The organism is Pseudomonas sp. GW704-F2 (assembly GCF_059423025.1).
Window position 1 is genome coordinate 1 of record NZ_JBWKXO010000012.1, and the last position, 57,671, is coordinate 57,671.

The 57,671-nt window shown below is 61.5% G+C and carries 52 protein-coding genes (1 of these 52 running past the window's edge); 33 read left to right on the top strand and 19 right to left on the bottom strand.

Annotated elements, in window-relative coordinates; translation table 11 throughout:
- From AC07W0_RS12530 to AC07W0_RS12540, 3 genes are all read left to right on the top strand, one after another.
- On the top strand, positions 1-1,546 hold a 1,546-nt coding region (locus tag AC07W0_RS12530; RefSeq protein WP_218260396.1), incomplete at its 5' end, for a hypothetical protein.
- A 131-nt stretch (positions 1,547-1,677) separates the two neighbouring features.
- A complete protein-coding gene (locus AC07W0_RS12535; RefSeq protein ID WP_102617540.1) occupies positions 1,678-2,808 on the top strand; it encodes a GTPase in 1,131 nt (376 codons plus the stop codon).
- A 90-nt stretch (positions 2,809-2,898) separates the two neighbouring features.
- Entirely contained in the window at positions 2,899-3,186 is a 288-nt protein-coding gene (locus AC07W0_RS12540) for a phosphate-starvation-inducible PsiE family protein (RefSeq protein ID WP_256580868.1), read from the top strand.
- Here AC07W0_RS12540 and AC07W0_RS12545 read toward each other — a convergent pair.
- Entirely contained in the window at positions 3,183-3,500 is a 318-nt protein-coding gene (locus AC07W0_RS12545; protein WP_017844523.1) for a DUF3509 domain-containing protein, read from the bottom strand. The two genes, AC07W0_RS12540 and AC07W0_RS12545, sit on opposite strands and share 4 nt — an antisense overlap.
- Positions 3,501-4,068: 568 nt before the next feature.
- Here AC07W0_RS12545 and AC07W0_RS12550 point away from each other — a divergent pair.
- A complete protein-coding gene (locus AC07W0_RS12550; protein WP_017844524.1) occupies positions 4,069-4,479 on the top strand; it encodes an HPF/RaiA family ribosome-associated protein in 411 nt (136 codons plus the stop codon).
- 54 nt (positions 4,480-4,533) lie between these two features.
- Here AC07W0_RS12550 and AC07W0_RS12555 read toward each other — a convergent pair whose 3' ends face one another.
- Entirely contained in the window at positions 4,534-6,054 is a 1,521-nt protein-coding gene (locus tag AC07W0_RS12555; RefSeq protein ID WP_102617539.1) for an MFS transporter, read from the bottom strand.
- A 106-nt stretch (positions 6,055-6,160) separates the two neighbouring features.
- Between AC07W0_RS12555 and AC07W0_RS12560 the strand changes: the two genes are divergently transcribed.
- The 7 genes from AC07W0_RS12560 (at position 6,161) to AC07W0_RS12590 (ending at position 13,419) form a co-directional block, all read left to right on the top strand.
- Positions 6,161-7,072 (top strand): LysR family transcriptional regulator, encoded by a 912-nt coding sequence (locus AC07W0_RS12560; RefSeq protein ID WP_026139741.1) that lies wholly within the window; start codon positions 6,161-6,163, stop codon positions 7,070-7,072.
- A gap of 95 nt (positions 7,073-7,167) precedes the next feature.
- Positions 7,168-7,470, top strand: coding sequence for a DUF3649 domain-containing protein (locus tag AC07W0_RS12565; protein ID WP_046384598.1), 303 nt, complete (start codon positions 7,168-7,170; stop codon positions 7,468-7,470).
- Positions 7,467-9,041, top strand: a complete 1,575-nt coding sequence (locus AC07W0_RS12570) for a PepSY domain-containing protein (protein WP_102617538.1) — start codon at positions 7,467-7,469, stop codon at positions 9,039-9,041. Before AC07W0_RS12565 ends, AC07W0_RS12570 begins: the two co-directional genes overlap by 4 nt.
- On the top strand, positions 9,042-9,368 hold the full coding sequence (locus AC07W0_RS12575) for a DUF3325 domain-containing protein (RefSeq protein WP_017844529.1): 327 nt from the start codon (positions 9,042-9,044) through the stop codon (positions 9,366-9,368). It begins immediately after the preceding gene.
- A gap of 7 nt (positions 9,369-9,375) precedes the next feature.
- On the top strand, positions 9,376-9,954 hold the full coding sequence (locus AC07W0_RS12580; protein ID WP_017844530.1) for an RNA polymerase sigma factor: 579 nt from the start codon (positions 9,376-9,378) through the stop codon (positions 9,952-9,954).
- Positions 9,951-10,928, top strand: a complete 978-nt coding sequence (locus tag AC07W0_RS12585; protein WP_102617537.1) for a FecR family protein — start codon at positions 9,951-9,953, stop codon at positions 10,926-10,928. The genes AC07W0_RS12580 and AC07W0_RS12585 overlap by 4 nt, the downstream gene beginning before the upstream one ends.
- A 250-nt stretch (positions 10,929-11,178) precedes the next feature.
- The gene (locus AC07W0_RS12590; RefSeq protein ID WP_102617536.1) at positions 11,179-13,419 is read left to right on the top strand and encodes a TonB-dependent receptor; all 2,241 of its coding nucleotides are present in this window, start codon (positions 11,179-11,181) and stop codon (positions 13,417-13,419) included.
- A gap of 54 nt (positions 13,420-13,473) precedes the next feature.
- Here the strand turns inward: AC07W0_RS12590 and AC07W0_RS12595 are convergent, their stop codons facing one another.
- A complete protein-coding gene (locus tag AC07W0_RS12595; RefSeq protein WP_017844532.1) occupies positions 13,474-13,824 on the bottom strand; it encodes a glutaredoxin family protein in 351 nt (116 codons plus the stop codon).
- Positions 13,824-14,828: a nucleoid-associated protein YejK gene (gene yejK / locus AC07W0_RS12600; protein ID WP_017844533.1), complete on the bottom strand. Its 1,005-nt coding sequence runs from the start codon at positions 14,826-14,828 to the stop codon at positions 13,824-13,826. Before yejK ends, AC07W0_RS12595 begins: the two co-directional genes overlap by 1 nt.
- Positions 14,829-15,225: 397 nt before the next feature.
- On the opposite strand from yejK, the gene AC07W0_RS12605 reads away from it, so the two are divergent.
- The gene (locus AC07W0_RS12605; protein WP_003188840.1) at positions 15,226-15,507 is read left to right on the top strand and encodes an HU family DNA-binding protein; all 282 of its coding nucleotides are present in this window, start codon (positions 15,226-15,228) and stop codon (positions 15,505-15,507) included.
- Between the two features lie 67 nt (positions 15,508-15,574).
- On the opposite strand, the gene rlmF is transcribed toward AC07W0_RS12605, so the two are convergent.
- From rlmF to AC07W0_RS12630, 5 genes are all read right to left on the bottom strand, one after another.
- Positions 15,575-16,597, bottom strand: a complete 1,023-nt coding sequence (gene rlmF / locus AC07W0_RS12610; protein WP_079442914.1) for a 23S rRNA (adenine(1618)-N(6))-methyltransferase RlmF — start codon at positions 16,595-16,597, stop codon at positions 15,575-15,577.
- Between the two features lie 156 nt (positions 16,598-16,753).
- Positions 16,754-19,600 (bottom strand): valine--tRNA ligase, encoded by a 2,847-nt coding sequence (locus AC07W0_RS12615; RefSeq protein ID WP_017844535.1) that lies wholly within the window; start codon positions 19,598-19,600, stop codon positions 16,754-16,756.
- Positions 19,601-19,774: 174 nt separating this feature from the next.
- Positions 19,775-20,179 (bottom strand): hypothetical protein, encoded by a 405-nt coding sequence (locus tag AC07W0_RS12620; protein WP_017844537.1) that lies wholly within the window; start codon positions 20,177-20,179, stop codon positions 19,775-19,777.
- 7 nt (positions 20,180-20,186) lie between these two features.
- A complete protein-coding gene (locus tag AC07W0_RS12625; RefSeq protein ID WP_017844538.1) occupies positions 20,187-20,615 on the bottom strand; it encodes a DNA polymerase III subunit chi in 429 nt (142 codons plus the stop codon).
- A gap of 52 nt (positions 20,616-20,667) precedes the next feature.
- Positions 20,668-22,158 (bottom strand): leucyl aminopeptidase, encoded by a 1,491-nt coding sequence (locus tag AC07W0_RS12630; protein ID WP_046488603.1) that lies wholly within the window; start codon positions 22,156-22,158, stop codon positions 20,668-20,670.
- A gap of 286 nt (positions 22,159-22,444) precedes the next feature.
- On the opposite strand from AC07W0_RS12630, the gene lptF reads away from it, so the two are divergent.
- The 10 genes from lptF to tadA all read left to right on the top strand — a co-directional run bounded on the left by lptF (position 22,445) and on the right by tadA (position 32,937).
- Complete coding sequence (gene lptF / locus AC07W0_RS12635; protein WP_102617534.1) at positions 22,445-23,563, top strand: LPS export ABC transporter permease LptF; 1,119 nt, start codon at positions 22,445-22,447, stop codon at positions 23,561-23,563.
- Positions 23,556-24,635, top strand: a complete 1,080-nt coding sequence (lptG, locus tag AC07W0_RS12640; RefSeq protein WP_102617533.1) for an LPS export ABC transporter permease LptG — start codon at positions 23,556-23,558, stop codon at positions 24,633-24,635. The genes lptF and lptG overlap by 8 nt, the downstream gene beginning before the upstream one ends.
- Positions 24,636-24,786: 151 nt before the next feature.
- Positions 24,787-26,586: a translation elongation factor 4 gene (lepA, locus tag AC07W0_RS12645; RefSeq protein WP_017844542.1), complete on the top strand. Its 1,800-nt coding sequence runs from the start codon at positions 24,787-24,789 to the stop codon at positions 26,584-26,586.
- A 5-nt stretch (positions 26,587-26,591) separates the two neighbouring features.
- Entirely contained in the window at positions 26,592-27,446 is an 855-nt protein-coding gene (gene lepB, locus AC07W0_RS12650; protein ID WP_102617532.1) for a signal peptidase I, read from the top strand.
- A 147-nt stretch (positions 27,447-27,593) separates the two neighbouring features.
- Positions 27,594-28,283, top strand: coding sequence for a ribonuclease III (rnc, locus tag AC07W0_RS12655; RefSeq protein ID WP_026139742.1), 690 nt, complete (start codon positions 27,594-27,596; stop codon positions 28,281-28,283).
- Positions 28,276-29,178 carry a GTPase Era gene (gene era / locus AC07W0_RS12660; protein WP_003210432.1) on the top strand — a complete coding sequence of 301 codons (903 nt, stop codon included), beginning with the start codon at positions 28,276-28,278 and terminating at the stop codon, positions 29,176-29,178. The genes rnc and era overlap by 8 nt, the downstream gene beginning before the upstream one ends.
- A gap of 156 nt (positions 29,179-29,334) precedes the next feature.
- Complete coding sequence (gene recO, locus AC07W0_RS12665; RefSeq protein ID WP_017844545.1) at positions 29,335-30,024, top strand: DNA repair protein RecO; 690 nt, start codon at positions 29,335-29,337, stop codon at positions 30,022-30,024.
- A 52-nt stretch (positions 30,025-30,076) separates the two neighbouring features.
- A complete protein-coding gene (gene pdxJ / locus AC07W0_RS12670) occupies positions 30,077-30,820 on the top strand; it encodes a pyridoxine 5'-phosphate synthase (protein ID WP_017844546.1) in 744 nt (247 codons plus the stop codon).
- 237 nt (positions 30,821-31,057) lie between these two features.
- Positions 31,058-32,440: a multicopper oxidase family protein gene (locus tag AC07W0_RS12675; RefSeq protein WP_102617542.1), complete on the top strand. Its 1,383-nt coding sequence runs from the start codon at positions 31,058-31,060 to the stop codon at positions 32,438-32,440.
- Positions 32,440-32,937: a tRNA adenosine(34) deaminase TadA gene (gene tadA / locus AC07W0_RS12680; RefSeq protein ID WP_017844548.1), complete on the top strand. Its 498-nt coding sequence runs from the start codon at positions 32,440-32,442 to the stop codon at positions 32,935-32,937. Before AC07W0_RS12675 ends, tadA begins: the two co-directional genes overlap by 1 nt.
- Positions 32,938-33,077: 140 nt before the next feature.
- Here tadA and cmoB read toward each other — a convergent pair whose 3' ends face one another.
- From cmoB to AC07W0_RS12710, 6 genes are all read right to left on the bottom strand, one after another.
- Positions 33,078-34,034: a tRNA 5-methoxyuridine(34)/uridine 5-oxyacetic acid(34) synthase CmoB gene (cmoB, locus tag AC07W0_RS12685; protein ID WP_102617531.1), complete on the bottom strand. Its 957-nt coding sequence runs from the start codon at positions 34,032-34,034 to the stop codon at positions 33,078-33,080.
- Positions 34,031-34,774, bottom strand: coding sequence for a carboxy-S-adenosyl-L-methionine synthase CmoA (gene cmoA / locus AC07W0_RS12690; RefSeq protein WP_017844550.1), 744 nt, complete (start codon positions 34,772-34,774; stop codon positions 34,031-34,033). The genes cmoB and cmoA overlap by 4 nt, the downstream gene beginning before the upstream one ends.
- A gap of 36 nt (positions 34,775-34,810) precedes the next feature.
- A complete protein-coding gene (locus tag AC07W0_RS12695; RefSeq protein WP_046384582.1) occupies positions 34,811-35,467 on the bottom strand; it encodes a lysoplasmalogenase in 657 nt (218 codons plus the stop codon).
- A gap of 1 nt (position 35,468) precedes the next feature.
- Positions 35,469-35,858, bottom strand: a complete 390-nt coding sequence (locus AC07W0_RS12700) for a protease inhibitor I42 family protein (RefSeq protein ID WP_017844552.1) — start codon at positions 35,856-35,858, stop codon at positions 35,469-35,471.
- Between the two features lie 191 nt (positions 35,859-36,049).
- Positions 36,050-38,470: an endopeptidase La gene (lon, locus tag AC07W0_RS12705; RefSeq protein WP_017844553.1), complete on the bottom strand. Its 2,421-nt coding sequence runs from the start codon at positions 38,468-38,470 to the stop codon at positions 36,050-36,052.
- 154 nt (positions 38,471-38,624) lie between these two features.
- Positions 38,625-39,614, bottom strand: a complete 990-nt coding sequence (locus AC07W0_RS12710) for a GntR family transcriptional regulator (RefSeq protein ID WP_046384581.1) — start codon at positions 39,612-39,614, stop codon at positions 38,625-38,627.
- 350 nt (positions 39,615-39,964) lie between these two features.
- Here AC07W0_RS12710 and AC07W0_RS12715 point away from each other — a divergent pair, with 350 nt between their 5' ends.
- The 8 genes from AC07W0_RS12715 to AC07W0_RS12750 all read left to right on the top strand — a co-directional run bounded on the left by AC07W0_RS12715 (position 39,965) and on the right by AC07W0_RS12750 (position 47,815).
- Positions 39,965-41,296 carry an amidase gene (locus AC07W0_RS12715; RefSeq protein ID WP_102617530.1) on the top strand — a complete coding sequence of 444 codons (1,332 nt, stop codon included), beginning with the start codon at positions 39,965-39,967 and terminating at the stop codon, positions 41,294-41,296.
- Positions 41,297-41,308: 12 nt separating this feature from the next.
- On the top strand, positions 41,309-42,187 hold the full coding sequence (locus tag AC07W0_RS12720; protein WP_046488589.1) for a polysaccharide deacetylase family protein: 879 nt from the start codon (positions 41,309-41,311) through the stop codon (positions 42,185-42,187).
- Between the two features lie 160 nt (positions 42,188-42,347).
- The gene (locus AC07W0_RS12725) at positions 42,348-43,688 is read left to right on the top strand and encodes an MFS transporter (RefSeq protein ID WP_017844557.1); all 1,341 of its coding nucleotides are present in this window, start codon (positions 42,348-42,350) and stop codon (positions 43,686-43,688) included.
- A gap of 10 nt (positions 43,689-43,698) precedes the next feature.
- Entirely contained in the window at positions 43,699-44,460 is a 762-nt protein-coding gene (locus tag AC07W0_RS12730) for an SDR family NAD(P)-dependent oxidoreductase (RefSeq protein ID WP_017844558.1), read from the top strand.
- Positions 44,461-44,496: 36 nt separating this feature from the next.
- Entirely contained in the window at positions 44,497-45,246 is a 750-nt protein-coding gene (locus tag AC07W0_RS12735; protein ID WP_017844559.1) for an SDR family NAD(P)-dependent oxidoreductase, read from the top strand.
- A 13-nt stretch (positions 45,247-45,259) separates the two neighbouring features.
- Entirely contained in the window at positions 45,260-45,559 is a 300-nt protein-coding gene (locus AC07W0_RS12740; protein ID WP_017844560.1) for a hypothetical protein, read from the top strand.
- A 112-nt stretch (positions 45,560-45,671) separates the two neighbouring features.
- Complete coding sequence (locus tag AC07W0_RS12745) at positions 45,672-46,646, top strand: CobW family GTP-binding protein (RefSeq protein WP_102617529.1); 975 nt, start codon at positions 45,672-45,674, stop codon at positions 46,644-46,646.
- A complete protein-coding gene (locus tag AC07W0_RS12750; protein ID WP_026139746.1) occupies positions 46,643-47,815 on the top strand; it encodes an ABC transporter substrate-binding protein in 1,173 nt (390 codons plus the stop codon). Before AC07W0_RS12745 ends, AC07W0_RS12750 begins: the two co-directional genes overlap by 4 nt.
- Positions 47,816-47,877: 62 nt before the next feature.
- Here the strand turns inward: AC07W0_RS12750 and AC07W0_RS12755 are convergent, their stop codons facing one another.
- Both AC07W0_RS12755 and AC07W0_RS12760 read right to left on the bottom strand, forming a co-directional pair.
- Positions 47,878-50,289: a glucose/quinate/shikimate family membrane-bound PQQ-dependent dehydrogenase gene (locus tag AC07W0_RS12755; protein ID WP_046488581.1), complete on the bottom strand. Its 2,412-nt coding sequence runs from the start codon at positions 50,287-50,289 to the stop codon at positions 47,878-47,880.
- A 786-nt stretch (positions 50,290-51,075) separates the two neighbouring features.
- Positions 51,076-53,094 (bottom strand): TonB-dependent receptor, encoded by a 2,019-nt coding sequence (locus tag AC07W0_RS12760; RefSeq protein WP_046384575.1) that lies wholly within the window; start codon positions 53,092-53,094, stop codon positions 51,076-51,078.
- 210 nt (positions 53,095-53,304) lie between these two features.
- Here AC07W0_RS12760 and AC07W0_RS12765 point away from each other — a divergent pair, with 210 nt between their 5' ends.
- Complete coding sequence (locus AC07W0_RS12765) at positions 53,305-53,538, top strand: VF530 family protein (protein ID WP_010212838.1); 234 nt, start codon at positions 53,305-53,307, stop codon at positions 53,536-53,538.
- Between the two features lie 4 nt (positions 53,539-53,542).
- Complete coding sequence (locus AC07W0_RS12770) at positions 53,543-54,166, top strand: Pr6Pr family membrane protein (protein WP_017844565.1); 624 nt, start codon at positions 53,543-53,545, stop codon at positions 54,164-54,166.
- Position 54,167: 1 nt separating this feature from the next.
- On the opposite strand, the gene AC07W0_RS12775 is transcribed toward AC07W0_RS12770, so the two are convergent.
- A complete protein-coding gene (locus AC07W0_RS12775) occupies positions 54,168-54,935 on the bottom strand; it encodes a siderophore-interacting protein (protein WP_102617528.1) in 768 nt (255 codons plus the stop codon).
- On the bottom strand, positions 54,932-55,501 hold the full coding sequence (locus AC07W0_RS12780) for a PadR family transcriptional regulator (protein WP_017844567.1): 570 nt from the start codon (positions 55,499-55,501) through the stop codon (positions 54,932-54,934). Before AC07W0_RS12780 ends, AC07W0_RS12775 begins: the two co-directional genes overlap by 4 nt.
- 157 nt (positions 55,502-55,658) lie before the next feature.
- Here AC07W0_RS12780 and AC07W0_RS12785 point away from each other — a divergent pair, with 157 nt between their 5' ends.
- Positions 55,659-57,671, top strand: the 5' end (the start) of a protein-coding gene (locus AC07W0_RS12785) for a membrane-targeted effector domain-containing toxin (protein ID WP_102617527.1). The gene runs 3,699 nt beyond the window's last position; the window shows 2,013 of its 5,712 coding nt (coding positions 1-2,013); it begins with the start codon at positions 55,659-55,661; its stop codon lies off the right edge, out of view.

Genomic DNA, 57,671 nt, shown 5'->3' on the forward strand with positions numbered 1-57,671 from the left:
TCGTAATAGTATTTTGAAATACTCGCGTGATTCCGTTTTCACTCTCGCTATGAACTATTTGGCTATGGAGAATAGTTCTGGCGGAAAATCGTTTATGATTCAGGATGCCCAGTGGTTGATTTTTATGATGATTAAAATCTCATCATCAAGCACAGGTGTTTTAAAAATGAATGATACTGATTTTGTTAGGATCTGTAATAAGCTGTTTAGATTGCAAGACTATCTTATTGATGCTGACCCTGCAAATTTATTATTGAGATTCAGACCGTTGATTTATCAGCAGTCGCTGCTTCGCAAGGATGTACCGGAGTGTATGAGAAGTCTTGCAAGGCAATGCAAGATTCTAGGTGGTAACGAGTTTTACGAAAAAACTTTCCATGAGATTACTGGTGTCGGAGTCGCTAGCTATTTCACTATCTGGCTGAATATTTTAGTTCAGGCGACAGGCAAGAAAGGTAGTGGGTCTTTTGAACTAAATATCATAGACCTGTTATATCGTGTTCAAAAAGTCGTACCATTATATCAAGTGGTGAATTTTTTCGTTTTTTTCGGAGTTCGTTATAGTGATTTGCCAACTTTTTTCGCCAGATTTAGTGGTAGTGCTGGAACGGTTGACGATTATTATTATGATACGCCTTTAAAGAAAAAACCTTTTTTGGTGTCAGGTAAAAAAATCTATCTATTCTCGGAAAAGCTTTTGCTGTCATGCTTTCCATTACTTTTAATTCAGACAATCAAGGATGCAAGAGTTGAGGACGCAAAAGCCCAGCTAGGACTGGATGTCGAGGCATATATTGGCGGATTATTAAAAAAGACAGCTTTAAAGGTTTTTGATGAAAAGGCTTTGAAAACTATTTATCGAGAAAATAATATTCCCTCGCTGGGTTCTAAAGTCACTGATTTTGCAATAGATGGTGAGAGTGTTGTTTTGCTCGAAAGTAAGGCGATTGAGCAAACGGATTGGCTCAAAGTCAACACTGACCCGGTAGAGCTAAAAAAGAGGCTGGACCAAGACTTCATTAAGGCTGTTATACAAGCAGAAAAGTGCGCGATGTTTCTTTCTCAAACCGAAGAATTTCGGGGGCGAAACTTTAAGGCTGTTGTCGTGACTTATGATGATTTTGGGATTTCAACTGCTTCCAGTATCAAACAGCTAATAGGGGTGGATATAGAGGATGAAGTTAAGAAGCAGTGTAATGGTGAATGCCCTATATCTCTAGATGATATGGTTTTTATTGCTATCTCTGATTTCGAGGCGTTGACATTTGCTATAGAGAATGAAATGGTAAAACTAGACGAAATCATTGAGGAGTGTCTTGGTGAACAATCCTTTAATACTGGTATGTCTTTCTGGAAAGCCATAATGGATAGGTGTGAGTTTGATGTTTATAAACAGGCCGGTGATGTTCTTACGTCAGACGATAGTTTTATTCAGCAGCTTGTAAATTTTAGTAATAGTGGTCACGCATTAAATGTACAAAGGCCGCAGGAATTAATCGTTATGCACGACGAGGTGATGCGGTCTATAAATTTTAGTTTTTTATAGTTTGTTGTCGATGGTGCTTACGTGTTCGAGTATCGGCTTGCTTTGAATTAATGCAGGTATCCCCATTTTTGCATCGATGTGGCACAATGCTATGCGGTAGAGTCTAAAACTGTCATTTTCTGGAGTTGGTTATGAGTGATGGAATATCGAAGGAAGAGTTTGACGATCTGTTCAGTAAAGTTTACGAAGAGCGTAAGCCGAATTTTGATGAGCATGTCAATGTTGCTGTAGTTGGCAAGGTGAGCGCTGGTAAAAGCTCTTTGCTAAACGCTGTTCTTGGTTGCACTCGGAAAGACCCTCTCGCAAAAGTCGGTGCTAGCTCGGGCGTCACCACAAAAGTCACTGCTTATAAGCTTGATGAACAGGTTTTAATCATCGACTGTCCGGGACTCGATGATGTTCGTGAAGAGAATAGCGAAGAGACTGTAGAGTTCTTAAAAAATATTGATCTAGGTCTTTTTGTAGTCACGGGTTCGGCTGACGCCTCGCAGGCGGCGAATTTTGAGGATCTTAAGAAAAGCTCAAGTAAAGTATTCGTTGTTCTAAATAAAATTGATGAATGGGACGATCTGCAAGAGTCGGCTTATGAAGATGTTAAAGAACAGTGGTGTAAAATACTGGGCGTAGATAAGGTTTTCGGAACCTGCACCAAAGGGTTTGATCCGAAAATGCGTGAGTCAGCACCGATGGATATTCGAGGTGTTGATGAGTTAAGGACAGAAATTTTTGTCTTCTTGAACACCGAAGGCAAAGCTCTGCTCCTTGCGAGGCATCTTCGAAACAAGGAGAACTATGCAGTTGGAATTATTGGCGCTGCCATTGTTGCAGTTGCAGGCGAGGCGTTCATTCCTGGGAGTGCTGCATACATTACTGCTACGCAAGTGGTAGCTATTACCTCCCTCAATTATTTATACAAAGGCGAGGTTCTAAATAAATCTTCTGCGCTCGCCTTGTTGCCGACATTCGCTGGTGAAACGCTAGGTATGTCGGCATTCTTGATTGCTAAATCCTTCCTTCCTCCAACACTCATTCTTGATGCGGCGGCAGCCGCGATCGCAGTAGTTATTACGTTTGCTATGCTGGCTGCTGTCAAGTGGATGTTGGAGAATGATCACTCGTTGGATGAAAAGGATTTGCTGAAAAAAGTCTTTGGCGATTTCAAAGATATTGCCGGTGAGTTGAAAGCTACCAAGCCTAGTGATTTGAGAAACAAGGCTAATATTATTGCTTTGATAAGTAGATTGCTGAAAAAATCTATCTAATACTAGATTGGGGTTATTTTTATGGCCCCTTTTCTGATTGGTTATGCCTCCATCCGCTTAATAGTTTTTGAAAACTGATGTGAGCGAAAAATATTAAATCTTTTTTCAAAAATTTCCGGAAAATTCGTCAAGACCAACCACATGCCGGTGCGCTTCCTGATCTACGTGGCGATCACCGCGCTGACGCGTCTGCTGATCTCCAACGTGTCCCACCACAACCCGCCGGACATCGGCATCATCTACCTGTGCGGCGGGATTCTGTTGTTGGCGTTCTCGATTCTGGTGGTGCGCTACGCGTCGTCGGCGTTTCCCTCGGTGAAGGTGCAAGGCCCGCACCGCAAGGGCGAGAGCCCTGAAACAGAGAAAGGCGAGCTTTAAAGCCTGACGCTCAAGGGCAGGGCGCGGGTGGGCGGTCGCTGCAACAGCTTGTGACTGTCCCCGTCCGTCATCACCGCCAGGATCTCCATGGCGCTGTGGCCCTGCTCGATGGCAATGCCGAACTGAATGCTTTGCACCAGGCGCTTGAGCCGTTGCGGGTCGTTGCGTTGTGCGGCGCTGATCATGCGCTTGACCACTACGCCCTGCTCATTCGAGAGGGTCAGCATGATGCTGCCATCCAGGCGCTGGATGCTCAGGTTGACCCGGTATTGTGGGGTGAAGGTGTCGGTGATGATCTGAAAAGGATTGTCCATGGTGCGTTACCGCCTGATAAGAACATGCAGTCATTGACGACCGAGGTCTGGATTAGTTCGCGTTGCCTGACCACCGGCCACTCCGTCGCTGAGGGTTCACAACATCCGTTTGCCTCATCAGTTGTACAGCAAGGGCCGTGCCGTACAGCGACCTGTCTGACGCTGGAATCACCTGTAGGAGGGGGCTTGCCCGCGATTGCGGTGGATCAACTGATGAATCCTCGGCTGAGAGACGGCTATCGCGGGCGAGCCGGTTCCCACATGGGTTGGCGTCGTGCTTTGTTTCAGGGCAATAGCGAGAAAGCGGTGCATGATTGGTCGGCGGCGCAAGCAGGCACGCGCGGGGCAACGATGAAGATTGCGGGGCATAGGAAGATGTAACTAACTCCCCACCCTACCAGCGTTTTTGCTTGTAGTCAGGGTTAATTTGTAATGTGGGATTTATCTTTGCAAAGGGGTTGAATTGTTTCTCTGACTGCTCAATTGTGTAATCAAGAGGTCATGGTTTCACCACCCCGGTGTTGCAGTTTGTGACCTCTCGCGAGCTAGCTGAAATAAGGGAAGAACTATGCAAATCCAAGTCAATAGCGATAACCATATTGAAAGCAGCATCCGACTGGAGGAGTGGGTACGTAATACCATTGAAAGCACGCTCGAACGTTATGACGAAGACCTGACCCGCGTTGAGGTCTACCTGCGGGATGAGAACGGCGACAAGCCCGGTCCCCACGATTTAAGCTGCCGCCTGGAAGCACGGCCAAAGGGCCATCAACCGCTTTCGGTGCTGCATAAAGCCGATACGCTGGAACTGGCGATCGACGGTGCCGCGACCAAGCTGGACCATGCGTTGGAACACTTGTTCGGCAAACTGCAAGGCAAGCCACGCGCTGCCGCGAAAAATGTGCCGGCCAACAAAGTGAATGATGACGCGCTTGAAGAGGAATTCCTGGAAAACGAAAACGCTGCAATTAACAGCTGACAGTTTTTTCATTCCCCACTGAGAACGGGCCTGCAGATGCAGGCCCGTTTTTGTTTACCTGCTGCGTCGGAAAAAATACCCGCTCAACAACGCCAACCCACACGCCCCTACGCCCGCAAACAACATCGCCCAACCTGCGCCGTGGCGCAGCGCCGCTTGGGCATCCGCGCGCGCCAGCCCCATCGAGCTCAGCACTTCCAGCTTGCCCGCTGCAATGTGCTGACTGATCGCGGGCCAATCCAGTGCGCTGGTTTCGGGCAGCACTTCGGCCAGTTGATGGCTGATCCCCAGCAAGAGCACCAAACCCATCAGCGCAATATTCAGCGCCAGGGTGATCAGCCGCGCACTGAGGTCGATACCCGAGGCCATGCCGGCGCGATCCGCCGAGACCGAGCCGGTGGTGGTGTTGGTGGTCGGTGAGTTGGTCAGCGCCAAGCCCACGCCGGCCATCGCGCAACTGAACAGCACCAGCACGATGTTTGGATGCGCGGCGCCATTGGCGGCGGCCATGGCCAGAAAACCGCTGCCCATCACTCCCAGGCCCAGCGGGATGATGCGTGCGGCGCCGTAGCGCAGGGCCAGGCGTTCGGCCAGCGGCGGTACCAGCAAGGTGGGCAGGGTATAGGCGAGCAGGGCGCTGCCGGTGGTCAGGGTGTCGTAGCCCAGGCCCGCCTGGAAGTACAACGGCAGGTAGATCATGAACGGCCAGAAGCTGAAGTTCATGCCGATCGACCCCATCAACGCGCCGTTGAAGCGTTGGATGCGAAACACCGAAAAATCGAACATCGGATGGGCGCTGCGCCGCTCAATCAAGCTGAACAGCAGCAGCGCGGCCAGCGACAGGCCGGCCCAGCCCAGCATGGCCGGTGCGCCAAAGCCATTCTCGGTGCCTTGGGTGATGAAATAAACCAACGCAAACACCGACAGCGTCAAGGTGAGCATGCCGGCGATATCGAGGCGATGGCTGGCCGGGTCGCGCGACTCCTGCACGCTGACATGCAGCAGCACCAGAGTCAGCAAGGTCAGCGGCACATGTACGAGAAACACCCAGCGCCAGTCCGCCACCGCCAGGATCAACGCCCCGACCATCGGCCCGAAGCCCAGGCCCAGGCCCGCGATCACGCCCCACACCGCAAAAGCCCGCGCCCGCGCCGCCGGTTCACGGAACTGGTGCGACAAAATCGCGAACTGGCAGATCATCATCGCCCCGGCGCCCACGCCCTGGACGAAACGCGCCGTGATCAGCAGGGACGCGTCTTCAGCCAGCCCGCAGGCCAGCGAGGCCAAGCCAAACAGCCACAGGCACAGCACCAGCATGCGTCGCCGGCCAAAGCGGTCGGCCAGCGTGCCGGCAGCCATCAGTACGCTGGTGCAGGCCAGGGTGTAGGCGTTCATGATCCATTGGGCATCCTGGAAACCCGTGCCCAATTGTTGTTCCAGCGTGGGCAGGATCACCGGCACGCTGGAGATTTCCAGGCCGAACATCAGCGCCACCAGGCACACGGCGGTGAGGGCGAGCGCGTTTCTGGCGGAGCCTGATGGGCTGACAGCCGATACGGCGACGGCGGGAGGCATGGGGTCTTCCTTTCGAGAGGTGGAGCGTGTCATTCTCGCGGGAATTGGATTCTTTATTCGTGACAAGTTTTCCTTCAATCAGGGAATCAAGGGCGACAATTACAGCATGGCCACCCCACGTTTTGATGGCGTTGAACTCTTTCTGCAGATCGTCGAGAGCGGCAACCTGACCGAAGCCGCCGAACGGCTGAACCTCACCCGTTCGGCCGTGGGCAAAGGCTTGGCGCGCCTCGAGGCGCGCCTGGGCACGTGCCTGTTGCAGCGTTCCACCCGCCGCCAGCGGTTGACTGAGGACGGGCAGGCTTATTACGAGCATTGCCTGCGCGCGCTGGCCGAGCTGGAAGCGGCCGAATCCGTGCTCGAAAGCGGTCGGCAGCAGCCTCGCGGGCGCTTGAGGGCGAGCTTGCCGCTGGCTTTCGGGCATCACTACGCGGCGCCGGCGTTGTGGGGCTTGCTGGACCGTTTTGCGCAGTTGGAGATTGATATTTCGTTTTCTGACCGGCTGATCGACGTGGCCCAGGAAGGCTTCGACCTGGCGGTGCGAATCGGCGCGTTACCCGACACCGACCGCTTGAGCGCCCGGCGCCTGGGCGAACAGGCCATCGGCCTGGCGGCGGCGCCGGCGTATTTGCGCCGCGTCGGTCGAATCGAGTGTCTCGAAGATTTGGCCGGGCACCGCGGCATTGCCTACCGCTGCAATGCGCCGCGCCTGGAGTGGGAACTCAATGATGCCCAAGGCCGCCCGCACCGCGCGCGGGTCGCCTCGCCGCTGATGATGGACGACCTCCAGGCCGTGGCCGATGCCGCCATCGCTGGCGTGGGCCTGGCCTGGTTGCCGAGCTGGCTGATCGCGCACTATGTGCTGCGCGGGCAGTTGGAAGCGGTACTGCCGAGCTACCGTGAGCAACCCGCGCCGATTCATGTGATCTGGCCCACCGCGGCGCACATGCCGGCCAAGACGCGCTGCGCCATCGACGCCCTGGTCGCGGGCACCCCGAGTTGCCTGGCGGGCAGCTAGATCTACGCCTTCGAGCAGGTGATTCATTCGTTCTCTTTTGCTTATGAGAATATTTATCATTAATATTGCGCTCTGATGAACCTGGCGCTCCCCGCATGAAAAGCAAAACCTCGCTTCCCGCCGCTTACCGCCTCGCTGTCACGTCACGCGCATTGGCCGCTGTGGTCGGCGGCTATCTGATGGCGTCTCTGGCCGCCGTCTGCCTGGCGCTGTGGCTGCCCACGTCCCGCGCCGACGCAGTGATCACCGGGATGATGAGTTCGTTTGTGTTCTACCTGTTGGCGGTGCTGTGGTGCTTTGCCTGCCGCACGGCATGGCGTGCCTGGTGTGGCGTGATGCTGCCGAGCGCGTTGTTCGCGACCCTGGCAGGTGTGGGTGTATGGATGGCACGCACATGAAAGAAGGATTCCGCCAGGCCATGGCCTGGTTGCACACTTGGGCCGGACTGATCTTTGGCTGGCTGCTGTTTGCGATTTTCCTGACGGGCACCTTGTCGTATTTCAAGGATGAAATCAGCCATTGGACCCAGCCCGAAGTGCAGGCCAGGCCGTTGGACGATGGGCGCAGCCTCGCGGTGGCCCAAGCCTACCTGCAGCAGCAGGCGCCCACCGCCGCGCGCTGGATTATCACCTTGCCGAACAGCCGCGACCCTGGCCTGTCGGTGATGTGGCAAGACAAGGTCGACCCGGGCAAGCGCGGCAACTTCATCCAGAAAGTCCTCGACCCGGTCAGCGGCCAAGCCGTGCAAGCCCGCGAAAGCATGGGCGGCGAGTTCTTCTATCGCTTCCACTTCCAGCTGCAAATGCCGTACCCCTGGGGCCGCTGGTTATCCACCTTCGCCGCGATGGTGATGTTGGTCGCGTTGATCACCGGCATCATCACCCACAAAAAAATCTTCAAGGACTTCTTCACCTTCCGCCCCCGCAAGGGCCAGCGCTCCTGGCTCGATGGGCATAACGCCGTGGGCGTGCTGGTGCTGCCGTTTCATTTGATGATCACCTACAGCAGCCTGGTGATCTTCATGAGCATGGTCATGCCGGCCCCGATCGTGGCCTCTTACGGCAACGACAGCCGGGCCTTCTTCAACGAGGTGTTCCCCGCCACCGACAACGCCCCGGCGCTGGGCCAGCCCGGCACATTGTTGCCGTTGCTGCCGATGTACGAACAGGCGCGGGCGCAGTGGGCGGGTGGGCATGTCGGGCGCTTGGTGGTGAATAACCCGAGTGATGCGAATGCCTCGGTCAATGTGGTCCGCGCCAGCGCCGACCGCGTGGTGCATGATTTCGGCAGCACCGTGTCGTTCAACGGCAATACCGGCGAGCGGCTGCGGGTCAGCGCCGAGCAATCGCTGCCGGCGGCGATCGGTGGCAGTTTCTATGGCCTGCACATGGGCCGTTTCGCCGGCCCGGTGTTGCGCTGGCTGTACTTTATCTGTGGGCTGGCGGGCACCGCGATGATCGGCACCGGCCTGGTGATCTGGCTCGGCAAGCGCCAGCTCAAGCACGCCAAAACCGGTGGCATGCCGTTTGAGCTGCGCCTGGTCGAAGTGCTCAATATTGCCAGCATGTCCGGGTTGTTGATCGCCATCGCGGCGTTCTTCTGGGCCAACCGTTTGTTGCCGGTGAGCTTCGCCCAGCGCGCCGACTGGGAAGTGCAAATGTTCTTTATCGCGTGGGGCCTGAGCCTGTTGCACGCCATGCTGCGCCGAGGGCGCCAGGCCTGGGTCGAGCAACTGAGCGTTGGCGCGCTGTTGTTTGGCGTGATCCCTGCGCTCAACGCGCTGACCACCTCGCACCACTTGGGCGTGTCACTGGCGACGGGCGACTGGGCCATGGCCGGCTTCGACCTGACGTGCCTGGGCAGCGGGGTATTCCTCGCCTGGGCCGCCTGGAAGATGCACCACCGCACGGCGCCCCAGCCCAGGGCCGAACGGGCGCGCGCGCTCACTCTCAAACCGGAGGCGCATTGAATGCTGCTTGCATGGCTGATGTGCTACGTCGGGTTTACCGCACTGTGCCTGTCCACCGACCGTCACCATGGCGAACTGCTGCGCAGCAAGCCGTCGCCGCGCCGCCGCCTGGGGTTGCGCGCGGCCGGCGGGGGGTGCTTGACGCTATCGATCTGGCCAGCGGTGGCTGCCTCGGGGTGGGCCCAAGGCCTGGTGGAGTGGTGCGCGGTGTTGATGCTCAGCGCGCTGCTGCTGGTGCTGCTATTGCCGTATTGGCCGAGGTTGGCCTTGAGCCTGGCGGGCGTCGGCCTGCTGGCCGGTCCCGTCGCAGCCTTTGCCACCCTGTGAGCCGCGCATGATGATCAGTACGCCACCGGAACCCCAGGACAGCCCGCACGCGGACGCGGCGGGTGGGCGCGCGCATTTCCTGCAGGTGTTTTTGTCCCAGCGTTCGCAGATGGAAGCGCTGGTCAGCCGGCGCGTGGGCTGTCGTGCCACTGCAGCCGACCTAGTGCAGGACTTGTTCCTGCGCTTCTGGCGCCGGCCGCTGGTGCAGGTCGAAGAGCTCAGCACGTACCTGCTGCGCTGCGCCGGCAATATCGCCATCGACCACCTGCGCAGCGAAGGCGCGCGGGTGCGCAGCAACGAAGGCTGGTTGCCCGAGCAGCAGGACAATCAAGGCTCCGAACCCCAGGCTGCACTGGAGGCCGGCAACGACCTGCGCCACGTCGAGGCGGCCTTGCGCAGCTTGCCCGAGCGCACCCGCCAGATCTTCCTGCTCAACCGCATCCATGGCCGCAAATACGCGCAAATCGCCAAGGCCATGGGGCTGTCCCAAAGTGCCGTGGAAAAACATATGATGCGTGCCCTCGAAGCCTGCAAAGCCAGCCTTCGCGAGCCATCGCCTCCACGCACGCCAGGGAAAGCACCGTGAACGTCACTCCCACGCCCGACCAGCAACAGGCCGCACTGGCCTGGCTGAGCCTGTTGCACGACCAGCCCAGCAGCGGCGACCAGGCCACCTTCAGCCTTTGGCTGCGGGCCGATCCGGCACACGTCGAGGCCTATTCCCAGGCCCAGGTGCTATGGGAGTTGAGCGAAGTGCCGGCGCGTAAACTGGCGGACGAAGACGCGTTGGCCTTACAGGGCTACCTGAATGCGATGCACACCTCGCAGCGCTCACGGGCCATGCGCGGGGTGGGCGCCCTGGCCATGGCCGCGTGCCTGGTGTTGATGGTGTGCATGGGCGGCGGCTGGCAACCGTCGCGCTGGGTCGATGACCTGGGGGCGGACTACGTGACGGCGCCGGGCGAGGTGAAAACCGTGACCCTGGCCGATCAATCCCGCGTCACCCTGGATGCCGACAGCGCCATCGCCGTGGATTTCAGCCAGGGTGAGCGGCATGTCCAACTGCGGCGCGGCGCGGGCTTTTTCAGCGTGACTCACACCGGCGCGGCATTTGTGGTGGGCGCGGGCAGTGGTGAAACACGGGTGCTGGGCACGCAGTTCGAAGTGCGTCTGCAACCGGCGGGCGCGCAGGTGACAGTGTTGTCGGGGCGGGTTGGCGTCACGCCGGCCAAGCAGGGTGCGCAGCAAATTCTTACGGCGGGCCAGCAAATGAGCTACGCCGAGGGCGTGGCCGAGCCCCGGCACGCGGTCGACAGCGAATCACGCCTGGCCTGGCGCGACGGCTGGCTCAACTACTACAAGGCACCGCTGGCCGAGGTGATCGAGGATCTGCAGCGTTACTACCCTGGGCGCATCCTGCTGCTCAACGACGAAGTGGGCTCCCGGCGTGTCAGCGGCAGCTTCCCGAGCAACGATCCGCTAGCCGTGCTGAATGGCTTGCAAGCGGTGCTGGGGTTCGAGCAGCACACGCTGCTGGGGCGGCTGATCGTGGTGCGTTAGGTACACGTCGGACCGCGCTTTTCCGGTATTCCCCCACCCCTTTCCAGCCAGACATCTGCAAACCAGTGCCTGGCGGCCTTTCACTGAACCTTCATTCCAATCGCCAAAACCTGTCACCAAACGGTTACACGCGGTGTGGATCATCCCCTGGTTCCTGAGCAAGTGGTCAGGAAGATAAGCGTCGCCTGTCATCCCGGTTCCGACGCAACTGCCCTCATATAACAGAACAATGCAGGTAAAGGATCTACACGTGAACTACAACAATCTTTATGCCCTGCTTTTAGCATCGGGCTTGGGCGGCTTTGCGCCGCTGATTCTGGCGGACGACGCCCAGGATGTCGGTTTGGTGAATATCACCGGCAAACAAAACCTCGGCAATGGCCACATGATTCGAGAGGAAAGCGCCAAGGCGCGGTCGACGGTAACCAAGGAGGCCATGGACGAAATGTCGCCGACGGCCAACGCCATCGACAAGCTCAAGTACACGCCGGGGATCAACGTTTCCAGCGATGACGCGAGCGGTACCAGCGGCACCAATTTCACCATGCGCGGTATGAACTCCGATCAAGTCGGGGTTTCCGTCGACGGCGTGCCGATCAACGACTCGGGTAGCTATGGCGTCTATTCCAACCAGATGGGGGACTCGGAAAACCTCGCCGAAGTGTTTGCGACTCAGGGCTCTTCGGAAGCCGACGGCCCGCACATTGGTTCCAGTGGCGGCAACATCGGCATGATCACCCTGCGGCCGACCAAAGAGTCGGGGGCCTTCATCAAACAGACCATCGGCGCCAATGACTTGCGTAAGACCTTTGCGCGGGTCAATACCGGCGAGCTGGGCGGTTTCAAGAGTTGGGTGTCGGCCTCCCACCTGGAGGGCGACAAGTGGCGTGGCAAAGGCACCTTACGCAGTGACAAAGTCGAGTGGAGCGGCTTGTTCGAAGATGACAGCGGCAACTCGACCCTTGCCACGCTGAAGTACAACAATCAGGAAAACTACAACTACAACAGCTTGAGCAAGGCGCAGTTCGAGCAAGAGGGGCGGCGTAAAGATTACCCCGAGACGCCAATTTACAAGTCGGGGCTGTTGTCAGCATCCTACAAACTCAACCGCAACCCATTCGAAAGCGTCAATGCGACGCTCACCCAGCGCTGGCGTCTGCGTGATGACCTATTGCTGACGGTCACACCTTATTACTACTGGTCCAACGGAGGCAGTTTCAGCGGCCAGACCGCTTCGAACCTGGGACCCCGCTCGGATAAGGGCGGCAACTACGACCTGAGCAATCTCAAATCGGCTAACTACTACCGCCCCTCATGGACCGAGACCTGGCGCCCCGGCGTTACCGCGAAATTGAAATGGGACATCAACGAACAACATAGCCTGGACTACGGTTACTGGTATGAACGTGCTCGCCAGCGCCAGACTCAGCCATTTATCGGGATCAATAGCGAGGGCGCACCCGATGATGTGTGGGGTGACTACAACGACGGTGGCCAAGTCGTCGACAAGAACGGTAAAACCGTCCAAGGCCGTCACTACTACACCGTCACCCCAGCGCAGAAACTATGGGTTCAGGACAACTGGCAAGCCACACCGGACTTGAGTTTTGTCGGTGGTCTGGCCTATCAGTACGTCGAGCGTGACGGCAACAACCTGGGCAGCCTGTACGACAAACCGGAGAAAAGGAACGCGCGCTACCATCAGTTCTTGCCCAACTTCAGCGCCAAATACCAGGTCGATGACAGCAACCAGGCGTTCTACAACGTCACACGTAATATGCGTACACCGCCTAACTATGTGCTGTACAACAAAGGTGACTCCCTGAGTCTCAAGCCTGAATTGAGCTGGAACCAGGAACTGGGCTGGCGCTACACCGAAGATGCCATGGCGTTGAGCGCAACGCTGTTCTACATCACCTTCAAAGACCGCCAGCTGTCGACCACCGACCTGAACGGTGACTTCGTGATGGCCAACGTCGGCAGCGTCAATAACAAGGGGCTGGAGTTGGAGTGGAGTGGTTTGTTGCCGCACAATTTCAACTACTACGCCTCCTACACCTACACCCAGTCTGAACAGCAAGACGACTTTGTCAGCAAGAACGCATTGCTGCCGACTTCGGGCAAGCAACTGGCGAACGTGCCGAAAAACATGTTCAACCTGGTGTTCGGATATGACGACTCACGTTTCTACGGCAACATCGCCGGTAAATACGTGGGCAGTTTCTATGGCGATTTGACCAACAACGAAAAAATCGACGGGCGCACGGTATTTGACCTCAACGCAGGTATTTATTTGCCGGTGGACAAGAAGGTCATCAAGTCGGCGGCCCTGCGCTTTTCGATGCTCAACGTGTTCGACAAGGAGTACCTGAGTTCGGTACGCACAGTCTCGTTCAACTCGGCACCGGTCAACGGTCTGGGGGCGAGCACGGCGTACTACAACGTCGGTGAGGAGCGTACGGCGATGGTGTCGTTGGAGGCGAATTTCTAAGCGGACTCTCGCGTCGATGCGGGCGGGCTTGCTCGCCTGCAGTTGATCGATAGGTTACTTCAGCGCCGCCATGATCTTCTCGGGGCTGTAATCGCGAATCAACGTGCCATTCACGTCCACGAACGGAATCCCGCCGCCGCCCAACGCTTCATAGGCCTTGCGCGCCTGGGCGTCTTTTTCGATATCGAGCGCCTGGTACGGAATGCCTTTCTGGTCGAGGAAGCGGCGGATCTGTTTGCAGTAGCCACACCACTCGGTGGAGTAGAGCACCACGCGCGCCGAAGCCCGCGTTTGCTCCGGGACCACCTGGGACGGGTTGAACAGCCGTTCGACCTTGCCCCAGTTCTGGATCGCCACCACCACCAGCAACACCAGCAGGACTTTTTTAAGGACCCCGCCGAGCATCAGTTGCGGCGCTTGAGCTGGTCGGTCAGTTGGGTCGGCAGGCCCTTGATGATCAAGGTGCCGGCGGCTTCGTCGTACTCGATCTTGTCGCCCAGCAGGTGCGCTTCAAAGCTGATCGACAGCCCTTCGGCGCGCCCGGTGAAGCGGCGGAACTGGTTGAGGGTGCGTTTGTCGGCCGGGATCTCCGGCGACAGCCCATAGTCCTTGTTGCGGATGTGGTCATAAAACGCCTTAGGCCGATCTTCATCGATCAGCCCCGACAATTCTTCCAGGCCCATCGGCTCGCCGAGCTTGGCCTGGCTGCTGGCGTAGTCCACCAGGGTCTTGGTCTTTTCGCGGGCGGTTTCGTCCGGCAGGTCCTCGCTTTCAACGAAGTCGCTGAACGCCTTGAGCAGGGTGCGCGTTTCGCCCGGGCCGTCGACGCCTTCCTGGCAGCCGATGAAGTCGCGGAAGTACTCCGAGACTTTCTTGCCGTTCTTGCCCTTGATGAACGAGATGTACTGCTTGGACTGCTTGTTGTTCTGCCACTCGGACACGTTGATCCGCGCCGCCAGGTGCAACTGGCCCAGGTCCAGGTGGCGCGATGGCGTTACGTCCAGTTCGTCGGTGACCGCCACGCCTTCGCTGTGGTGCAGCAGGGCGATGGCCAGGTAGTCGGTCATGCCTTGCTGGTAGTGGGCAAACAGCACGTGGCCGCCGGTGGACAGGTTGGACTCTTCCATCAGCTTCTGCAGGTGTTCGACGGCGGTGCGGCTGAACGTGGTGAAATCCTGGCCACCGTCGAAATACTCCTTCAACCAGCCGCTGAACGGGTGCGCGCCCGACTCGGCATGGAAGAAACCCCAGGCCTTGCCTTGTTTGGCGTTGTAGCTCTCGTTGAGGTCGGCAAGCATGTTCTCGATCGCGGCCGACTCGGCAAGTTCGGAGTCGCGGGCGTGGAGAACTGCGGGTGTGCCGTCGGGTTTTTTGTCGATCAAGTGGACGATGCAATGACGGATCGGCATAGGCTTCTCGGCTGGTTGATAGGGGAGCGGTTGGCCTCCCCGAAAAGTCGCCCAGTGTACCGCACCCATTGGCCAAGACGTGCTTCGAAGGTGTTTTGGAAGGCCTCCGACGGGCCATATGCCTTTTTTTCACGGTTTAGAGCGATAAAGCTGACCAAATGGGTAGGTAGAAGCGGATATTTCCCCGTCTCTGTGCTAGTTTTGCCCGGTCTTACGCCCAAGACTCGGCGTTAAGCGTGCATTCAGTATTTGTCAGGTCGAACCAATCCTCGTTTCAAGCATCTATAACCCCGATCTCCGAGGTTATAGCCGGGGATGCCAGGCCTTGACGGTCGGGCTCGACGGCTGACACTGCACTCTGCAATCCATATGAATTTGATAGGGAAGGAACACCACAATGGCTATTACTAAAGACCAACTGATCGCTGACCTGGCTGAAGCAGTAGACGCACCGAAAACCACCGTGCGCGCTCTGCTGGACCAACTGAGCCAAGTTGTTGCTGATCAGCTGGAAAACGGCGGCGAAATCACTCTGCCAGGCGTTGGCAAACTGAAAGTGACCGAGCGTCCTGCCCGTACTGGCCGTAACCCTTCGACTGGCGCTGCCATCGAAATCGCTGCCAAGAAAGTTATCAAGCTGGTTGTGGCCAAAGGCCTGACCGACGCTGTTAACAAGTAAGACGCAGCAAAAAAAACCGTGCGCCGGAGCGATCCGGGCACGGTTTTTTGTTGCCCGGGATTTAGGCTCAGTCTTTGCGCGCCCAGCGCTGGCGCCATACCTGCTGCTCGGACGGGGTCTGGAAGGTCCAGGCGACAAAGCGGCTCTGTTTCTGGCCCTGGGACATTTCCACCACCTGGCTTTGCAGCACGCCGGCTTTTCTCAGCGCGGTCTCGATCGCGGGCAGGTTCGAGGCTTTCGACACCAGGGTGCTGAACCACAACACCTTGTGGGCAAAGTGCGCGCTCTCGGCGATCAATTGCGTCACGAAGCGCGCTTCACCGCCTTCACACCACAGTTCGGCCGATTGGCCGCCGAAGTTCAGCACCGGCAACTTGCGTTTTGGGTCAGCCTTGCCCAGGGCGCGCCATTTGCGTTCGCTGCCTTTGGTGGCTTCGTCCATGGACGCATGGAACGGCGGGTTGCACATGGTCAGGTCAAAGCGCTCGCCCGGTTCCAGCAGGCCCAGCAGGATCTGTTTGGGGTTGCTTTGCTGGCGTAGCTGGATCGCCTTGTTCAGGCCGTTGGACTGCACGATGGCCTTGGCGGCGGCGACGGCAGTAGGGTCGACTTCCGAACCGAGGAAGTGCCAGCGGTATTCGCTGTAGCCGATCAGCGGGTAGACGCAGTTGGCGCCCATGCCGATGTCCAGCACCTTGACCGGCGCGCCGCGGGGAATTTCGCCGTCATTGACGCTGGCCAGCAGGTCGGCGAGGAAGTGGACGTAGTCGGCACGCCCCGGCACCGGCGGGCACAGGTAATCCGCCGGGATGTCCCAATGCTGCACGCCATAGAAGGACTTCAACAGCGCCCGGTTGAATACGCGCACGGCGTCCGGGCTGGCGAAGTCGATGCTTTCCTTGCCGTAAGGGTTGATGATCACGAATTGCGCCAGTTCCGGCGTGGTCTTGATCAGCGCCGGGAAGTCGTAACGGCCCTGGTGGCGGTTGCGCGGGTGCAGGCTGGCCTCTTTGCGCGGCACGACGGGTTTGGCCGTGGTGGCGGTCTTGGGCTTCTTGCGCGGAGGTTTCGGTGTGCTGGGGGCGGTCATGATGATTCTGGTGTTGGCTCAAAGTGGTGGGCATTGTCACACATCCTGAGGTCAACTCGATCAAATGTGGGAGGGAGCTTGCCCCCTCCCACATTGATCGGGTTTGCAAAGGAAAAAAAAGAGACCCGCAGGTCTCTTTTTTCACACGGCTAGCCCTTACAGGCTGGAAATCCGCGCATGTTGCTCCGCCAGCTTGCCCAGGGCCTGTTCGGCCTCGGCCAGTTTGGCGCGTTCTTTGTCGATTACTTCAGCCGGTGCCTTGTCGACGAATGCCGCGTTGGACAGCTTGCCGCCGACCCGCTGCACTTCGCCTTGCAGGCGTGCAATTTCCTTGTCGAGACGGGCCAGTTCTGCGCCTTTGTCGATCAGGCCGGCCATCGGCACCAGCACTTCCATGTCGCCGACCAGTGCGGTCGCCGACAGTGGCGCTTCGGCGTCATCCGCCAATACGGTGATCGATTCGAGCTTGGCCAGCTTCTTGAGCAGCGCATCGTTTTCGCTGAGACGACGCTGGTCTTCGGCGCTGGCGTTCTTCACGAACACCGCCAGTGGCTTGCCCGGGCCGATGTTCATCTCGGCGCGGATGTTGCGCGTGCCGAGCATCAGGGTCTTGAGCCATTCGATATCGCTTTCGGCAGCCTCATCGATGCGGGCTTCGTTGGCCACTGGCCAAGGTTGCAGCATGATGGTCTTGCCTTGGATACCGGCCAGCGGCGCGAGGCGCTGCCAGATTTCTTCGGTGATGAACGGCATGAATGGGTGCGCCAGGCGCAGTGCCACTTCGAGGACGCGCACCAGGGTGCGACGGGTGCCGCGCTGACGTTCGATCGGCGCGTTCTCGTCCCACAGCACCGGCTTGGACAGTTCCAGGTACCAGTCGCAATACTGGTTCCAGATGAACTCGTACAAGGCCTGTGCAGCCAGGTCGAAACGGAACTGGTCGAGTTGGCGGGTCACTTCGGCTTCGGTACGCTGCAGTTGCGAGATGATCCAGCGGTCGGCCAGGGTCAGTTCGACTTCTTCGCCGTTCTGCCCGCAGTCTTCGCCTTTATCCAGGACGTAGCGCGCCGCGTTCCAGATTTTGTTGCAGAAGTTGCGATAGCCTTCGACGCGGCCCATGTCGAACTTGATGTCGCGACCGGTGGACGCCAGCGAGCAGAAGGTGAAGCGCAGGGCGTCGGTGCCGTAGCTGGCGATGCCGTCGGCGAACTCGTCGCGGGTCTGCTTCTCGATCTTCTTCGCCAGTTTCGGCTGCATCAGGCCCGAGGTGCGTTTCTGCACCAGGGTTTCCAGGTCGATGCCGTCGATGATGTCCAGCGGGTCCAGAACGTTGCCCTTGGACTTGGACATCTTCTGGCCCTGGCCATCACGCACCAGGCCATGGACGTACACGGTCTTGAACGGTACTTGCGGCGTGCCGTCTTCGTTCTTCACCAGGTGCATGGTCAGCATGATCATCCGGGCAACCCAGAAGAAAATGATGTCGAAGCCGGTGACCAGCACGTCGGTGGAGTGGAATGTCTTCAGGAACTCGGTCTGCTGCGGCCAGCCCAGGGTAGAGAAGGTCCACAGGCCCGAGCTGAACCAGGTGTCCAGTACGTCATTGTCCTGCTGCAGCGCTACGTCCGGGCCGAGGTTGTGCTTGGCGCGCACTTCGGCTTCGTCGCGGCCGACATAGACCTTGCCCGACTCGTCGTACCAGGCCGGAATGCGGTGGCCCCACCACAGCTGACGGCTGATGCACCAGTCCTGGATGTCGCGCATCCACGAGAAGTACATGTTTTCATACTGTTTAGGCACGAACTGGATGCGGCCATCTTCCACGGCTGCAATCGCAGGCTCGGCCAGCGGCTTGGTGGACACGTACCACTGGTCGGTCAGCCACGGTTCGATGATGGTGCCGGAGCGGTCGCCCTTCGGCACTTTCAGGTTGTGGTCGTCGACGCTGACCAGCAGGCCGGCGGCGTCGAAGGCGGCAACGATCTGCTTGCGTGCTTCGAAACGGTCGAGGCCGACGTATTCGGCCGGGATCTTGCCGTCGATGCTCTCGTTCAGCGTGCCGTCCAGATTGAAGACCTGGCAGGCCGGCAGTACGGCGGCATTCTTGTCGAAGATGTTCAGCAGCGGCAGGTTGTGGCGCTTGCCGACTTCGTAGTCGTTGAAATCGTGGGCCGGGGTGATTTTCACGCAGCCGGTGCCGAATTCGGGGTCGCAGTAGTCGTCGGCGATGATCGGGATGCGGCGGCCGACCAGCGGCAGCTCGACGAACTTGCCGATCAGGGCCTGATAGCGCTCATCGTTCGGGTTCACGGCCACGGCGGCATCGCCGAGCATGGTTTCCGGACGGGTGGTGGCGACGATCAGGTAGTCGTGGCCTTCAGCGGTCTTGGCGCCGTCAGCCAGCGGGTACTTGAGGTTCCACAGGAAGCCTTTCTCGTCGTGGTTTTCCACTTCGAGGTCGGAAATCGCCGTGTGCAGCTTGGTGTCCCAATTGACCAGGCGCTTGCCGCGGTAGATCAGGCCGTCTTCATGCAGGCGCACGAAGGCTTCTTTCACGGCTTCCGACAGGCCGTCGTCCATGGTGAAGCGCTCGCGGCTCCAGTCGACGGACGAACCCAGGCGACGGATCTGACGGCTGATGTTGCCGCCGGACTGATCCTTCCATTCCCAGACTTTCTCCAGGAATTTCTCGCGGCCCAGGTCGTGACGGCTCTGGCCGGTGGCTTCGAGTTGGCGCTCCACCAGCATCTGCGTGGCGATACCGGCGTGGTCGGTGCCCGGTTGCCACAGGGTGTTGCGGCCCTGCATGCGGCGGAAACGGATCAACGCATCCATGATCGCATTGTTGAAGCCATGGCCCATGTGCAGGCTGCCAGTGACGTTCGGTGGCGGAATCATGATGGTGTAGGAATCGCCCGCGCCTTGCGGAGCGAAATAATTCTCGGACTCCCAGGTCTGGTACCAGGAAGTTTCAATAGCGTGCGGCTGGTAGGTCTTATCCATGCGCGGCGGGACCCTAGTTGGCATTAATTCAGGAAAGCCGGCAAGTATAACGGGGGATAGGGGCGAGGGGTAGGAGCGAGCTTGCTCGCGAAAACCTGAAGGGCCGCGCGTTCATTCAGGATGTCCGCGCCATCATTGACGATTTTCGCGAGCAAGCTCGCTCCTACAGGGGCGCTAATTCTGGTACTGGCTGAGCAACCGTTCCATCCGCGCATCCATCCGGCGCTTGATCTCGGTTTCGATATGCGGGGCGAAGTCGTCGATCACGTCTTGCATGATCAGTTGCGCGGCGGCGCGCAGTTCGTTGTCCAGGTGCAGCAGCAAGGCATCCGGGGTTTTTTCGGCAGGCGCGGCAGCGGGTGCCGCTTCGACAACCGGTGGGGCCGGCGCAGGTTGCGGTTCGAGCGGTTCAACCGGCTTGGCGCCGACCATGTCGAACAACAAGGGGATCTGCACGTCGCCATTGACGGTTTCTGTCAATAACGGCGGTTGAAGGTTGTCATCACCCAGCAACTGACGGATCGACTCCAGGTCGTCCAACAGGTGGCCGTCTTTTTTTATCGTGTTCGGGGTGTCCATCATGCACTCAAAGTCGTTGTAGCCGGTGATCCTGCAAAGGATAGCCCTGTTCGCGATAGAAACGGAAACTCTCCCGCGCGGCCTGACGAATAGCCGGATCTTCCACCACCACTTCCGCCACACGGGCGAACGCCTTGGCAAAGGCCGGGACTTTCAGGTCGAGGTTGACCAGCAGGTCATGGTGATCGCCGCAGCTGTCGCCCACGCCCAGGACCACCTGGCCGTCGGGTTCAGCTTCTGCGGGGCCGTGGGGCACGAAACTTTCGCCCTTGAAGCGCCACAGGCGTGCGTCGAGCTCGTCGCGTTGGGCGGCATCGCTGCAATGCAGGTAGATGCGGTGGCCCATGCGCCAGGCTTTTTCGGTGAGTTTGCAGGCAAAGTCCAGGCGCGCGAGCGGATCGGCGCTGGGCAGTATATAGAAGTCAACTTGGGTCATTGCGGTTCCTGGAGCCCGAGGCGGCGGTAACGCCGCCCCGGAGTCACGGTTTTCAGGCCTTGGCGCGATCCAGCAGGTACTGGGTCAGCAGAGGCACCGGACGGCCGGTAGCGCCCTTGTCCTTGCCGCCGCTGGTCCAGGCGGTGCCGGCGATGTCCAGGTGCGCCCAGTTGAAGTTCTTGGCGAACCGCGACAGGAAGCAGGCTGCAGTGATGGTGCCGGCTTTCGGGCCGCCGATGTTGGCGATGTCGGCGAATGGGCTGTCCAGCTGTTCCTGGTACTCATCGAACAGCGGCAGTTGCCAGGCGCGGTCGTCGGCGGCCTTGCCGGCGCTGAGCAGTTGCTCGATCAACTCGTCGTTGTTGCCCAGCAGGCCCGAAGTGTGGGAGCCGAGGGCGACGATGCAGGCACCGGTCAGGGTGGCGATGTCGATCACCGCCTGTGGCTTGAAGCGTTCGGCGTAGGTCAGCGCATCGCACAGCACCAGGCGGCCTTCGGCGTCGGTGTTGAGGATTTCGACGGTCTGGCCGCTCAGGGTGGTGACGATATCGCCCGGACGGGCCGCGCCGCCGCTCGGCATGTTCTCGGCGCAGGCCAGGATGCACACCAGGTTGATCGGCAGCTTGAGCTCCAGCACTGCGCGCAGGGTGCCGAACACGCTGGCGGCGCCGCCCATGTCGTACTTCATCTCATCCATGCCCAGGCCCGGCTTGAGGCTGATGCCGCCGGTGTCGAAGGTGATGCCTTTACCGACCAGGGCGTAAGGCTTCTCGGCCTTCTTGCCGCCGTTGTATTGCATCACGATCAGGCGTGGCGGCTGGTCGCTGCCCTGGCCGACCGCATAGAACGAGCCCATGCCCAGTTCCTTGATCTTCTTCTCATCCAGCACTTCGACTTTCAGGCTTTTGAATTCCTTGCCCAGCGCCTTGGCCTGCTCGCCCAGGTAGGTCGGGTGGCAGATGTTCGGCGGCAGGTTGCCGAGGTCGCGGGTGAACGACATGCCAGCGGCGATGGCCTGGGCGTGGCTCACGGCGCGTTCGACTTCGGCCTGGGCGGCCTTGATGGTCAGCAGGGTGACTTTCTTCAAGGCACGCGGTTCGGCTTTCTGGCTCTTGAACTGCTCGAAGATGTAGCCGCCGTCGAGCAGGCTTTCGGCCAGCAGGCGGGTCTTGCCATAGCTGTCACGGCCCTTGACCACGATTTCATCGAGTGCCAGCGTCGCGTCGCTGCCGCCCAGGCCCTTGAGGGTGGTGAGAATGCCGCTGATGATCTTGCGGAACGGGCGGTCGCCGAGTTCGGCGTCCTTGCCCACGCCCACCAGCAATACGCGCTCGGCCTTCAGGTTCGGCAGGCTTTGCAGCAGCAGGCTCTGGCCGACCTTGCCGGCCAGGTCGCCGCGCTTGAGGACCGCGCTGATGGCGCCGCCGCTCAGTTCGTCGAGTTGTTTGGCCGCAACGCCGAGCTTGCGGCCTTCGCCGACAGCGACCACGAGGGTGGCGGTTTTCAACGTTTCGGGGCTAACGCTTTTTACAACCAATTCCATGTTCGGGTCCCTTATAAAGGTCTGTGAGCCTGGAGTCTGTGTGCTCCGGCTTTTAAAGCCTGGCAGCCGTGTAAACCGCCAGCGACAAAGGCCGCAGTTTGAACCTCGGCGGCGGAGCCTGACAACCCTTGCCGCAGGCTTTGTGTACGCGCATGAGTAAGCTCCGTGACAGGCGCGGTCAATCACAGGATAATGCGCAATCTTTTTAGCCGGCCTGTTTAAACGGGCCGACTCGTTATGCTTGCTTGTTTGGCCGCCTTAGCCTGACAACCCTGGAGTGTCTGGTTTGATTGTCTTCCGTTATCTGTCCCGCGAAGTCCTGTTGACCCTGAGTGCCGTGAGCGCGGTATTGCTGGTCATCATCATGAGTGGTCGTTTCGTCAAATACCTGGCCCAGGCTGCTTCCGGTGCTCTGGACCCCGGCTCACTGTTCCTGATCATGGGCTTTCGTCTGCCGGGCTTTTTGCAACTGATCCTGCCGTTGGGCCTGTTCCTCGGGATTCTGCTGGCCTATGGCCGGCTGTACCTTGAAAGCGAAATGACCGTGCTCTCGGCCACCGGCATGAGCCAGCAACGCCTGCTGGGCATGACCATGATCCCGGCCGCCGGCGTGGCGCTGATCGTCGCCTGGCTGAGCCTGAGCCTGGCCCCCCAGGGCGCCATGCAGTTCGAACTGGTGCTGAACAAACAGGACGCCATGACCGAGTTCGACACCCTCGAACCGGGCCGCTTCCAGGCACTCAGTGACGGTACACGGGTGACCTACACCGAAACCCTCACTGACGACCGCGCCAACCTCGGCGGGGTGTTCATCTCCGAGAAACGCCTGGGGCAGGACAAGAAAGACCGTGGCATCTCCGTCCTGGTCGCCGATTCCGGGCGCCAGGAAGTGCGCCCCGACGGCAGCCGATACCTGATCCTGGAAAACGGCTATCGCTATGACGGCAGCCCCGGCCAGGCCGATTACCGCGCCATCAAGTACGACACCTATGGCGTGATGCTCGCCCGCCCGGACATCAGCAACGAGGTCACCGACCGCGATGCGATCCCGACCCAGGCGCTGTTGGGCAGCATGGAGTTGCGCTCCATCGCCGAGCTGCAATGGCGTATTTCCCTGCCGTTGCTGGTGTTCATCGTGACCCTGATGGCCGTGCCGTTGTCCCGCGTCAACCCGCGCCAGGGCCGCTTCCTCAAGCTGCTGCCGGCGATCCTGCTGTACATGGCCTACCTGACCATCCTGATCTCCGCTCGTGGCTCCCTGGAAAAGGGCAAGCTGTCACCGACGCTGGGCCTGTGGTGGGTACACGGGGTCTTCCTGATGATCGGCCTCGGGCTGCTCTACTGGGAACCTATCCGTCTGAAAATGAAGAGCCGTCTTGGCCAGAAGGAGTTGGCTCGTGGCTAAGCTCGATCGCTACATTGGTAGCAGCGTACTGATCGCCATCCTGGCGGTGTTGGGCATCATTCTCGGGTTGGCGTCGTTGTTCGCCTTTATCGATGAAGTGGGTAACGTCACCGACACGTATACCGTGTGGGACGTGATGAGCTACGTGGCATTGACCGCGCCGCGTCGTCTCTACGACATGATGCCGATGGCTGCGCTGATCGGCTGCCTGATCGGCCTCGGCAGCCTGGCCAGCAACAGCGAGCTGACGATCATGCGTGCGGCCGGGGTTTCCATCGGCCGTATCGTCTGGGCCGTCATGAAACCGATGCTGTTGCTGATGGCGTGCAGCGTGCTGATCGGCGAGTACGTGGCGCCACCGTCCGAAGCCACTGCCCAGGCCAATCGTGCCCTGGCCCAGGGTTCGGGCGATGCGCAAAGCGCCAGGCACGGCCTGTGGCACCGTCAGGGTGATGAATTCATCCACATCAACGCCGTGCAGCCCGACGGCCTGCTGATTGGTGTGACGCGCTACACGTTCGACAAAGAACGCCACATGTTGTCCTCCAGTTTCGCCAAGCGCGCCCAATACAGCGCCGAGCAATGGCAACTGACCGACGTCACCACCACCTACTTCCGCAATGTCGGCCAGGGCACCAAGGCCAGCACCGAAGTGATCAATGTGCCGACCGAGCAATGGGACATCGCCCTGAAGCCGGAACTGCTCAATACGGTAGTGATGATCCCGGAAAGCCTGCCGATCTCCGGGCTGTGGAGCTATATCCACTACCTCAAGGACCAGGGACTGAGCAACGGTCGCTACTGGCTGGCGTTCTGGGTCAAGGTGCTGCAGCCGGTGGTCACCGCCGCGCTGGTGCTGATGGCGATCTCATTCATCTTCGGCCCGTTGCGCTCCGTGACCCTCGGTCAGCGGGTCTTTACCGGCGTGCTGGTGGGCTTTGCCTTCCGTATTGCCCAGGATTTGCTTGGCCCGTCGAGCCTGGTGTTCGGCTTCTCGCCGCTGTTTGCGGTGCTGGTGCCGACCGCGATCTGCGCCCTGGCCGGGTTCTGGCTGCTGCGCCGCGCCGGGTGAGCCTGCGCTTATGAGCAAAAAATGCCCCGTTCGAGAGATCGGGGCATTTTTGTTCTGGTCAGCAAAGATGACGTCCTGCCCGAGCATCAGGTACAATTCCCGGCTATTTTTCAGCGGGCAGTCTGCCTGCAGCCTTTTTGAGTGTTGATCCGTGAGTGATTTGAGTCATATCCGCAATTTCTCCATCATCGCCCACATTGACCATGGCAAGTCGACGCTGGCCGATCGATTCATCCAGATGTGCGGCGGCCTTGCCGAGCGTGAAATGGAAGCCCAGGTACTGGACTCCATGGACCTCGAGCGCGAGCGCGGGATCACCATCAAGGCCCACAGCGTGACTCTGTACTACACCGCCAAAGACGGTATCAAGTACCAGCTGAACTTCATCGACACCCCCGGCCACGTCGACTTCACCTATGAAGTCAGCCGTTCCCTGGCGGCCTGCGAAGGCGCGCTGCTGGTGGTGGACGCGGGGCAGGGCGTCGAAGCCCAGTCCGTGGCCAACTGCTACACCGCCATCGAGCAAGGCCTGGAAGTCATGCCGGTGCTGAACAAGATCGACCTGCCGCAGGCCGATCCGGACCGCGTGAAGGAAGAAATCGAAAAAATCATCGGCATTGACGCCACCGATGCCGTCGAGTGCAGCGCCAAGACCGGCCTGGGCGTCGACGAAGTGCTCGAGCGCCTGGTCAAGACCATCCCCGCGCCTACCGGCAACATCGAAGATCCGCTGCAGGCGTTGATCATCGACTCCTGGTTCGACAACTACCTGGGGGTTGTCTCCCTGGTGCGCGTGCGCCATGGCCGTGTGAAGAAAGGCGACAAGATCCTGGTCAAGTCCACCGGCAAGATCCACCTGGTGGACAGCGTCGGTGTGTTCAACCCGAAGCATACTGCCACCGTTGATCTGAAAGCCGGTGAAGTCGGCTTCATCATCGCCGGCATCAAGGACATCCACGGCGCGCCGGTGGGTGACACCCTGACCTTGAGCAGCACCCCTGACGTCGACGTGCTGCCGGGCTTCAAACGCATCCAGCCGCAGGTCTACGCCGGCCTGTTCCCGGTCAGTTCCGACGACTTCGAAGACTTCCGCGAAGCCCTGCAGAAGCTGACCCTCAACGACTCGTCGTTGCAGTACACCCCGGAAAGCTCCGACGCCCTGGGCTTCGGCTTCCGTTGCGGCTTCCTCGGCATGCTGCACATGGAGATCATCCAGGAGCGCCTTGAGCGCGAATACGACCTGGACCTGATCACCACCGCGCCAACCGTTATTTTTGAGCTGTTGCTGAAAAACGGTGAAACGATTTACGTCGACAACCCGTCCAAGCTCCCGGACCTGTCTTCCATCGAAGACATGCGTGAGCCGATCGTGCGCGCCAATATTCTTGTGCCGCAGGAGCACCTGGGCAACGTCATTACCCTGTGTATCGAGAAGCGCGGCATCCAGCACGACATGCTGTTCCTCGGAACCCAGGTACAAGTGACCTACGATTTGCCGATGAACGAAGTGGTCCTGGACTTCTTCGACCGTCTCAAATCCACCAGTCGCGGCTATGCTTCGCTGGATTACCATTTCGATCGTTACCAATCGGCTAATCTGGTGAAACTGGATGTGTTGATCAACGGCGACAAGGTCGATGCCCTGGCACTGATCGTGCACAAGGACAACGCGCACTACAAAGGTCGACAGTTGACCGAGAAGATGAAAGAACTGATTCCGCGCCAGATGTTCGACGTCGCGATCCAGGCCGCCATCGGCGGGCAGATCATTGCGCGGACTTCCGTCAAGGCACTCAGAAAGAACGTACTGGCCAAATGCTACGGTGGCGACGTCAGCCGTAAGCGCAAGCTGCTTGAGAAGCAAAAGGCCGGTAAAAAACGCATGAAGCAAGTGGGCAACGTGGAAATTCCACAAGAAGCCTTCCTTGCGGTGCTCAGGTTGGATAGTTAGGTCCTATGTCGCTAAATTTCCCGCTGTTGCTGGTCATCGCCGTTGCCGTTTGCGGACTCCTGGCGTTGCTCGATCTGGTGTTCTTCGCCCCGCGTCGGCGGGCGGCTATCGCGTCCTATCAGGGCAGCGTCAGCCAGCCCGATGTCGTGGTGATCGAGAAGCTGAACAAAGAGCCTTTGCTGGTTGAATACGGCAAATCGTTCTTTCCGGTGCTGTTCATCGTGCTGGTACTGCGTTCGTTCCTGGTGGAGCCGTTCCAGATTCCGTCGGGGTCGATGAAACCGACCCTGGACGTGGGCGACTTCATCCTGGTGAACAAGTTTTCCTACGGGATCCGCTTGCCGGTGATCGACAAGAAAGTCATCGAGATCGGTGACCCGCAGCGCGGCGATGTGATGGTGTTCCGCTACCCGAGCGATCCGAACGTCAACTACATCAAGCGTGTGGTCGGCCTGCCGGGTGACGTGATTCGCTACACCAGCGACAAGCGCCTGTTCATCAACGGTGAGTCGGTGGCCGAGAAGCTGCTGGGCACCGAGCCGAACACCCTGGGCAGTGCCGAGCTGTATCAGGAAAAACTCGGTGCGGTGGAGCACGAAATCCGCAAGGAAATGAGCCGCTACCGCGCAATGCCCGATGGCGAATGGAAAGTGCCGGCCGGGCACTACTTCATGATGGGCGACAACCGCGACAACTCCAACGACAGCCGCTATTGGGATGACCCCACCATTCCCAAGGAACTGCTGGGCATGGTTCCCGACCAGAATATCGTCGGCAAGGCCTTCGCGGTCTGGATGAGCTGGCCGGAACCCAAGCTCAGCCACCTGCCGAACTTCTCGCGGGTCGGGCTGATCAAGTAATACAGACGGCGCTGTGATCACAGCGCCGAATGCTTTTCTGGGGCTGGGACAATTTCCGGCCTCATGCAGCACCAATCAGGATTTGAATTTGAACACTGCGTCAATCGTCGATGGCCGCCGGTGCCACCAAACAGATATGGGTAAACCGTGAGCGTTTCTCTAAGCCGTCTCGAGCACCTGCTCGGCTACACCTTCAAGGACCAGGAACTGATGGTCCTTGCCCTCACACACCGCAGTTTTGCTGGGCGTAACAACGAACGCCTGGAATTCCTCGGTGACGCCATCCTCAATTTCGTTGCCGGTGAAGCGCTCTTCGAACGCTTCCCGCAAGCCCGTGAAGGCCAGTTGTCGCGCTTGCGTGCGCGGCTGGTGAAGGGCGAGACCCTGGCCGTGCTGGCCCGTGGTTTTGGCCTGGGCGAGTACCTGCGCCTGGGCTCCGGTGAGTTGAAAAGCGGCGGTTTCCGTCGCGAGTCGATCCTGGCCGACGCCCTTGAAGCGCTGATCGGCGCCATCTATCTGGATGCGGGCATGGAAGCGGCCAAGGCGCGCGTCACCGCCTGGCTGACGTCCGAGATCGAAACCCTGACCCTGGTCGATACCAACAAAGATCCCAAGACCCGCCTGCAGGAATTCCTGCAGTCCCGCGGGTGCGAACTGCCACGCTACGAAGTGGTGGATATCCAGGGTGAGCCCCATTGCCGCGTCTTTTTCGTGGAATGTGAAATCACCTTATTGAATGAAAAAAGCCGAGGTCAGGGTGTGAGCCGTCGTATTGCCGAACAGGTAGCGGCCGCTGCAGCACTGATTGCCCTGGGCGTGGAGAATGGCCATGACTGATTCAACCGCAACACGCTGTGGCTATGTCGCCATCGTCGGCCGTCCCAACGTGGGCAAGTCCACGCTGCTCAACCACATCCTCGGCCAGAAGCTTGCGATCACCTCACGCAAGCCGCAGACCACCCGCCACAACATGCTGGGCATCAAGACCGAAGGCGCCGTACAAGCGGTCTACGTCGACACCCCGGGCATGCACAAAGGCGGCGAGAAAGCCCTGAACCGCTACATGAACAAGACCGCCTCGGCCGCGTTGAAAGACGTCGACGTGGTGATCTTCGTGGTCGACCGCACCAAGTGGACCGACGAAGACCAGATGGTTCTCGAACGTGTGCAATATGTCACCGGCCCGTTGATCGTCGCACTGAACAAGACCGACCGCATCGAAGACAAAGCCGAACTGATGCCGCACCTGAGCTGGCTGCAGGAACAACTGCCGAATGCCCAGATCATGCCGATCTCGGCCCAGCACGGGCACAACCTCGAAGCCCTGGAGCGCGTGATCGCCGGCTACCTGCCGGAGAACGAGCACTTCTTCCCGGAAGACCAGATCACCGACCGCAGCAGCCGTTTCCTCGCCGCCGAACTGGTACGCGAGAAAATCATGCGCCAGATGGGCGCCGAGCTGCCGTACCAGATCACCGTCGAAATCGAAGAGTTCAAGCAACAGGGCAAAACCCTGCATATCCATGCGCTGATCCTCGTCGAACGTGACGGCCAGAAGAAAATCATCATTGGCGACAAGGGCGAGCGCATCAAGCGCATCGGCACCGAAGCGCGCAAGGACATGGAATTGCTGTTCGATTCCAAGATCATGCTGAACCTGTGGGTGAAGGTGAAGGGTGGCTGGTCCGATGATGAGCGCGCATTGCGCTCCCTGGGTTACGGCGACCTGTAAGAACACCGCAGGGCAAAAAATGTGGGAGGGGGCTTGCCCCCGATAGCAGAGTGTCAGTCACTAAATATTTTGACTGAGCCACCGCCATCGGGGGCAAGCCCCCTCCCACATTAGGTTTGTGTCGTTTTCACTAGTGCATTCCAGCAACGAGAACCCATGTCCTCAACCCCGCCTCCCAGCCAGCCCGCCTACGTGCTGCACAGCCGCGCCTACCGCGAGACCAGCGCCTTGGTGGACTTCCTCACGCCCCAAGGTCGCCTGCGCGCGGTGTTGCGCAGTGCGCGGGGCAAGGCGGGCACTTTGGCGCGGCCATTCGTGGCGCTGGACGTGGAGTTTCGTGGCAAGGGCGAGCTGAAAAACGTCGGCCGCCTGGAAAGCGTCGGCAACTCTGCCTGGCTCAATGGCGAAGCGCTGTTCAGTGGCCTCTATCTCAATGAATTGCTGATCCGCCTGCTGCCGGCCGAAGACCCGCACCCGGCGGTCTTCGATCACTATGCCGCGACGCTGCTGGCCCTGGCCGAAGGCCGCCCCCTGGAGCCGCTGTTGCGCGCGTTCGAATGGCGCCTGCTCGACGACCTCGGCTATGGCTTCGAACTGAGTAACGACCTGCATGGCGAACCCATTGCCGCCGACGGCATGTATCGTCTGCAGGTCGACGCCGGCCTGGAGCGTGTGTACCTGCTGCAACCCGGCCTGTTCCAGGGCACCGAGCTGCTGGCCATGAGCGAAGCCGACTGGAGCGCCCCCGGCGCCTTGTCCGCCGCCAAGCGCCTGATGCGCCAGGCCCTGGCCGTGCATCTGGGCGGGCGGCCGCTGGTCAGTCGCGAGTTGTTTCGAAAGCCCTGACAACCCCGTGTATGCTGTGCAGCGTTTCTTTCCCCTTTTCAGGAGCGCTTCCGTGACCACCAGCAATCGCATTCTTCTCGGCGTCAATATCGACCACGTCGCCACGCTGCGCCAGGCCCGGGGCACCCGTTACCCAGACCCGGTCAAAGCCGCGCTGGACGCCGAAGAAGCGGGCGCCGACGGCATCACCGTACACCTGCGCGAAGACCGCCGTCACATCCAGGAGCGCGACGTGCTGCTGCTCAAGGACGTGCTGCAAACTCGCATGAACTTCGAAATGGGCGTCACCGAAGAAATGATGGCCTTCGCCGAGCGCATCCGCCCGGCGCATATCTGCCTGGTGCCGGAGACCCGCCAGGAGCTGACCACCGAAGGCGGCCTCGACGTGGCCGGCCAGGAAGCGCGGATCAAGGCTGCGGTGGAGCGTCTGTCGCAGATCGGCAGCGAAGTCTCGCTGTTCATCGACGCCGACGAGCGCCAGATCGAAGCCGCGCACCGGGTCGGTGCGCCGGCCATCGAATTGCACACCGGGCGTTATGCCGATGCGACCACGCCGAGCGAAGTCGCCGCCGAGTTGCAGCGCATTATCGACGGCGTGGCCCAAGGTCTGCGTGAAGGCCTGATCGTCAACGCCGGCCATGGCCTGCATTACCACAACGTCGAAGCCGTGGCGGCGATCAAGGGCATCAACGAGCTGAACATCGGCCATGCGCTGGTGGCGCATGCGCTGTTCGTCGGTTTCAAAGGTGCGGTCGCCGAGATGAAGGCCCTGATCCTGGCCGCTGCCAAACACTAAAAGCAATGAAGATCCAATGTGGGAGGGGGCTTGCCCCCGATAGCGATGTGTCAGTCAACTCATCTATAGCTGACCCACCGCAATCGGGGGCAAGTCGAATCGTCGCACCGCCCCTCCCACATTAGCCTTCGGTGTTTTTGGCATGCGGCAATGCGAAGTCTTACTGTTTAGCCGTCGCAGGTGTATCGTATCTGCCCTTTGCAGGCCCTCGGCCCGCAGCAGATACGTGAGGTTGTTGTGTCCCGATCCTTTTCCCGTCGACAAATCCTGGGTGGTCTTGCCGGCCTGGCCGTAGTGGGCGTCGGTGCCGGTGGCGGCTACCGCTACTGGCTGGGGAAAGTCGCCGAGGCCGAGGCGGGACATGACTACGAACTGATCGCCGCGCCCCTCGATGTGGAACTGGTGCCGGGGCACAAGACCCAAGCCTGGGCGTTCGGCCCGTCGGCCCCCGGCACCGAGCTGCGCGTGCGCCAGGGCGAATGGCTGCGGGTGCGTTTCATTAACCACCTGCCGGTCGCCACCACCATCCATTGGCATGGCATCCGCCTGCCGCTGGAAATGGACGGCGTGCCCTACGTCTCGCAGTTGCCGGTGTTGCCCGGCGAATACTTCGACTACAAGTTCCGCGTGCCCGACGCCGGCAGCTACTGGTATCACCCCCATGTGAACAGCAGCGAAGAACTCGGCCGTGGCCTGGTCGGCCCGCTGATCGTGGAAGAGCGCGAACCCACCGGTTTCAAGCACGAACGCACCCTCAGCCTAAAAAGCTGGCACGTCGACGAAGAGGGCGCCTTTGTCGCCTTCAGCGTGCCCCGTGAAGCGGCGCGTGGCGGTACGGCCGGGCGCCTGTCGACCATCAATGGCGTGGCCCAGGCGGTGATCGATTTGCCAGCCGGGCAGATCACCCGCGTGCGGTTGCTCAACCTCGACAACACGCTGACCTATCGCCTCAATATTCCCGACGCCGACGCGCAGATCTATGCGCTGGACGGCAACCCCATCGAGCCGCGCCCCTTGGGCAAGGAATACTGGCTCGGCCCGGGCATGCGCCTCTGCCTGGCGATCAAGGCCCCGCCGGCGGGCGAAGAATTGTCGATCCGCAACGGCCCGGTGCGCCTGGGCACGTTCCGTTCGGTGGCCAACGCCGACGCGCCAAGCGCATGGCCGCCGGCGCTGCCCGCCAATCCGATCAGCGAGCCGGACCTGGCCAACGCCGAGAAACTCAACTTCAATTTCGAATGGGTCGGTTCGGTGTCGGTCAACGTCGACAACGGCAAACCGCCGAGCCTGTGGCAGATCAACGGCCAGGCCTGGGACATCACCGACAAGGCCTGCGCCGACCGCCCGATTGCCAGGCTGGAGAAGGGCAAAAGCTACATCTTCGAACTGAAAAACATGACCCAATACCAGCACCCGATCCACCTGCACGGCATGAGCTTCAAGGTGATCGCTTCGAACCGCCACACGGTGATTCCGTACTTCACCGACACCTACCTGCTGGGCAAGAACGAACGTGCCCGCGTCGCGCTGGTGGCGGATAACCCGGGCGTGTGGATGTTCCACTGCCATGTGATCGACCACATGGAAACCGGCCTGATGGCCGCCATCGAGGTAGCGTGATGCGCCAGTTTCGCCCCACGGCGATCATTGACCGCAGCCGCGACCAGGACTTCATGCGCGAAGCCCTGGCCCTGGCGGCACAGGGCGCGGCGTTGGGCGAAGTGCCGGTGGGCGCGGTGCTGGTGCAGGACGGTGTGATCATCGGCCGTGGCTTCAATTGCCCGATCAGCGGCAACGACCCCAGCGCCCACGCCGAAATGGTCGCCATCCGCGCCGCCGCCCAGGCGCTGAGCAACTATCGCCTGCCCGGCAGCACGCTGTATGTGACGCTGGAACCGTGCAGCATGTGCGCGGGCCTGATCGTGCATTCGCGCATTGCGCGGGTGGTCTACGGCGCACTGGAGCCGAAGGCGGGGATTGTGCAAAGCCAGGGGCAGTTTTTTACCCAGGGCTTTCTCAACCATCGGGTGCTGTTTGAAGGCGGGGTACTGGCCGAGGAATGCGGGGCGGTGTTGAGCGAGTTCTTCAAGGCCCGCCGGGCTAAGCCGCCACTCTAAAGAACACTGATGAACAAATGTGGGAGGGGGCTTGCCCCCGATAGCAGTGTGTCAGTCAGCTTATCTATAGCTGACCCACCGCCATCGGGGGCAAGCCCCCTCCCACATTTTTGATCTCCATTTTTTCAGGGAGATTGGGGTCACTTCCTGGCGATGATCACCGCCCGCATCGGCGCCGGCAGCCCTTCAATCGTCTTGCTATGGTCTTCCGGGTCGAGGAAGTCACTCAGCGACTGATACTTCATCCACTCCGTCCCGCGCTGTTCTTCAACCGTGGTCACACTCACATCCACACAGCGCACCTCACTGAACCCGGCCCGGCGCAGCCACAGCATCAACGCCGGCACCGATGGCAGGAACCATACGTTGCGCATCTGCGCGTAGCGGTCTTCCGGCACCAGCACCTGTTGCTGATCGCCTTCGATCACCAGCGTTTCCAGCACCAGTTCACCGCCTTTGACCAGGCAGTCTTTCAGCGCCAGCAAATGCTCGATCGGTGAGCGACGGTGGTAGAACACGCCCATGGAAAACACAGTGTCGAAGCCTTCCAGGTTCGCCGGCAAGTCCTCGAACGGGAACGGCAGGTGCCACGCGTTCGGCGCCGACAGGTAACGTTGCACCGCCTGGAACTGGCAGAAGAACAGCCAGTTCGGGTCCACGCCGATCACACTGTCGGCACCGGCGCCGAGCATGCGCCACATGTAATACCCATTGCCGCAGCCTACATCGAGAATGCGCTTGCCCTTCAGGTCCAGGTGCGGCGCGACCCGCGACCACTTCCAGTCCGAACGCCATTCGGTGTCCACATGCACGCCGAACAAGTGGAACGGGCCCTTGCGCCACGGGCACAGGCCCATCAATGCGCTGTGCATCTGCGCGCGCGTGGCGTCGTCGCAATCGCTGTCGAGGGTCAGGCCATTGAGCAAATCGACTTCGCTGGGCTGGATCTTCGGCAATGCATCCAGCGCGCTCTGCCAGCGCTCCAGGTCGCCATGCCCCTTTTCCATCTTGCTATCGAGTTGCGCTTGCAGGCCCTGGGCCCACACGGCCAGGGGAGTGCCGACCAGATGGCGGGCGAGGGGGGACAGATCAATCATGGCAAGGCAATCAACGAGGCAAAGTTAAGACACTGGAACCACGGCACGACTTTCGAGAACCCGGCCGCCAGCAGGCGTTCGCGGTGTTCTTCGAGGCTGTCGGGCTTCATGACGTTTTCGATGGCGCTGCGCTTCTGGGCGATTTCCAGCTCGCTGTAGCCGTTGGCGCGTTTGAACGCGATGTGCAGGTCGGTGAGCAGCGCGTGTTCTTCAAGGTCATTGAAGCGCAGCTTTTCCGAGAGGATCAGCGCACCGCCGGGCAACAACGCCTGGCGGATGCGCCCGAGCAACGCCAGGCGCTGATCGGGGGCGATGAATTGCAGGGTGAAGTTCAGCGCCACCACCGAGGCCGGCTGGAACTGCAGCGCGAGGATATCGCCCTCGATCACCTGGACCGGCAGCAACTCCTGGAACATCGAGTCCTGGCCATTGAGGTACTCGCGGCAGCGCTCGACCATCGCCGTCGAATTATCCACCGCGATGACGTGGCAGCCGTCGGTACGCACGTGGCGGCGCAACGCCTGGGTGACCGCGCCGAGGGAGGACCCCAGGTCGTACAGCACACTGTTGGGCTGGGCGAACTGCGCGGCGAGCACGCCGAGGTTTTCGACGATGGTCGGATAACCGGGCACCGAGCGCTTGATCATGTCCGGGAACACCCGCACCACGTCTTCGTTAAAGGCGAAGTCCGGCACCTGGGGCAGGGGCTGGGCGAATAGGCGATCGGGTTCTTTGCTCACGGTTGTTCCGGCGACGAGGGGGGAAAGGCGGGCATTTTAGCCAAGTTGCTCCTTGGATGCGCGGGTTGTCTGATGGAACGCCGAGGCGGTGATGCCCCATTGGCCGAGCCAGTAAGTGGCGATCAGCAGATACGGCGCCGCGTCGAAGCTCAGCACAAAGCGATTGATACCGATCAGCGTGTCGGAAACCACAAACGATACGGCCCCCGCCGCCGCCAGTAGCGCCGAACGCTTGGGCACCGCGCTGCCCAGTCGCGCCAGCGCCCGCCAGAGCATCGCGCTGATCACCAAGGCGTAGACCACCACTGGAATCAGCAAGTCGCCGAGGCCATGGGCGATCAGGATGCTCAGCAGCATCGCGCCGACGCCCAGCGCCAGCACCAACGGCAGCCACGCCAAGCGTCGGCAGTCGCTGAAATAGGCTTTGAGGTACGCCAGGTGCGCGCACAGAAACGCGCCCAGGCCAAAGATAAACAAGTCGCCCGGCCACGCCAGCAACACATCGCCGACCAGGGAGAAAATCAGCCCCAGGCTGATCCAGCGTCGATAGTCGCTCGGCGGCGCGTCATGCAGCCAGCCCAGCAGCGCCAGCACCGGCAACGGTTTGACCAGCAGGCACAGTAACGCCGCGTGGACGGTCAGGCCGTAGATAAAGGTGCCGGCGCCCATCAACGCAAGAATCAGCCATGGCATATCAGTTCACCGTGATGGCGCAGTCGAACGTCTCGGCCGGTTCGGCTTCCGGTTCCCAGGGTTGCTGGGAGGTCAGGCGCAAACGGCCCTGGCCGGCCGCAAAGGCCTGGAAGCGCCAGGTGGACTGGCCGCCGCCGCCGATCACGCCGGATTCTGTGCTGCTGTAGACCTCGGGCCCCAGGGCGCGCAGCACGCCGCCGGCGGAATCCTGGATGGCCCAGCGGTAGCCGGTGGTGGGGTTGCTTGGCAGGGTCAGGATCAGGTTTTGTCCGTTTTTGAGCTGGAGCGGGCAGGCGCTCTGTTTTTCCACGCTGACGTTTTGCTGCGGGGCACTGGCGCACGCAGCCAGCAGGGCAAGGCTCAAGGGGAGAAGCAGGCGGGCAGCGGTCATGAAGACTCCGTTGATGTGCGACGAAGGGCGAGCATAACCGAAGATGCGACAGGGTGTGACAAGAGGGCGGCGACGGACGCCATCGCGCGCAAGCCCGCTCCCACATCTTGGCCGCCTTCCAAAGGATGTACTCGGTCAAGTGTGGGAGCGGGCTTGCGCGCGATGACGCCCGCCCAAGCGCTAAAGGACGATCAGAACAGCACCTTGGCCACGTCCGCAAAGCGCTTGGCGAAGTGGACGGTCATTCCTTCCTTCAGATACTCCGGCAATTCCTCAAAGCTGCCGCGATTCGGCTCCGGCAAGATCAGCTCGTGAATCTTCTGGCGCCGCGCCGCGATCACCTTCTCACGCACCCCGCCAATCGGCAGGACATGCCCGGTCAGCGTCAGCTCGCCGGTCATGGCCACGCCTTTCTTCGGTGGCTGGTTGCGTGCCAGCGACAACAGCGCACTGGCCATGGTCACGCCAGCGCTGGGGCCGTCCTTCGGCGTGGCGCCTTCGGGGACGTGCAGGTGGACGAAGGCTTCATCGAAGAACTTCGGATCACCGCCAAACGATTTCAGGTTGGAGCTGACGTAGCTGTAGGCGATTTCAGCGGATTCTTTCATCACCTCACCCAACTGCCCGGTGAGCTTGAAGCCGCGGTTGAGCGTGTGGATGCGGGTCGCCTCGATCGGCAGGGTCGCGCCGCCCATGCTGGTCCAGGCCAGGCCGGTGATCACGCCGACGCCAGACAGCACTTGTTCGTTGCGGAACACCGGGATGCCCAGGGAGCTTTCCAGGTCCTTGGTGCCGATCTTGATCACCGCGTCCGGCTCATCCAGCAGCTTGACCACCGCCTTGCGTACCAGCTTGCCCAGTTGTTTCTCCAACTGGCGCACCCCGGCTTCGCGGGCGTAGCCGTCGATCAATGCGCGCAGGGCGCCGTCGCTGATGGTCAGGCTGTTTTTCGACACGCCGGCTTTTTCCAGCTGCTTAGGCCACAGGTGGCGCTTGGCGATGGCGACTTTCTCTTCGGTGATATAGCCCGACAGGCGAATCACTTCCATGCGGTCCAGCAGGGGGCCGGGGATCGAGTCGAGGGTGTTGGCGGTACACACGAACAGCACTTTCGACAGGTCCAGGCGCAGGTCCAGGTAGTGATCGAGGAATTCGACGTTCTGTTCCGGGTCGAGGGTTTCCAGCAGCGCCGAAGCCGGGTCGCCCTGGAAGCTCTGGCCCATCTTGTCGATCTCGTCGAGCATGATCACCGGGTTCATCACTTCCACATCTTTGAGCGCCTGCACCAGCTTGCCGGGCAGGGCGCCGATGTAGGTGCGGCGATGGCCCTTGATCTCGGCCTCGTCGCGCATGCCGCCGACGCTGAAGCGATAGAACGGCCGCCCGAGGGATTCGGCAATCGATTTACCCACGCTGGTCTTGCCCACGCCCGGCGGGCCGACCAGCAGCACGATGGAACCGGCGACTTCGCCTTTATAAGCGCCCACCGCGAGGAATTCGAGGATACGACTCTTGATGTCGTCCAGCCCGGCATGGTGTTTGTCCAGGACCTTGCGCGCATGTTTCAGGTCGAGCTTGTCCTTGCCGTACACGCCCCACGGCACCGAGGTTGCCCAGTCCAGGTAGTTGCGCGTCACCGCGTATTCCGGCGAACCGGTTTCGAGGATCGACAGTTTGTTCAGTTCTTCATCGATGCGTTTCTGCGCCTGGGCTGGCAGCACTTTGCCTTCCAGGCGCTGTTCGAACTGTTCGACGTCGGCGCTGCGGTCGTCCTTGGTCAGGCCCAGCTCCTGCTGGATGACCTTGAGCTGTTCCTTGAGGAAGAATTCGCGCTGGTGCTCGCCGATCTTGCGGTTCACCTCGGCGGAGAGTTCTTTTTGCAGGCGCGCGACTTCAACTTCCTTGCGCAGCATCGGCAGGACTTTTTCCATGCGTTTGAGCATGGGCACGCAGTCCAGCACTTCCTGCAACTCATTGCCGGTGGCGGAGGTGAGGGCGGCGGCGAAGTCGGTCAGCGGCGACGGGTCGTTGGGGCTGAAGCGGTTGAGGTAGTTCTTCAACTCTTCGCTGTACAGCGGGTTGAGCGGCAGCAGTTCCTTGATCGCATTGATCAGCGCCATGCCGTAGGCCTTGACCTCATCGGTCGGCTCGGTCGGCTGGTGCGGGTATTCGACTTCCACCAGGTACGGTGGGCGATGGTGCTTGAGCCAGGTGCGAATCCGCACGCGGGTCAGGCCCTGGGCGACGAATTGCAGTTTGCCGTTTTCGCGGCTGGCGTGGTGGACCTTGACCAGGGTGCCGTACAGCGGCAGCGCGGAGGTGTCGAAATGCCGCGGGTCTTCGGGCGGCGTGTCCATGAAGAACAGGGCCAGGGAGTGATGGTCGGATTTGCTCACCAACTCCAGGGTTTCGGCCCACGGCTCTTCATTGACGATCACCGGCAACACTTGCGCCGGGAAGAACGGTCGATTGTGAATCGGGATGATGTAGACCTTGTCCGGCAGGTTCTGCCCAGGCAGGGCCAGGCCGGTATTGGACGAGTGAACCTCGGCGTTTTCAGGGTCGGCGTATTCGTTGGCGTCGTAATCGGGGGTATCTTGCTGGTCGCTCATGGGGCACCTGCATCAGGAAGTATGCAAGTTAGATGGGGCGGGCCAGCGGCGGTTTCAATGGCGGGGGCTAGATAGCAACATATTGCATGAAATTACTGCAGAGACCCGGTCAAGGTGGGAGGGGGCTTGCTCCCACAAGGTTAACCGCATGCCGTCAGCTGATTTTGTGCAGGTAGGCGGGCAGGGGCTGTTCCGGCAACACCGACAACACCTTCAACCGCTGCAACATCCGCTGCCGCGCCCGTTGCAGGTGCTCGCGCAGGTTCAACGCCGCCGCATCGAACGCGCCGTGCAGCAACAATTCAAGGATCAAGCGGTGTTCGGCGAGCATCGCCGGGTCGGCGCCGATCCCCAGCAAGCGATAGAAAATCCGACTGATGATCATCGGGCTCTGGCCCTGGCGGATCAGCGCGGCGATCTTGCGGTTCTGCAGGCCGGCCAGGCAGCGTTGGTGCAAGTCTTCTTCGATCTGCTCGATGGCTTCGAGGCTGCATTGCGGGCTGTCCTGGGCGTCGAGCACGCGTTGCAACATGGCTTCGAGCAGCGCGCGGTCAAGGTTCGGCGCGCTCTGGCGCAGCGCCTCGGGCTCCAGGCAGGCGCGCAGTTCGTAGTCTTCGGTGACTTCCCGCGCCGTCAACGGCCCGGCCAGCCATTGGGAATAGGGTTCTTTTTCCACCAGGCCACGGTCGCGCAGGCGCATCAGCGCTTCACGCACCACTGCGCGGCTGACGCCATAGTGGTCGGCGGCGGCTTGCTCATCCAAGCGGTAATGGCCAAAGGCTATGCAGGTGGACAGCGCCGCGCCGATTTCCTCGACGATCCGCTCGCCCAACGGCCGTGTATCCACCAACTCGTCCTCGTCGTTCAGGCCCAGGTGCGCAGCGCTCAGCGGCAGGCGCAGCGGTTCCATGGCCACGCCCTCGGGGTTGATCAGGTAACCGCGCCCGTTGAAACGGCAGATCAACCCTTCGGCATGCAGCAGGTCCAGCGCCTTGCGCACCGGCACGCGGCTGGTGCCGAACAATTCGGCCAGCGGCGCTTCGAGCAGGACCAAGCCGTGGCGGGCGGTGCCGTTGACGATCGCGTCACGCAAAAGCTGGTGAATCATCGCGTAACGGGAGGCCGAGGCGGACACTGCTTTCATCGTGTTCTCTGAGGTAAAGAGGTCTGGTGTATGTAGGACGAAGCCGGGGATTCTCTCATAGATGCGCCTGTCACTCCGCGCCACGTCGGTGGCACTTTTTTGGGGCCTTGAATCTAGGACTGTTACTTTTCTGCACTAAAATGTACTTATTAATAAAAGATACATTATTGGCTTGGGCGTGCGTTGCAGAGTCCGCGCCAGGTTTTTTTGCTTCCTACAAAACCATCTAGCCCGGCGCTCTGGTCGATAAAGCGCAATCGCCGGAAAGACCATCGACACAGACTGGCACGAAAGCTGCCTTTATTAAATGTACATTTTATTAATATATACGTTTTATGAGGGTCAACCTGATGTCAGACGCCACTTCAATGGCCGAGGATTTCGCCAGCGGTCGCAGCGACCCGGTGCAAGCCCTCGAACAGGCGCTCGACCACGCGAGCCGCGCGGCCGCGGTGTTTATCACCCTGACCGCCGACCGCGCCCGCCGCGAAGCCGAAGCCGCCGCCGCCCGGTGGCGCGCCGGCCAGCCCTTGAGTGTGTTCGACGGCGTGCCCCTGGCCTGGAAAGACCTGTTCGACGTGGCCGGCAGCATCACCACCGCTGGCGCCGCCTACCGCCGCGACGCGCCCGCCGCCTTGCTCGATGCGCCGAGCGTGGGCCTGTTGTGCCGCGCCGGGATGGTCAGCGTGGGCAAGACCAACCTCAGCGAGCTGGCCTATTCCGGTCTTGGCCTGAACCCGCATTTCGGCACGCCGCACAACCCCCATGGGCGCGACCAGCCGCGGATTCCCGGCGGTTCGTCGTCCGGTTCGGCGGTGGCCGTCGCCGCCGGCATCGTGCCCATCGCCATGGGCACCGACACCGCTGGTTCGATCCGCATCCCCGCCGCCTTCAACGGCCTGGTCGGTTACCGCAGCAGCAGTCGGCGCTACAGCCGCGACGGTGTGTTCCCGCTGGCCCGCACCCTCGACAGCCTCGGCCCGCTGACCCGCAGCGTGCGCGATGTGCTGGCTATCGACGACCTGCTCAACGGCCGCCGGCAAACCCATCGCGCCCGCAGCCTCAAGGGCCTGCGCCTGGTGCTTGAGCAACGCCTGCTGGATGACGTGCAACCGGCGGTGCGCAACAACCTGCTGCGCGCCGTCGAGCAACTCAACGCCGCCGGCGCGCTGATCGACGTGCGCCCGTGCGCCACCTTCCAGGCCACCCTGGAACTGATCCAGCAGCAAGGCTGGCTCGGCGCGTTCGAAGCCTTCGCCCTGCACGAAGCGCTGCTCGACAGCCCCGACGCCACTCGGCTCGACCCGCGTGTCCGGCGCCGCCTCGAAGCGGCGCGGTCGCTGCCGGCCAGCCGCCTGATCCAACTGATCGACGCGCGTCGCCGCCTGCAACAGCAACTGGTCGACGAGCTCGACGGCGCCCTGTTGATCACCCCGACCGTCGCCCATGTCGCCCCGGCGCTGGCAGCGCTGGAAGTCGACGACGAACGCTTTGCAAGCACCAACCTCGCCACCCTGCGCCTGACCATGCCCGGCAGTTTGCTCGACATGCCCGGCGTCACCTTGCCCAGCGGCTGCGACGCCCTGGGCTTGCCCACCGGGCTGCTGCTCAGCGCCCCGACGGGGGAAGACGCACGCCTGTTGCGGGCGGCGCTGTCCGTCGAATCCCAACTGACTATCTAAGGAGACACCCCCATGGCTAAAGACATCCTCTGTGCATTCGGCGTCGACGTTGACGCCGTCGCCGGCTGGCTCGGTTCCTACGGCGGCGAAGACTCGCCCGACGACATTTCCCGCGGCCTGTTCGCCGGTGAAATCGGCACGCCGCGCCTGCTCAAACTGTTCGAGCGCTACGGCCTGCGCACCACCTGGTTCATCCCCGGCCACTCGATGGAAACTTTTCCCGCGCAGATGAAGGCGGTGGCCGACGCCGGTCACGAAATCGGTGTACACGGCTACAGCCACGAAAACCCGATCGCGATGACCGCCGAGCAGGAAGAAATCGTGCTCGACAAGTCCATCGAACTGATCACCCAAGTGACGGGCAAACGTCCGACTGGCTACGTCGCACCGTGGTGGGAATTCAGCAAGGTCACCAACGAGCTGCTGCTGAAAAAAGGCATCAAGTACGACCACAGCCTGATGCACAACGACTTCCACCCCTACTACGTGCGCAAGGGCGACAGCTGGACCAAGATCGACTACAGCCAGCACCCCGACACCTGGATGAAACCCCTGGTGCGCGGCGAAGAAACCGACCTGGTGGAGATCCCGGCCAACTGGTACCTCGACGACCTGCCGCCGATGATGTTCATCAAAAAGGCGCCCAACAGCCACGGCTTCGTCAACCCGCGTCACCTCGAAGAAATGTGGCGCGACCAGTTCGACTGGGTCTACCGCGAACACGAACACGCAGTGTTCACCATGACCATCCACCCCGACGTGTCCGGCCGCCCGCAAGTGCTGCTGATGCTCGAACGCTTGATCGAACACATTCAGAGCCATGCCGGCGTGCGTTTCGTCACCTTCGACGAAATCGCCGATGACTTTATCCGTCGGCAACCGCGTACCTGATCCCCACCCCTTGTAGGAGCGAGCTTGCTCGCGAAAAACCTGAGAACGCCGCGTGCATCCAGGATGCCCGCGTCATCGTTGATGATTTTCGCGAGCAAGCTCGCTCCTACAAGATGGGTTCAAACCGCGTAGCTGACCCCCCACCTTTGAGGCGCGATTCATGTCCATCTACAACAAGCTTGACCTGACTGGCTGGAAACCCCGGCAACTGACGTCCCAGGAAGTGCGCTTCGCCACCTGGATCGCGTTTTTCGCCTGGGTGTTTGCGGTGTACGACTTCATCCTGTTCGGCACGTTGCTGCCGGAGATCGGCCGGCACTTCGGCTGGGGCGAGGTGGAGCAAGCTGAAATCGCAACCTGGGTGGCGGTGGGCACAGCGGTGGTGGCATTTGCCATTGGCCCCGTCGTCGACAAGTTGGGGCGACGCAAAGGGATCATCTTCACCGTGGCCGGTTCCGCAGTGTGCTCGGCGCTGACCGCGATCGGTGGGGCGTGGGGCAAGTCGCCGCTGATTCTGATCCGTTCGTTGGGCGGTCTGGGCTATGCCGAGGAAACCGTCAACGCCACGTATTTGAGCGAGCTGTATGGCGCCTCGGAAGACCCCCGACTGACCAAGCGTCGCGGGTTTATCTACAGCCTGGTGCAGGGCGGCTGGCCGGTCGGGGCGCTGATTGCCGCCGGTTTGACCGCGCTGTTGCTGCCAATCATCGGCTGGCAGGGGTGCTTCATTTTTGCTGCGATCCCGGCCATCGTGATTGCGATCATGGCGCGCAAGCTCAAGGAGAGCCCGCAGTTCCAGATCCACCAGCGCATCAGCGAGCTGCGTAAAAGCGGCGCGGTGAGTGAAGCGCAAAACGTTGCCGTGACCTATGGCGTGGACTACGACGAGCACAGCAAAGCCGGCCTCAAAGCCGCCTTCCGAGGCCCGGCCCGCCGCGCCACCCTGGTGATCGGCGCCGCGCTGTTGCTCAACTGGGCGGCGATCCAGGTGTTCAGCGTGCTTGGCACGTCGGTGATCGTCAGCGTTCACCACATCTCGTTCGAGAACTCGCTGATCATCCTCGTGCTGTCGAACCTGGTGGGTTACTGCGGTTACCTCAGCCACGGCTGGATGGGCGACAAGATCGGCCGCCGCAATGTCATCGGCCTGGGCTGGATGCTCGGCGGGCTGTCGTTCGCCGGGATGCTGTTCGGCCCGAGCAACATGGCGATGGTGGTCGGGCTGTACAGCCTGGGCCTGTTCTTCCTGATCGGGCCGTATTCGGCGGCGTTGTTTTTTATCAGCGAAAGTTTCCCCACCAGCATCCGCGCCACCGGCGGCGCGATCATCCATGCCATGGGCCCGATCGGTGCGGTGGTCGCGGGGTTCGGCGCGACGCAAGTGTTGTCCGCCGGCAGCGACTGGCAGACCGCCGCCCTGTGGTTCGGCGCCGTGCCGTGCTTTTTGTCCGGCGTGCTGATGTTCGCCGCACGCCATGTGCGCCCGGAAACCGTGCAGTAAGGAGTGTTCGATGAACCGTAAAGTTGCCTTGATTACCGGTGCCGCCAGCGGCATTGGCCAAGCCCTCGCCGTGGCCTATGCGCGTTGCGGCGTGGCCGTGGTGGGCGGGTATTACCCAGCCGATCCCCATGACCCGCGCACCACTGTGTCCTTGGTGGAGCAAGCGGGCGGCGAGTGCCTGATGCTGCCGCTGGACGTCGGCGACAGCGCCTCGGTGGACGCCCTGGCGGCCCAGGCCGTGCAGCATTTTGGCCGCCTCGATTACGCGGTGGCCAATGCCGGTCTGCTGCGTCGGGCGCCGCTGCTGGAAATGACCGATCAGGTGTGGGACGAAATGCTCAATGTCGACCTGACCGGGGTGATGCGTACCTTCCGCGCAGCGACCCGGCATATGCCCGCAGGCGGTGCGCTGGTGGCGATTTCGTCGATTGCCGGCGGCGTATATGGCTGGCAGGAGCACAGCCATTACGCGGCGGCCAAGGCCGGTGTGCCGGGGTTGTGCCGCTCGCTGGCGGTGGAGCTGGCGCCGTTGGGGATTCGCTGCAATGCGGTGATCCCGGGCTTGATCGAGACGCCGCAATCGCTGGATGCGCAGAACTCCCTCGGGCCGCAAGGCCTGGCCAAGGCGGCGCGGGCGATTCCGCTGGGCCGGGTGGGCAGGGCGGATGAAGTGGCGTCGCTGGTGCAGTTTTTGACCAGTGACGCGTCGAGCTATTTGACCGGGCAAAGCATCGTCATCGACGGTGGCCTGACCGTGCGCTGGCCCGACTGACCCACCTGGGTACTGTGTTTTTTCAGGAGTTTGTGTATGCCCCAACTGACTAACCGCCGCGCCGTGATCACCGGCGCCGGCAGCGGCATCGGTGCCGCCATCGCCCGTGCCTATGCCGCTGAAGGCGCGCGCCTGCTGCTGGCCGACCGCAATGCCGTCAGCCTCGCCGAAACCGCCGTCACCTGCCGCAACCTCGGCGCGCAAGTGTTCGAGTGCCTGGCCGATGTCGGCACCGTCGAAGGCGCCCAGGCCAGTGTCGACCGTTGCGTCGAACATTTCGGCGGCATCGATATCCTGGTCAACAACGCCGGCATGCTCACCCAGGCGCGTTGCGTCGACCTTACGATCGAAATGTGGAACGACATGCTGCGCGTCGACCTCACCAGCGTCTTCGTCGCCAGCCAGCGCGCCTTGCCGCACATGCTGGCGCAGGGCTGGGGACGGATCATCAACGTCGCCTCGCAACTGGGGATCAAGGGCGGCGCCGAGCTGACCCACTACGCCGCGGCCAAGGCCGGGGTGATTGGCTTTACCAAATCCCTGGCGCTGGAAGTCGCCAAGGACAACGTGCTGGTCAACGCCATCGCGCCGGGGCCCATCGAAACGCCGCTGGTGGGCGGCATCAGCGACACCTGGAAGCGCGCCAAGGCCGCCGAACTGCCCCTGGGCCGCTTCGGCCTGGCCGACGAAGTGGCGCCGACCGCCGTGCTGCTGGCCAGCGAGCCGGGCGGCAACCTGTTCGTCGGCCAGACCCTGGGCCCGAACTCCGGCGATGTCATGCCATGAGCGGGGTATAGCCATGTGCGGACTCTGCGGGCTGCTCGGCGAAGACCTGCACTGGAGCGACCCCTTGGGCGACGAGTTGCCCCGGCGCCGCGAACGCCTGCGCCGGATCGCCGCGATCAACCAGGTGCTGGCGGTGTTCCGGCTCAAGGTCGAAGACTTCCAGGGCGCGTCGTACCTGCTGCTCGGCGCGACCGGCAAGCAGGCGTTGGCCAGTGGCCTGGATCAACTCTGGCAAGCGGCCGAAACCATGCTCGGGCGCCAACTGGACCCCCTCGACCCGCAACTACTCGATCACTTGGAATGCCCCCTGTAGGAGCGAGCTTGCTCGCGAAAAGCCCGAGAACGCCGCGTGCATCCAGGATGCCCGCGTCATCGTTGACGATTTTCGCGAGCAAGCTCGCTCCTACAAGGGGCGGAGGTAACATATGAGTCTTGCCCTCAACGTCATCACCGGCTTCCTCGGCAGCGGCAAAACCAGCTTGCTCACGCGCCTGCTGCAGGGCGAGAGCCTCGGCGACACGGCGCTGCTGATCAATGAGTTCGGCGACGTCGGCATCGACCACCTGCTGGTGGAAGAGGTGGCGCCGGACACGGTGCTGCTGCCCGGCGGCTGCGTGTGCTGCTCGATTCGCGGCGAACTCAAAGACGCATTGCTCAGCCTGTTGCAACGCCGCGAGCGCGGCGAGATCCCGGCCTTCAAGCGGGTGATCCTGGAAACCACCGGCCTGGCCGACCCGGCGCCGATCCTCGCGACCCTCAACAACGACGTGCAACTGCGCGGGCGTGTTCATATCGGCCTGGTCATCACCCTGGTCGACGCCAGCCACGCGGCCCTGCAGGAACGCCTGCACCCGGAATGGCTGGCCCAGGTGGCGGCGGCGGATCGCTTGCTGCTGAGCAAGACCGACCTTGTGGACGACTGCGCGCCGCTGCGCCTGCACCTGCAGGCGCTGAACGCGGGCACGCCGATCCTTGATAGCCGCGACATCCACAGCGGCGATCAACTGCTGCTCGGCGCAGGTCTGCGCAGCGCCGAACCGGCCGCCGAAGTCAGGCGCTGGCAACTGCACCGGACCACCACCGCCCGCCACGGCGCCGCGCAAGTCTGCTGCCTGAGCTTCGACCGGCCGCTGGATTGGGTCGGTTTCGGAGTGTGGTTGTCGATGCTGTTAAGATGCCATGGCGAACGAATCCTTCGCGTCAAAGGACTGCTCAACGTGAACGCAAGCTCGGCCCCCATCGTCATTCATGGTGTGCAGCACTGCCTGCATGCGCCGGTCCACCTGCCAGCGTGGCCGGGCAGCGACCGCCAATCGCGCCTGGTGTTTATCCTGCGCGGCCTCGACCCGGTGCTGCTGCGCCGCTCGTTTGAGGCGTTTTCACGGCGGTTCGCGGCATGATCACCTTAAGAGTCCTCGGTACGTCGGTGACCTTGCTCGAATGCTTGCGCGTGCGGGCCGAACAGGAACTGGGCATTCGCCTGGTGTACCAGGTGCATGACGTCGAACAGGCCCAGCGCATCGCCGTGATGCAGCCCGACAGCTACGACCTGTACGACCAGTGGTTCCACAACGTCGACTTCGTGTGGCCCGCCCGCGCGATCCAACCCATCGACACGCGGCGTATCGCCTTGTGGCATGAGATCAACGACCTGCCCAAGCGCGGTCGCCTGTCGCCCAGCGACCGCCTGGGCAGTGGCAGCGTGCCCAGCGAGCGGTTGTTTGTGCAGCACGATGGCAGCCTCGGCAGCACGGTCACCGAACGCATCAGCATGTTGCCGCTGACCCACAACGCCGACAGCTTCGCCTACCGCCCCGAGCGCCTGCCCGAGGCGTTCAGCCGCAGCAACGAAAGCTGGGGCTGGCTGCTCGACCCGCTGTTGCGCGCGCGCACCGCGCTGCAAAGTGACGCGGCCATCGGCGCGCTCGATGCCGCGTTGGCGGTGCAGGGCGCCGGGCTGGCGAGGTTCAGGGACATCGGCAACATGAGCATCGAAGAGATCGACGTGCTCGCCGATATCCTGGTGCGCAAGCAGAAGGAAGGGCACTTCGCGGCGTTCTGGTCCGACGATGAAGAAGCCGCGCAATTGATGCTCAGCCCGAACATCGATATCCAGAGCCTGTGGTCGCCGACCCTGATGCGCCTGCATCGCGCCGGGGTGAAGTACCGCCTGGCAGTGCCGCGTGAAGGCTATCGCGCCTGGTTCGGCGGCCTGTCGTTGTCGCGCCATGCCCAGGGCCCGGTGCTCGACGCGGCTTATGCGTACCTCAATTGGTGGTTGTCCGGCTGGCCGGGCGCGGTGATGGCACGCCAGGGTTACTACATCGGCAACCCGGCACGCAGCCGCGATCACTTGACCAGCGCCGAATGGGACTACTGGTACGCCGGCAAGCCCGCGCGCGAAGAGTTACCGGGCAGCGACGGCCTGCCGCTGATCGATATCGGCGAAGTGCGCGACGGCGGCTCCTATGAGCAGCGCATGGGGCATATCGCGGTGTGGAATTCGGTGATGGATGAACACAACTACCTGGTGCGGCGCTGGGGGGATTTCATGCGCGCGCGAGGCTGATGCCAACCAAAAAAGGCGGCTACCTGTGAGGGTAGCCGCCTTTGTTTTGCTGCAGGTTTTGCTTAATCCGGCAGTTTGAACGCCATCACATAGTCACCCTGCTTGGTGCCCAGGGAGCCGTGACCGCCGGCCACGACCAGCACGTATTGCTTGCCGTCCTTGCCGGTGTAGGTCATCGGTGTGGTTTGCGCACCGGCTGGCAGGCGACCTTCCCACAGTTGTTTGCCGTTTTTCACGTCATAGGCACGCAGGTACTGGTCGAGGGTGCCGCTGAGGAAGGACACGCCACCGGCGGTGGTGAAAGTGCCGCCCAGGCTAGGCACGCCCATGGTCAGCGGGACCGGAACCGGCGAGCTGTCGCGCACGGTGCCGTTCTTGTGCATCCAGATGGTTTTGTGGGTGGTCAGGTCGACCGCCGCCACATAACCCCACGCCGGCGCCTGGCACGGCAGGCCCATCGGCGACAGCATCGCTTCGAGGATCACGCCGTAGGGCGCGCCTTTGTTCGGCTGCACGCCTTGGGTTTCGCTGATGCGCGGGCCTTGCTTGGCAATGTCGGCGGCCGGGATCAGTTTCGATTTGAACGCCATGTAGCTCGGGTTCACGAACGCGATCTGGCGCACCGGGTCGACGGAAATGCCACCCCAGTCGAACACGCCGAAGTTACCCGGATAAACGATGGAACCTTGCAGCGAAGGCGGGGTGAACGCACCGTCGTAGCGCATGGATTTGAAATCGATGCGGCACAGCATCTGGTCGAACGGGGTCACGCCCCACATGTCACGCTCTTTGAGCGGCGGTGGCATGAAGTTCAGATCAGACTTCGGTTGCGTCGGCGCGGTGTGATCGCCCGCGACTGCGCCTTGCGGCACGGCCACTTCGTGGATCGGCACCACCGGTTGGCCGGTGGCGCGGTCCAGCACGTAGATGCTGCCTTGTTTGGTCGACGCCATCACCGCTTGTTTCACGCCGGCTTCGGTCTTGATGTCGATCAGCGAAGGCTGGCCGCCCACGTCCATGTCCCACAGGTCATGGTGGGTGAACTGGAAGGTCCACTTCACGTGACCGCTGTCGATGTCCAGGGCGGTCAGGCCGGCGCTGTATTTTTCCGAGTCTTCGGTACGGTCGCCGCCGTATTGGTCGGGCATCTGGTTGCCCATCGGCAGGTAGAGCATGCCGAGTTTTTCATCCACAGAGAACATGGACCACATGTTCGGCGAGTTGCGGGTGTAGGTCTTGCCTTCGGCCAACGGGGTGGTGTCGTCCGGGTTGCCGCTGTCCCAGTTCCACACCAGCTTGCCGGTGTGGACGTCGAACGCGCGGATCACGCCGCTGGGCTCGTCGGTGGAGACGTTATCGGTGACGTGACCGCCGATCACCACCAGGTTTTTGGTCACCGCCGGTGGCGAAGTGGAGTAGTAACCGCCTGGGGCGAAGCTGCCGATATTGGCACGCAGGTCGACCTGGCCTTTGTCGCCGAAGTCTTCGCACATCTTGCCGGTGTCGGCGTTCAGAGCGATCAGGCGGGTGTCGGCGGTCGGCACGAAGATGCGTTTCGGGCAGGCGTTCGGCGCGGCAGCCGGGCTGGCGCTGCCGGTCGGGCTCTGTTCGGAGGCGTAGGCGGCGTCATCGTGATACGACACGCCACGGCAGGTCATGTGCGCCCAGCCCTTGAAGTTTGCGGCACCTTCGGTGCTGATCTTCGGGTCGAAACGCCAGATTTCCTTGCCGGTATCCGGGTCCAGGGCAATCACCTGGCTGTGCGGGGTACACACGTAGAGCATGCCGTTGACTTTCAGCGGGGTGTTTTCCGCGGTGGTCTCGCCCGGGTCGTTCGGGCCTGGGATGTCGCCGGTGCGGTAGGTCCACGCTGGAACCAGTTTGTGGGCGTTTTCCGGGGTGATCTGCGCCAGGGGCGAGTAGCGATCGCCGTAGGCCGAACGGCCGTAGGAATTCCAGTCGCCATCGGCCTGGGTCGGCGCGGCGCTGGCCATGCCCGGTACTGCGTCGCGGTCCAGTTGGCCTTTGATTTCACCCGGGTGGGTGAATTGGCTGGCCACGGCGGCAGCGCCGGCCAGGACCACGGCCACGCTCAGCGCGCCGGTGCCCAGCGGTGCCGATTGGCCACGCAGCAACGGACGGCGAAACCATGGGAGCAGCATGACGATGCCCAGGGCGAACAGCAGTGCCAGGCGCGGTACCAACTGCCACCAGTCCAGGCCGACTTCCCACAGTGCCCACACGGTGCTGGCGAAGAGTACCAGTGCGTATAGGCCCAGCGCGGCGCGGCGGGTGGCCAGCAGCAGAAGGCCGGTCAGGGTGATGCCGATGCCGGCCAGCAGGTAGTACAGCGACCCGCCGAGCAGGCTCAGCTTGATACCGCCGGCCAGTAAGGCCAGGCCCATGATCAGCAGCAAGACGCCTAGCAGCCTGGGCAGTAGGCGGCTTGGGCTTGAGGCACCATCAGTGCTCATAGTGTGTTTCTCCGTGACGTTGGAATTATGTGTCCCCGTGTGTCTTCACTGTAGATGACGATTTGGCACGGGCTTGGTTCAGCGTGAGTCGGTTTTTCCTGGGGATAGCGGGGGGTATCCACAGGGGGGTGATTTATTTTTAGGCGCGGTCGGGTGTGAGACAGCGCTGTCTTTGTGGCGAGGGGGGTTCGGTAGGTTGGGGTTGACCGAGAGTGAATCGTTTCAGGTTATTGCCGCCAAGGATAATGCGGTGGGGCGTTGAGAGAAAGTGAAAATCGCAAGATGCATTATTTCGGATTTGGTAACAGTGACAGAATGTCGCTGTTAAACGGGGGGCGGTGTTGGCGTGGTGGCTTTGTAGGCAGCCCGGGGAGTGGGGTGTATATCCGTTTCTTTGGTAACGGCGGCTATGGGTTCCGCCCTTACGGCGGGTCACTTTGGAAAAGCCCCAAAGTAACCAAAGGGCTCTTGCCCCACCACTCGGCACCTCGCCTAGGCTCGGTGTGCCCGAACGCAGGCTTGAATCCGTGGGCCGCCGTCATGGGCCATCCCTGGCCCAGGACGGCTAACCCGGCGTCCTGCCGGGTTACCCACGGATTCAAGCCTGCGTTCGGCCAGCGTGGTTTAACGGGGCGCCTCAGATCAAGATCAAGAGCCTCGCTTCGCATTGTGGAGTGCTTTGGATCAAAAGCAGGTCAAAAGCCTCGCTTCGCATTGTGGAGTGCTTTGGATCAAAAGCAGGTCAAGAGCCTCGCTTCGCATTGTGGGGCGGTTCTTTTTGGGGCGTTAGAAGGTGGTGCGCAGGCCCACTTGTACGCTTCTGCCTGCTGCCGGGGCGATGTCGCGCAGGATCGAGCTGGCATAGCGCACGGTTTGGTTGGTCAGGTTTTCGCCATTGACGAATGCCAGCCACTGGCTGCCGCCGACGTTGAAGCGATAGCCGGCGCTGGCGCCCAGTGTGGTGTAGCCGTCGGTGCCGCTTTCGTTGGAGGGCACACGGCCTTGTCCGGCGGCGTGTTCGATGTCGATGCGCGCTTGCCAGCGGTCCAGTTCCCACAGCAAGCCGCTGTTCAGGCGCAGCGGTGCGATGCGCGGCAAGGCTTCGCCGGTGTCGAGGTTGGTGGCGCGGGTGTAGTCGCCCGACAGTTCCAGTGCGAACTTGCCGTAGGCGCCTTCGCCGAGCTTCCAGTGATCCTGGGCTTCAAAGCCGGCGAAACGGGCGCGCACTCCCGAGTATTCGTATTCGGGGATGCCGCCGGCGTCTTCTTCACCTTCGTCGTTCAATGTGCGACCTGTGCCCAGCAGGCCGATGTAGTTGGAGAAACGGCTGTAGAACACGCCGAAGCTGCCCTTGTGCGTGCCGTTGTCAAAGCGCAGTGCGAGGTCGCTGGATACGGCTTTTTCTTTCTTCAGGTTGGCGTTGCCCAACTCGTAGGTGCCGGTGGCGACGTGAGCGCCGTTGGCGTACAGCTCGTAGAAGGTCGGCGCGCGCTCGGTGTAGCCCAGGGTTGCGGCCAGCGACCAGATCGGCGTGAGGGTGTACACCGCGCCGGACGACAGGCTGCCGGCGGTGAAGTCGTTGGTCTTGTCGGCATTGGCGAAGCGCGCGTTGCCTTTGCTGTCCGGGTCGACGCTGGTGTGCTCCAGGCGCCCGCCGAGGCTGAGTTTCAGGCGCTCGGTGGCCTGCATTTCTTCGAGGATGAACAGCGCGCCGGCGTTGGTGTCGGTCTGCGGTACGAAGGCTTCTTCGCCGAGGGCCGAGAACTCGTTGCGGGTCACTTGTGCGCCGACCACGCCGTCGAACGGGCCGAGCGGCTGGTGGCGCGCTTCAACCCGGGCTTCATAGCCTTTGTTCTTGAAGATTGTGCCGGTTTCGCCGCCTTCGATTTCGCGGTGCTCGTAGTCGGTGTAGCCGGCGTCGAGTTTCACCGAGGTGAACGGGCCTTGCAGGTTGCGTACCTCGGAGGCAAACGCGTAGTGGTCCTGCTTCATGCGGATTCGCACAGCCTGTTCGGCGGGTGAGCCGTAGTTGCTGTCGTAGGTGCTGTAGGACAGCCCGGCATAACCGTCGTCCCAGGTGTAGGAACCGCCCAGCGCACCGCCGTCCTGGCGCCCGTCGCTGTTGCCCAGGCGGCCGTTTTTGCCGGGGCCGTCTTCGGCTTCCGGGGCGTGGCGGCTGCGGGCTTGGCCCGGTATTTTGAGGTCGTTGAATTCCCGCGCATTCGCGTCCAGGTGCAGGGCGAAGGTGCCGTTGCCGGCTTCGAGTTTGCCCGCGCTGCTGCGCGTGGTGTCGGCGCCGCCGTAGCGTAATTCGCCGGCGCCGTGGATGCCTTCGATGGCTTCGGTGGGGATGCGATTGTCGAAGGTGTTGACCACCCCGCCGATGGCGCTGCCGCCGTACAACAGGGCCGCCGGGCCGCGCACGATTTCGATGCGGTCGACGTTGACCGGGTCCAGCGGCACGGCGTGGTCGTAGGACAGCGACGACGCATCCAGCGCGCCCACGCCGTTGCGCAGCAGGCGAATGCGGTCGCCATCCTGGCCGCGGATGATCGGTCGGCTGGCGCCCGGGCCGAAGTAGGACGACGACACGCCCGGTTGCTTGTTCAGGGTTTCGCCGAGGCTGCCTTTTTGCTGCAGGGTCAGCTCATCGCCTTCCAGCACGGTGGTCGGCGACGCCAGTTGCGCGCTGCCCAGGGGGTTGGCGGTGATGACTTGGGGTTGCAGTTCCAGCGCATGGGCTTCGGAGCAGATCAGCAGGGCGGCGGCGAGGGGCGACAAGCGCCAGGCAGAGGAGAGGGACATCGGACATTCCTTGGCAAACGACAAAAAGAGAAGGCGGCAAACGGTAACGAACAGCTTACGGTTGATAACTATCGTTACAATATAACATCTCTTTTTATCCTGAAAAGGGCAACTTTTCCCCAGGGGCTATATTCAATGCGGTGCTTCCACCTGTTCGCCCCGTCGGCTAAGGTGCGCGGCTGTATTTCCTCTTTTTGCAAAAGGCCTGGCATGACCGCGACAAGCAACGACCCGCTTCACGGCGTGACTCTGCAACACGTCCTCACCACCCTGGTGGAACACTACGAATGGAGCGGTCTGGCCGAGCGCATCGATGTCCGCTGTTTCAAGAGCGACCCGAGCATCAAGTCGAGCCTGACGTTCCTGCGCAAAACCCCGTGGGCGCGGGAGAAAGTCGAAGGGCTGTACGTGAAACTGATGCGTACCAAACGCCCGTTGGACTGAGCCCATGAAACGCTGTGTGACGGCGGCGGCCCTGGCCGGTTGGGTGGGGTTGGCGATTCAGCAATACCTGATTTTCTATTCGCGCTGGTCGACGGGCGCCAGCCTGTTGGGCGGGCTGGTCAACTTCTTCAGCTTCTTCACCGTGTTGACCAACACCCTGGTGGTGGTGGTGCTGAGCTACGCCGTGGTTGATCGTGATTCAGCGGCGAAGCGGTTTTTCCTGGCGCCCAGGGTCAGCAGCGCGATTGTCGCCAGCATCGTGCTGGTGAGCCTGGCCTATAACCTGTTGCTGCGGCACCTGTGGCAGCCCGAAGGGTTCCAGTTCATCGCCGACGAATTGCTGCACGACGTGATGCCGCTGCTGTTTGTCGTCTACTGGTGGCGCTGTGTGCCCAAGGGCACGTTGCAGTGCAAACACATTGGCCTGTGGGTGTTGTACCCGTTGGTGTACTTCGCCTATGTGCTGCTGCGCGGGGATTTGCTCGGGCAATACCAGTACCCGTTTTTCGACGTCGGCACCCTCGGTTATCCACAGGTGTTCGTGAATGCCGGGGGGATTCTGGCGGGGTTCGTGCTGATTGCTCTGGCGGTGGTGGGGTTGGATAAAAGCATCAAACCCCACGGATGACTCATTCTTCCTCACTGCTCTCGGCGCGCCAGTAGCCGACGGCCTTGAGGAACGCTTCATCGACCTTGTGCGTATCCAGCAGCACCCGGCGCACCTGGCGCGACAGCTTGGTTTCCATCGCGACGAAGGTGTACAGCGCACCGCTCGGCAGCGTCAGTGCGCGCACGGTGTCGAGCAGGTCGGCCTGGCCGCGCACCACCCAAATCACTTCTACCTCGGCCGCGCTTTGCAGTGTTTGCCGTTCCGCCGCATCGGCGATTTCGATCACCGCCAGCACCGTGCGCCCGGCCGGCAGTTCTTCGAGGCGGCGGGCGATGGCGGGCAGGGCGGTTTCGTCGCCGATCAGCAGGTAGCTGTCGAAGATGTCCGGCACGATCATCGAGCCCCGTGGGCCGCCGATGTACAGGTGCTGGCCGACTTGAGCCTGCTCGGCCCAGGTGGAGGCGGGGCCGTCGCCGTGCAGCACGAAGTCGATGTCCAACTCGCCGAGGCTCAGGTCGAAACGCCGTGGCGTGTAGTCGCGCATGGCCGGCTGCGGGCCATCGCCCTTGATGCTGAAGGTCGGGCTTTGCAGCGCGGCTTGCTCGGCGGCGTTCTGCGGGAACATCAGCTTGATGTGATCGTCACTGCCCAGGCTGACAAACCCCGCCAGTTCGGGGCCGCCGAGGGTGATGCGGCGCATGCGCGGGGTGATATCGACCACCCGCAGCACGTCGAGGCGACGGCGTTTGATCTCGTGGCTGACGCGATGGATGACGGGCGTATTCATTGATTTTCCCCCTGGACAGCTTGAACGGCCGGGCCGTCGACGATGGCTTGTGCGGTGCTGTTGAGCAGCGTGGCGACCCGCGCGATTTCTTCGGCGCTCCAGCGTCCGTGGTGCAGTTGCAAGGCATGACGCAGGTTATGCACCGCCTCGTGGATTTCGGGCGGGCGATCATGGCCGCGCAGCGAGCGTTTGCTCACGTCGATACGCATTCGCACGCCTTCCAGTGCAATCGCCTGCTCACTTAAAGAAAGACGACCGGCGTCGGTGATGGTGTAGCGTTTTTTTCCGCCTTCGGCATCGCCGCTGATCAATTCGCTTTCTTCAAGGAAGGTCAGGGTCGGGTAGATCACACCGGGGCTGGGGCTGTAGGCGCCGTCGAACAGGCCTTCGATCTGGCGGATCAGGTCGTAGCCGTGGCACGGCTGCTCGGCGATCAGCGCCAGCAACAGCAACTTCAGGTCGCCGGGGGCGAACACGCGTGGGCCGCGACCGCCGCGTTCACGGCCGGGGCGTTTTTCGAAGCCGTCGCGGCCGTCGCCGTGGGAATGGGGATGATGCTCTCTCATTTTGGGTCTCTCCGTTTTGGTTAAGATATAACTTAAGATATATCTTTAGACTGTTCAAGATCAGTCGACCAACGGTCGCGGCCTACTTAACTACCACCGTCCCGCGTGATGCGCCCAGCATGCTGATGGCTCTTCCCATGTGCATGGAGCCAGTGCGATGAGCACATTGATTTCTCCCCCTTACTCGCCAACCTCCTTGGAAATACGCGGTTATCTGCATCAGATCGGTCACCAGTTGCTCGAAACCGACACCCCGTTACTGTCCAAGCGGCCGCTCCCCGTCGAGTTACAACAGCTTGAAACACTCAACCAGACGCTCACGGCGCACGCGCGCGCTCACTTCGACCGCTGTCGTGCGCTGTATGCCGATGTGGCGCAGGTCGACCTGCAAAGTGACGAGGGCAAGCAACGGCTGGCGACGCTCAAGCGCGACCTCACGGCGCACTTGCAGAAACTGGACGAAACCGGGGTGTTGGGCGGCCAAAGCCTGCGCACGTTCATGGCCAACGACGCCGGCCTGGTCGCGTTGGAACTCGAAGCCAGGCTCAACATCCAGGACTCTCTGCTGCATCGTGAAGAGGCCCGCCTGGTGCAGAACCTGGGGCTCGGGCCGAGCTTTCGACCGGGCATCTATGCGCTGACGTTCAGCTATCGAGCCCAGACGATCGAGTTCGCCGGGGCCTTTGTGTTGACCGAAAAAAACACCCCCGTGGTCGCGCAGCTGACCCCGGCCGACGATGCCGGCTACGTCGTGCTGTTCACGCCGGCCCGCGGCTTCGAGTCGTTCAGCTCGCTGGCCGAGATGAACCGCCGACTGCGCGAGACGATGGCGGTCGGCAGTTGGCGCAAGGAGTTCATGCGCCTGCTGCCGCGCCAGTACTGGGGGCTGTCCGTCATGGGCGTCTGGCCGTTGCAACTGGTCCCCATCAACAGCGAACCGCTGTGCGAACACACCTACGACGCCAGGCTGGCCAAACGCGCGCTGGATATCGATTGGGCCTTGAGCCTGGACGCCAACCCCGACCATAGCGCCCGGCAGCTGCTTGCCGAGCTGGACGACGCGATTCGCGCGGCCTTGCCCGACCTCAGCCCGCGCCTGGAGTTGCGCGCCCAGCGCCTGCTCGACCGTTGCCTGGAACACAGCGCCCCGGCCTGGTATCGCAACGCGCCGAGCCACCAGCGCGAGGCCCTGGCGCGGCAGCTGAGCGAGTACGACGAGGCCCGCCAAGCCCTGCTGAACCTGTTCGGCCATGCCGCCTCGCCGCAGGCCCTGGCGCGCTATCAGTTGCTCGAACAACTGGCCGCTGACCTGGAAATCACCGACCTGGACCCCGACCGCCTGCAAGTCCGCACGCGCCGCAGTGTGGCCAGGGTCGGCGCCTACGAGCAGAAACACAACCTGACCGCGCTGGCGCTGCGCGGACTGCACACCGGCGACGAACTGCCCGGCTCGGCGTTTTTGCTCAATACCACCCTCACGTATGCCGACGCGCCGCTGCCCGAGCGCTATCAAGACCTGACCCCGGCCTATCTGGTCAGCCTGCTCGACAGCCTCAAACCGCGTGCGGAGTTTGAGGCCGTGCGCCGCGAGTACTACGCCAAGCCGCAGATCCACGCCGCCATCGAACAGATGCTCGACCGCCGCATCAATGCCCTGGCCTACGCGGCTACGCTGCAAAACCACATCACCGAGGCCGACTATCAACGCGTTACCCGCCTGCGTCGCGGCACCGACGCGCAACTGCACGCGAGCAGCGTTGCGCTCAATGGCTGTGTGCTCAAGGACTTCTGGCTGCTGCGCGAGCGCGACGAGCAGGGCGCGATCCAGCGCTTGCTGCTGTGTACCCCCGAAGCGCCGCAGGCCCAGCAGTTTCATGGGTTCGACACGGAAACCGGCTGCCAGGCGCATATCCTCGGCTGGTGCGCGGACGAAACCATGCGCGCTTATCTGCTGGGGCAAGTCGCCCTCAAGTCTCGTGTGGGTCTGGAAACGTTCATGGCTGGCCTGGGCTTCATTCCGGCGCGCCAGGAATATCGCCACGTCACCTTCAGCCAGGCGGTGGACCACGCCGATTGCCTCAAGGCCCTGCGCGCCCAACTGCTGCAGGTGCAGACCGACGATTACCACTGGGGCACCCCGATGTGGTACCGGGCCGCCACCGAGGCCCGG

What these genes read in the sequence shown, in the direction of transcription:
- lon (WP_017844553.1), bottom strand. Translation starts at nt 38,470, where the DNA reads ATGAGCGACCAGCAAGATACCCCCGATTACGACGCCAACGAATACGCC.
- lepB (WP_102617532.1), top strand. Translation starts at nt 26,592, where the DNA reads ATGTCGCTAAATTTCCCGCTGTTGCTGGTCATCGCCGTTGCCGTTTGC.
- AC07W0_RS12775 (WP_102617528.1), bottom strand. Translation starts at nt 54,935, where the DNA reads ATGAATACGCCCGTCATCCATCGCGTCAGCCACGAGATCAAACGCCGT.
- AC07W0_RS12630 (WP_046488603.1), bottom strand. Translation starts at nt 22,158, where the DNA reads ATGGAATTGGTTGTAAAAAGCGTTAGCCCCGAAACGTTGAAAACCGCC.
- AC07W0_RS12745 (WP_102617529.1), top strand. Translation starts at nt 45,672, where the DNA reads ATGAGTCTTGCCCTCAACGTCATCACCGGCTTCCTCGGCAGCGGCAAA.
- AC07W0_RS12560 (WP_026139741.1), top strand. Translation starts at nt 6,161, where the DNA reads ATGGCCACCCCACGTTTTGATGGCGTTGAACTCTTTCTGCAGATCGTC.
- AC07W0_RS12780 (WP_017844567.1), bottom strand. Translation starts at nt 55,501, where the DNA reads ATGAGAGAGCATCATCCCCATTCCCACGGCGACGGCCGCGACGGCTTC.
- AC07W0_RS12565 (WP_046384598.1), top strand. Translation starts at nt 7,168, where the DNA reads ATGAAAAGCAAAACCTCGCTTCCCGCCGCTTACCGCCTCGCTGTCACG.
- AC07W0_RS12720 (WP_046488589.1), top strand. Translation starts at nt 41,309, where the DNA reads ATGGCTAAAGACATCCTCTGTGCATTCGGCGTCGACGTTGACGCCGTC.
- yejK (WP_017844533.1), bottom strand. Translation starts at nt 14,828, where the DNA reads ATGCCGATCCGTCATTGCATCGTCCACTTGATCGACAAAAAACCCGAC.
- AC07W0_RS12620 (WP_017844537.1), bottom strand. Translation starts at nt 20,179, where the DNA reads ATGGACACCCCGAACACGATAAAAAAAGACGGCCACCTGTTGGACGAC.
- AC07W0_RS12595 (WP_017844532.1), bottom strand. Translation starts at nt 13,824, where the DNA reads ATGCTCGGCGGGGTCCTTAAAAAAGTCCTGCTGGTGTTGCTGGTGGTG.
- AC07W0_RS12760 (WP_046384575.1), bottom strand. Translation starts at nt 53,094, where the DNA reads ATGTCCCTCTCCTCTGCCTGGCGCTTGTCGCCCCTCGCCGCCGCCCTG.
- AC07W0_RS12750 (WP_026139746.1), top strand. Translation starts at nt 46,643, where the DNA reads ATGATCACCTTAAGAGTCCTCGGTACGTCGGTGACCTTGCTCGAATGC.
- AC07W0_RS12740 (WP_017844560.1), top strand. Translation starts at nt 45,260, where the DNA reads ATGTGCGGACTCTGCGGGCTGCTCGGCGAAGACCTGCACTGGAGCGAC.
- AC07W0_RS12580 (WP_017844530.1), top strand. Translation starts at nt 9,376, where the DNA reads ATGATGATCAGTACGCCACCGGAACCCCAGGACAGCCCGCACGCGGAC.
- AC07W0_RS12550 (WP_017844524.1), top strand. Translation starts at nt 4,069, where the DNA reads ATGCAAATCCAAGTCAATAGCGATAACCATATTGAAAGCAGCATCCGA.
- AC07W0_RS12575 (WP_017844529.1), top strand. Translation starts at nt 9,042, where the DNA reads ATGCTGCTTGCATGGCTGATGTGCTACGTCGGGTTTACCGCACTGTGC.
- AC07W0_RS12615 (WP_017844535.1), bottom strand. Translation starts at nt 19,600, where the DNA reads ATGGATAAGACCTACCAGCCGCACGCTATTGAAACTTCCTGGTACCAG.
- cmoB (WP_102617531.1), bottom strand. Translation starts at nt 34,034, where the DNA reads ATGATTGATCTGTCCCCCCTCGCCCGCCATCTGGTCGGCACTCCCCTG.
- AC07W0_RS12725 (WP_017844557.1), top strand. Translation starts at nt 42,348, where the DNA reads ATGTCCATCTACAACAAGCTTGACCTGACTGGCTGGAAACCCCGGCAA.
- AC07W0_RS12770 (WP_017844565.1), top strand. Translation starts at nt 53,543, where the DNA reads ATGAAACGCTGTGTGACGGCGGCGGCCCTGGCCGGTTGGGTGGGGTTG.
- AC07W0_RS12535 (WP_102617540.1), top strand. Translation starts at nt 1,678, where the DNA reads ATGAGTGATGGAATATCGAAGGAAGAGTTTGACGATCTGTTCAGTAAA.
- era (WP_003210432.1), top strand. Translation starts at nt 28,276, where the DNA reads ATGACTGATTCAACCGCAACACGCTGTGGCTATGTCGCCATCGTCGGC.
- AC07W0_RS12735 (WP_017844559.1), top strand. Translation starts at nt 44,497, where the DNA reads ATGCCCCAACTGACTAACCGCCGCGCCGTGATCACCGGCGCCGGCAGC.
- AC07W0_RS12695 (WP_046384582.1), bottom strand. Translation starts at nt 35,467, where the DNA reads ATGCCATGGCTGATTCTTGCGTTGATGGGCGCCGGCACCTTTATCTAC.
- AC07W0_RS12545 (WP_017844523.1), bottom strand. Translation starts at nt 3,500, where the DNA reads ATGGACAATCCTTTTCAGATCATCACCGACACCTTCACCCCACAATAC.
- AC07W0_RS12570 (WP_102617538.1), top strand. Translation starts at nt 7,467, where the DNA reads ATGAAAGAAGGATTCCGCCAGGCCATGGCCTGGTTGCACACTTGGGCC.
- AC07W0_RS12755 (WP_046488581.1), bottom strand. Translation starts at nt 50,289, where the DNA reads ATGAGCACTGATGGTGCCTCAAGCCCAAGCCGCCTACTGCCCAGGCTG.
- AC07W0_RS12625 (WP_017844538.1), bottom strand. Translation starts at nt 20,615, where the DNA reads ATGACCCAAGTTGACTTCTATATACTGCCCAGCGCCGATCCGCTCGCG.
- rlmF (WP_079442914.1), bottom strand. Translation starts at nt 16,597, where the DNA reads ATGACCGCCCCCAGCACACCGAAACCTCCGCGCAAGAAGCCCAAGACC.
- tadA (WP_017844548.1), top strand. Translation starts at nt 32,440, where the DNA reads ATGCGCCAGTTTCGCCCCACGGCGATCATTGACCGCAGCCGCGACCAG.
- AC07W0_RS12555 (WP_102617539.1), bottom strand. Translation starts at nt 6,054, where the DNA reads ATGCCTCCCGCCGTCGCCGTATCGGCTGTCAGCCCATCAGGCTCCGCC.
- AC07W0_RS12715 (WP_102617530.1), top strand. Translation starts at nt 39,965, where the DNA reads ATGTCAGACGCCACTTCAATGGCCGAGGATTTCGCCAGCGGTCGCAGC.
- recO (WP_017844545.1), top strand. Translation starts at nt 29,335, where the DNA reads ATGTCCTCAACCCCGCCTCCCAGCCAGCCCGCCTACGTGCTGCACAGC.
- AC07W0_RS12700 (WP_017844552.1), bottom strand. Translation starts at nt 35,858, where the DNA reads ATGACCGCTGCCCGCCTGCTTCTCCCCTTGAGCCTTGCCCTGCTGGCT.
- AC07W0_RS12710 (WP_046384581.1), bottom strand. Translation starts at nt 39,614, where the DNA reads ATGAAAGCAGTGTCCGCCTCGGCCTCCCGTTACGCGATGATTCACCAG.
- AC07W0_RS12765 (WP_010212838.1), top strand. Translation starts at nt 53,305, where the DNA reads ATGACCGCGACAAGCAACGACCCGCTTCACGGCGTGACTCTGCAACAC.
- AC07W0_RS12605 (WP_003188840.1), top strand. Translation starts at nt 15,226, where the DNA reads ATGGCTATTACTAAAGACCAACTGATCGCTGACCTGGCTGAAGCAGTA.
- AC07W0_RS12730 (WP_017844558.1), top strand. Translation starts at nt 43,699, where the DNA reads ATGAACCGTAAAGTTGCCTTGATTACCGGTGCCGCCAGCGGCATTGGC.